The 57671-nt window shown below is 33.6% G+C and carries 51 protein-coding genes (1 of these 51 running past the window's edge); 18 read left to right on the forward strand and 33 right to left on the reverse strand.

From position 1 onward, the window contains the following. Nucleotides 1-966 precede the first annotated feature (966 nt). The 4 genes from thrS to rplT all read left to right on the forward strand — a co-directional run bounded on the left by thrS (nt 967) and on the right by rplT (nt 4227). The gene (thrS, locus tag ACN0TY_RS09980) at nt 967-2907 is read left to right on the forward strand and encodes a threonine--tRNA ligase (protein WP_236960175.1); all 1941 of its coding nucleotides are present in this window, start codon (nt 967-969) and stop codon (nt 2905-2907) included. Nucleotides 2908-2978: 71 nt separating this feature from the next. Then, nucleotides 2979-3491 carry a translation initiation factor IF-3 gene (gene infC / locus ACN0TY_RS09985; protein WP_317207880.1) on the forward strand — a complete coding sequence of 171 codons (513 nt, stop codon included), beginning with the start codon at nt 2979-2981 and terminating at the stop codon, nt 3489-3491. Between the two features lie 63 nt (nt 3492-3554). Beyond that, a complete protein-coding gene (gene rpmI / locus ACN0TY_RS09990; RefSeq protein WP_236960179.1) occupies nt 3555-3752 on the forward strand; it encodes a 50S ribosomal protein L35 in 198 nt (65 codons plus the stop codon). 130 nt (nt 3753-3882) lie between these two features. Continuing rightward, nucleotides 3883-4227: a 50S ribosomal protein L20 gene (gene rplT, locus ACN0TY_RS09995; protein WP_236960181.1), complete on the forward strand. Its 345-nt coding sequence runs from the start codon at nt 3883-3885 to the stop codon at nt 4225-4227. Between the two features lie 85 nt (nt 4228-4312). On the opposite strand, the gene ACN0TY_RS10000 is transcribed toward rplT, so the two are convergent. Beyond that, a complete protein-coding gene (locus ACN0TY_RS10000; RefSeq protein ID WP_417444375.1) occupies nt 4313-5416 on the reverse strand; it encodes a hypothetical protein in 1104 nt (367 codons plus the stop codon). 149 nt (nt 5417-5565) lie between these two features. Between ACN0TY_RS10000 and ACN0TY_RS10005 the strand changes: the two genes are divergently transcribed. Next, nucleotides 5566-6375, forward strand: coding sequence for an HAD family hydrolase (locus ACN0TY_RS10005; RefSeq protein ID WP_417444376.1), 810 nt, complete (start codon nt 5566-5568; stop codon nt 6373-6375). 1 nt (nt 6376) lies between these two features. Here the strand turns inward: ACN0TY_RS10005 and ACN0TY_RS10010 are convergent, their stop codons facing one another. Further along, a complete protein-coding gene (locus tag ACN0TY_RS10010; protein ID WP_417444377.1) occupies nt 6377-6799 on the reverse strand; it encodes a secondary thiamine-phosphate synthase enzyme YjbQ in 423 nt (140 codons plus the stop codon). 197 nt (nt 6800-6996) lie between these two features. On the opposite strand from ACN0TY_RS10010, the gene ACN0TY_RS10015 reads away from it, so the two are divergent. After that, nucleotides 6997-9255: a tetratricopeptide repeat protein gene (locus ACN0TY_RS10015; protein WP_417444378.1), complete on the forward strand. Its 2259-nt coding sequence runs from the start codon at nt 6997-6999 to the stop codon at nt 9253-9255. A 15-nt stretch (nt 9256-9270) separates the two neighbouring features. Here the strand turns inward: ACN0TY_RS10015 and ACN0TY_RS10020 are convergent, their stop codons facing one another. The 5 genes from ACN0TY_RS10020 to purD all read right to left on the reverse strand — a co-directional run bounded on the left by ACN0TY_RS10020 (nt 9271) and on the right by purD (nt 15455). Next, entirely contained in the window at nt 9271-11271 is a 2001-nt protein-coding gene (locus ACN0TY_RS10020; RefSeq protein WP_417444379.1) for a TonB-dependent receptor plug domain-containing protein, read from the reverse strand. A gap of 104 nt (nt 11272-11375) precedes the next feature. Then, nucleotides 11376-12230, reverse strand: coding sequence for a hypothetical protein (locus tag ACN0TY_RS10025; protein ID WP_417444380.1), 855 nt, complete (start codon nt 12228-12230; stop codon nt 11376-11378). Between the two features lie 117 nt (nt 12231-12347). Continuing rightward, complete coding sequence (locus ACN0TY_RS10030) at nt 12348-12566, reverse strand: hypothetical protein (RefSeq protein ID WP_417444381.1); 219 nt, start codon at nt 12564-12566, stop codon at nt 12348-12350. Between the two features lie 254 nt (nt 12567-12820). Continuing rightward, complete coding sequence (locus ACN0TY_RS10035; RefSeq protein WP_417444525.1) at nt 12821-14044, reverse strand: asparagine synthetase B; 1224 nt, start codon at nt 14042-14044, stop codon at nt 12821-12823. 139 nt (nt 14045-14183) lie between these two features. Beyond that, nucleotides 14184-15455 (reverse strand): phosphoribosylamine--glycine ligase, encoded by a 1272-nt coding sequence (gene purD / locus ACN0TY_RS10040; RefSeq protein ID WP_417444382.1) that lies wholly within the window; start codon nt 15453-15455, stop codon nt 14184-14186. Nucleotides 15456-15760: 305 nt separating this feature from the next. Here purD and ACN0TY_RS10045 point away from each other — a divergent pair, with 305 nt between their 5' ends. Beyond that, nucleotides 15761-16933 (forward strand): hypothetical protein, encoded by a 1173-nt coding sequence (locus tag ACN0TY_RS10045; RefSeq protein ID WP_417444383.1) that lies wholly within the window; start codon nt 15761-15763, stop codon nt 16931-16933. Nucleotides 16934-17158: 225 nt separating this feature from the next. Here ACN0TY_RS10045 and ACN0TY_RS10050 read toward each other — a convergent pair whose 3' ends face one another. From ACN0TY_RS10050 to ACN0TY_RS10065, 4 genes are all read right to left on the reverse strand, one after another. Beyond that, nucleotides 17159-18163, reverse strand: coding sequence for a hypothetical protein (locus ACN0TY_RS10050; RefSeq protein WP_417444384.1), 1005 nt, complete (start codon nt 18161-18163; stop codon nt 17159-17161). A gap of 273 nt (nt 18164-18436) precedes the next feature. Further along, nucleotides 18437-18718: a hypothetical protein gene (locus tag ACN0TY_RS10055; RefSeq protein ID WP_417444385.1), complete on the reverse strand. Its 282-nt coding sequence runs from the start codon at nt 18716-18718 to the stop codon at nt 18437-18439. Between the two features lie 93 nt (nt 18719-18811). Continuing rightward, entirely contained in the window at nt 18812-19798 is a 987-nt protein-coding gene (locus ACN0TY_RS10060) for a UDP-glucuronic acid decarboxylase family protein (protein WP_417444386.1), read from the reverse strand. 239 nt (nt 19799-20037) lie between these two features. Beyond that, the gene (locus ACN0TY_RS10065; RefSeq protein ID WP_417444526.1) at nt 20038-23496 is read right to left on the reverse strand and encodes a methylmalonyl-CoA mutase family protein; all 3459 of its coding nucleotides are present in this window, start codon (nt 23494-23496) and stop codon (nt 20038-20040) included. A gap of 309 nt (nt 23497-23805) precedes the next feature. Between ACN0TY_RS10065 and purU the strand changes: the two genes are divergently transcribed. After that, complete coding sequence (purU, locus tag ACN0TY_RS10070; RefSeq protein WP_417444387.1) at nt 23806-24660, forward strand: formyltetrahydrofolate deformylase; 855 nt, start codon at nt 23806-23808, stop codon at nt 24658-24660. A 205-nt stretch (nt 24661-24865) separates the two neighbouring features. On the opposite strand, the gene ACN0TY_RS10075 is transcribed toward purU, so the two are convergent. The 3 genes from ACN0TY_RS10075 to prfA all read right to left on the reverse strand — a co-directional run bounded on the left by ACN0TY_RS10075 (nt 24866) and on the right by prfA (nt 27701). Beyond that, nucleotides 24866-25660 (reverse strand): ABC transporter substrate-binding protein, encoded by a 795-nt coding sequence (locus tag ACN0TY_RS10075; RefSeq protein WP_417444388.1) that lies wholly within the window; start codon nt 25658-25660, stop codon nt 24866-24868. Between the two features lie 9 nt (nt 25661-25669). Further along, nucleotides 25670-26479 (reverse strand): orotidine-5'-phosphate decarboxylase, encoded by an 810-nt coding sequence (pyrF, locus tag ACN0TY_RS10080; protein WP_417444389.1) that lies wholly within the window; start codon nt 26477-26479, stop codon nt 25670-25672. A gap of 145 nt (nt 26480-26624) precedes the next feature. Further along, on the reverse strand, nt 26625-27701 hold the full coding sequence (prfA, locus tag ACN0TY_RS10085) for a peptide chain release factor 1 (protein WP_417444390.1): 1077 nt from the start codon (nt 27699-27701) through the stop codon (nt 26625-26627). 409 nt (nt 27702-28110) lie between these two features. Between prfA and ACN0TY_RS10090 the strand changes: the two genes are divergently transcribed. Further along, on the forward strand, nt 28111-28761 hold the full coding sequence (locus tag ACN0TY_RS10090; protein WP_417444391.1) for an ATP-binding cassette domain-containing protein: 651 nt from the start codon (nt 28111-28113) through the stop codon (nt 28759-28761). Between the two features lie 121 nt (nt 28762-28882). Here the strand turns inward: ACN0TY_RS10090 and ccsA are convergent, their stop codons facing one another. The 6 genes from ccsA to ACN0TY_RS10120 all read right to left on the reverse strand — a co-directional run bounded on the left by ccsA (nt 28883) and on the right by ACN0TY_RS10120 (nt 41298). Next, entirely contained in the window at nt 28883-32038 is a 3156-nt protein-coding gene (gene ccsA / locus ACN0TY_RS10095) for a cytochrome c biogenesis protein CcsA (RefSeq protein WP_417444392.1), read from the reverse strand. Between the two features lie 93 nt (nt 32039-32131). Next, nucleotides 32132-33628 (reverse strand): ammonia-forming cytochrome c nitrite reductase, encoded by a 1497-nt coding sequence (nrfA, locus tag ACN0TY_RS10100; RefSeq protein ID WP_417444393.1) that lies wholly within the window; start codon nt 33626-33628, stop codon nt 32132-32134. Nucleotides 33629-33656: 28 nt separating this feature from the next. Further along, on the reverse strand, nt 33657-34256 hold the full coding sequence (gene nrfH / locus ACN0TY_RS10105) for a cytochrome c nitrite reductase small subunit (RefSeq protein WP_236960255.1): 600 nt from the start codon (nt 34254-34256) through the stop codon (nt 33657-33659). A 538-nt stretch (nt 34257-34794) separates the two neighbouring features. Beyond that, nucleotides 34795-37347 (reverse strand): adenosylcobalamin-dependent ribonucleoside-diphosphate reductase, encoded by a 2553-nt coding sequence (locus ACN0TY_RS10110; RefSeq protein ID WP_236960257.1) that lies wholly within the window; start codon nt 37345-37347, stop codon nt 34795-34797. A 474-nt stretch (nt 37348-37821) separates the two neighbouring features. Then, nucleotides 37822-39000: an AIR synthase related protein gene (locus ACN0TY_RS10115; RefSeq protein WP_417444394.1), complete on the reverse strand. Its 1179-nt coding sequence runs from the start codon at nt 38998-39000 to the stop codon at nt 37822-37824. Nucleotides 39001-39111: 111 nt separating this feature from the next. Beyond that, nucleotides 39112-41298: a glutamine synthetase III gene (locus ACN0TY_RS10120; RefSeq protein ID WP_236960261.1), complete on the reverse strand. Its 2187-nt coding sequence runs from the start codon at nt 41296-41298 to the stop codon at nt 39112-39114. A 283-nt stretch (nt 41299-41581) separates the two neighbouring features. On the opposite strand from ACN0TY_RS10120, the gene ACN0TY_RS10125 reads away from it, so the two are divergent. Then, nucleotides 41582-42595, forward strand: a complete 1014-nt coding sequence (locus ACN0TY_RS10125) for a glutamine synthetase beta-grasp domain-containing protein (RefSeq protein WP_236960263.1) — start codon at nt 41582-41584, stop codon at nt 42593-42595. 87 nt (nt 42596-42682) lie between these two features. Here ACN0TY_RS10125 and ACN0TY_RS10130 read toward each other — a convergent pair whose 3' ends face one another. Beyond that, nucleotides 42683-43621, reverse strand: a complete 939-nt coding sequence (locus ACN0TY_RS10130) for a calcium/sodium antiporter (RefSeq protein WP_417444395.1) — start codon at nt 43619-43621, stop codon at nt 42683-42685. Between the two features lie 172 nt (nt 43622-43793). Between ACN0TY_RS10130 and ACN0TY_RS10135 the strand changes: the two genes are divergently transcribed. From ACN0TY_RS10135 to ACN0TY_RS10145, 3 genes are all read left to right on the forward strand, one after another. Continuing rightward, the gene (locus tag ACN0TY_RS10135) at nt 43794-44153 is read left to right on the forward strand and encodes a BlaI/MecI/CopY family transcriptional regulator (protein WP_236960266.1); all 360 of its coding nucleotides are present in this window, start codon (nt 43794-43796) and stop codon (nt 44151-44153) included. Next, complete coding sequence (locus ACN0TY_RS10140; protein WP_417444396.1) at nt 44153-45748, forward strand: M56 family metallopeptidase; 1596 nt, start codon at nt 44153-44155, stop codon at nt 45746-45748. Before ACN0TY_RS10135 ends, ACN0TY_RS10140 begins: the two co-directional genes overlap by 1 nt. A 233-nt stretch (nt 45749-45981) precedes the next feature. After that, nucleotides 45982-46134 (forward strand): SsrA-binding protein, encoded by a 153-nt coding sequence (locus tag ACN0TY_RS10145; protein ID WP_236960270.1) that lies wholly within the window; start codon nt 45982-45984, stop codon nt 46132-46134. Here ACN0TY_RS10145 and ACN0TY_RS10150 read toward each other — a convergent pair. Beyond that, nucleotides 46131-46643, reverse strand: coding sequence for an adenine phosphoribosyltransferase (locus ACN0TY_RS10150; RefSeq protein ID WP_417444397.1), 513 nt, complete (start codon nt 46641-46643; stop codon nt 46131-46133). The two genes, ACN0TY_RS10145 and ACN0TY_RS10150, sit on opposite strands and share 4 nt — an antisense overlap. A gap of 274 nt (nt 46644-46917) precedes the next feature. Here ACN0TY_RS10150 and aqpZ point away from each other — a divergent pair, with 274 nt between their 5' ends. The 5 genes from aqpZ (at nt 46918) to ACN0TY_RS10175 (ending at nt 50318) form a co-directional block, all read left to right on the forward strand. Beyond that, complete coding sequence (aqpZ, locus tag ACN0TY_RS10155) at nt 46918-47607, forward strand: aquaporin Z (RefSeq protein ID WP_236960274.1); 690 nt, start codon at nt 46918-46920, stop codon at nt 47605-47607. A 140-nt stretch (nt 47608-47747) separates the two neighbouring features. Next, nucleotides 47748-48476, forward strand: coding sequence for a DUF2092 domain-containing protein (locus ACN0TY_RS10160; protein WP_417444398.1), 729 nt, complete (start codon nt 47748-47750; stop codon nt 48474-48476). Nucleotides 48477-48510: 34 nt separating this feature from the next. Beyond that, nucleotides 48511-49509: a DUF6515 family protein gene (locus ACN0TY_RS10165; protein WP_236960278.1), complete on the forward strand. Its 999-nt coding sequence runs from the start codon at nt 48511-48513 to the stop codon at nt 49507-49509. Nucleotides 49510-49574: 65 nt separating this feature from the next. Beyond that, a complete protein-coding gene (locus tag ACN0TY_RS10170) occupies nt 49575-49901 on the forward strand; it encodes a DMT family transporter (RefSeq protein ID WP_417444399.1) in 327 nt (108 codons plus the stop codon). A gap of 42 nt (nt 49902-49943) precedes the next feature. Beyond that, the gene (locus tag ACN0TY_RS10175; protein ID WP_417444400.1) at nt 49944-50318 is read left to right on the forward strand and encodes a Dabb family protein; all 375 of its coding nucleotides are present in this window, start codon (nt 49944-49946) and stop codon (nt 50316-50318) included. An 81-nt stretch (nt 50319-50399) separates the two neighbouring features. On the opposite strand, the gene rimO is transcribed toward ACN0TY_RS10175, so the two are convergent. The 11 genes from rimO to ACN0TY_RS10230 form a co-directional block, all read right to left on the reverse strand. Continuing rightward, nucleotides 50400-51704: a 30S ribosomal protein S12 methylthiotransferase RimO gene (rimO, locus tag ACN0TY_RS10180; protein ID WP_417444401.1), complete on the reverse strand. Its 1305-nt coding sequence runs from the start codon at nt 51702-51704 to the stop codon at nt 50400-50402. A gap of 155 nt (nt 51705-51859) precedes the next feature. Further along, a complete protein-coding gene (locus ACN0TY_RS10185; protein ID WP_417444402.1) occupies nt 51860-52135 on the reverse strand; it encodes a hypothetical protein in 276 nt (91 codons plus the stop codon). A gap of 5 nt (nt 52136-52140) precedes the next feature. Continuing rightward, the gene (ftsY, locus tag ACN0TY_RS10190) at nt 52141-53094 is read right to left on the reverse strand and encodes a signal recognition particle-docking protein FtsY (RefSeq protein ID WP_417444403.1); all 954 of its coding nucleotides are present in this window, start codon (nt 53092-53094) and stop codon (nt 52141-52143) included. A gap of 125 nt (nt 53095-53219) precedes the next feature. After that, the gene (locus tag ACN0TY_RS10195; RefSeq protein WP_236960299.1) at nt 53220-53372 is read right to left on the reverse strand and encodes a DUF4295 domain-containing protein; all 153 of its coding nucleotides are present in this window, start codon (nt 53370-53372) and stop codon (nt 53220-53222) included. Nucleotides 53373-53378: 6 nt separating this feature from the next. After that, nucleotides 53379-53561, reverse strand: a complete 183-nt coding sequence (rpmG, locus tag ACN0TY_RS10200; protein WP_236960301.1) for a 50S ribosomal protein L33 — start codon at nt 53559-53561, stop codon at nt 53379-53381. Between the two features lie 27 nt (nt 53562-53588). After that, on the reverse strand, nt 53589-53825 hold the full coding sequence (gene rpmB / locus ACN0TY_RS10205) for a 50S ribosomal protein L28 (protein WP_236960303.1): 237 nt from the start codon (nt 53823-53825) through the stop codon (nt 53589-53591). 77 nt (nt 53826-53902) lie between these two features. Continuing rightward, on the reverse strand, nt 53903-55150 hold the full coding sequence (locus ACN0TY_RS10210) for a competence/damage-inducible protein A (protein WP_417444404.1): 1248 nt from the start codon (nt 55148-55150) through the stop codon (nt 53903-53905). 3 nt (nt 55151-55153) lie between these two features. Further along, nucleotides 55154-55489, reverse strand: coding sequence for an Hpt domain-containing protein (locus tag ACN0TY_RS10215; protein ID WP_417444405.1), 336 nt, complete (start codon nt 55487-55489; stop codon nt 55154-55156). 47 nt (nt 55490-55536) lie between these two features. Continuing rightward, nucleotides 55537-56148 carry a fumarylacetoacetate hydrolase family protein gene (locus ACN0TY_RS10220; protein WP_417444406.1) on the reverse strand — a complete coding sequence of 204 codons (612 nt, stop codon included), beginning with the start codon at nt 56146-56148 and terminating at the stop codon, nt 55537-55539. Between the two features lie 12 nt (nt 56149-56160). Then, on the reverse strand, nt 56161-56937 hold the full coding sequence (locus ACN0TY_RS10225; RefSeq protein ID WP_417444407.1) for an exonuclease domain-containing protein: 777 nt from the start codon (nt 56935-56937) through the stop codon (nt 56161-56163). 87 nt (nt 56938-57024) lie between these two features. Continuing rightward, nucleotides 57025-57671: the 3' portion of a dihydrolipoamide acetyltransferase family protein gene (locus ACN0TY_RS10230; RefSeq protein WP_417444408.1), read on the reverse strand. 715 nt of this gene lie beyond the right edge of the window; only the last 647 of its 1362 coding nucleotides appear in the window; its start codon lies beyond the right edge, outside the window — the gene reads right to left on this strand; the stop codon is at nt 57025-57027.

The following is a 57671-nucleotide window of genomic DNA, read 5'->3' on the forward strand; positions in this document are numbered from 1 at the left end:
TAGATAATTATTAATCCTATTTCCAAGCTTTTTATGCCCTTTTTTTGAAAGTATTTGGTAAGCCCTTAAATAACCGATACTTAACCACAAAAAAACTTTTTGTTAACATACAAACACTGCTCCTTTTATGGAAATATGAAGCCGCCTCGCTTAGGCTCACAGTAGCGATTGTTGAACACATGGCTACAGCAAAAGCTAACAAAACAAGACCCACTCCTATTATATAGAGTGTAATTCCTAGAAAAAAACTTGAAAATTAATTATTCATTCAAGAAATAATATGACTTATACAATACGAGAGCTTCGTTCGTCTTATTAAAGACATCCTTATATGTACTTGAAAAATGAGTCCTTATATATAAGTGTATCCAAAACTTACATTAATTACACCAAGCAATCGCGTGAGGGATAGAAGCGGCATCCTCTTAGAGGTACGAAAAGAGATACAGCGTATAGCCCGACCTATACTGCTCCCTTCTAAAAGCAGTATAGGCACGTCATAAACAAAAAGAAAGGCGACAGTCTACCTAATCTCATATATAAACCTTATTTAAGCACGAAAATAACTAACACCTCTACTCTATTTATATGGAAGCAACATATCACACTTTTTAATACTTATAGCTGAACTATATATTTTAACACCCTATAATACGTCTACAAAATCGATTGTATCTATATGAGTAGTATTCAAAGCAACATAATTTACCTTATTATTGACACTATTATATATAATACTAACAACACTATTACATTCAACCAAATCATTAAAGGATAAGAAAAACCTTCTACCACCCTATAATCATTCATAATAAATAAGATTCTACACAGGTATTGATTCGCAAAAAGAACCTAATTATAGGTCTTTATATAATTCTTAGATTATATCTTAACTAAAAGAAACTAATACTGTTGTACGCGTGAAGACTTACCCTTATCTTTGCAAACTGAAAAACAGTATATAAAATGATTAAGATTACTTTACCCGATGGATCGGTTAAGGAGTTTGAGAAAAACACAACTCCTATGGATGTTGCCAGAAGCATAAGCGAAGGTTTGGCCCGTAATGTTATTTCTGCAAGTTTTAATGGCGAAAAAGTGGAAACGGTTACGCCTTTAACCACCGACGGGAGTCTTATTCTTTATACGTGGAATGATGCAGAAGGGAAGCAATCTTTTTGGCATTCTACATCTCATATAATGGCGCAAGCTTTAGAAGAATTATATCCAGGAGTAAAACTTACTATTGGACCTTCTATTGACAATGGTTTTTATTATGATGTAGATTTAGGCGAGCAGAGTATCTCTGAAAAGGATTTTCCTGCTATTGAAGCTAAAATGCTCGAGATTGCAAGAGGAAAGCACGATTATAAAATGCGTGCTGTGACAAAAGCAGAAGCATTAGATTTTTACAAGAAGCAAGGAAACGAATTTAAGGTTGAACTTATAGAAAATCTTGAGGACGGGACAATTACTTTTTGTGACCATGATACTTTTACAGATTTATGTAGAGGTGGGCATATTCCAAACACTGGAATTGTAAAGGCTATAAAATTACTTTCGATTGCTGGAGCGTATTGGAGAGGAAATGAGAAAAACCCTCAACTTACACGTATTTATGGAATTTCATTCCCTAAACAGAAAGAGTTAAAAGAATATCTAGAGCTTCTAGAAGAGGCTAAAAAGAGAGACCATAGAAAGCTTGGAAAAGAGCTTGAACTATTTACTTTCTCTTCAAAAGTAGGTCAAGGACTGCCATTATGGCTTCCAAAAGGAGCTGCATTGAGAGAGCGTTTGGAAAACTTTTTAAAGAAAGCACAGAAAAAAGCAGGTTACGAACAAGTTGTTACGCCACACATTGGACAGAAAGAGCTTTATGTTACTTCTGGTCACTATGAGAAATATGGTGAAGATAGTTTTCAGCCTATTCGTACACCAAAAATGGATGAAGAGTTTCTATTAAAACCGATGAATTGTCCTCACCACTGTGAGATTTACAATTCTCGTCCTTGGAGTTATAAAGAGTTACCTAAGCGTTATGCTGAATTTGGTACTGTATATAGATATGAACAAAGTGGAGAATTACACGGATTAACACGTGTACGAGGTTTTACTCAAGATGATGCTCATATATTTTGTACTCCAGAGCAATTGGATGACGAATTTAAAAAGGTAATAGACCTTGTACTTTATGTATTTGGTTCTTTAGGATTTGAGAACTTTACTGCACAAGTATCGTTACGTGATCCTGAGAAGCCAGAGAAATATATTGGAAGCGACAAAAACTGGGAAATGGCAGAAGCTGCTATTTTAAGTGCTGCCAAAGAGAAAGAGCTTAATTACGTAATAGAAACTGGCGAGGCCGCATTTTACGGTCCGAAGCTAGACTTTATGGTAAAAGATGCTTTGGGTAGAAGCTGGCAATTGGGAACCATACAAGTAGATTATAATTTACCAGAACGTTTTGACTTGAATTATAAAGGAAGTGACGATAAGCTACACAGACCTGTAATGATTCACCGTGCACCATTTGGAAGTATGGAACGCTTTATAGCAATATTATTAGAGCATACTGCTGGAAATTTCCCTTTATGGTTAATGCCTGAGCAAGCTATTATATTGTCTATCAGCGAGAAATATGAAAAATATGCCGAAAAAGTTTTAAGTTTATTGGAAAATGACGAAATTCGCGCCCACGTTGATAATAGAAGTGAGACTATTGGCAAGAAAATACGAGATGCAGAAATGAATAAAATCCCGTATATGCTGATAATAGGAGAGCAAGAAGAAAAAGACGGCACGGTTTCTGTAAGAAAACATGGAGAGGGCGACATTGGAACAATAACAATTAATGAGTTCTCAGATTTGATTAATTCAGAAATCAATCGTACATTAAAGAAGTTTTAAAAATAAAGTTTAATTAAAATTTATAAGCCATAGCAATTAAAAGATTTAACAGAAACGCTCAAAGAAGAGAGATTAAAAATCCGCACAGGACCAATAGAGAAATTCGTGTACCAGAAGTAAGATTGGTAGGCGATAATATTGAGATGGGTGTATATCCTACCAAAGAAGCTTTAGCAAAGTCTGAAGAGTTAGGTTTGGATCTTGTTGAGATTTCACCAAATGCCAAGCCTCCTGTTTGTAAGATAATGGACTACAAAAAGTTCTTATACGAGCAAAAGAAGAGAGAGAAGGCTATGAAGGCGAAAGCCTCTAAAGTGGTTGTGAAAGAAATTCGTTTTGGTCCTAATACAGATGATCACGATTATGAATTTAAAAAGAAACATGCCGAGAAGTTCCTTAAAGAGGGAGCTAAACTTAAGGCATATGTTTTCTTTAAAGGTCGTTCTATCGTGTATAAAGATAAAGGAGAAATTCTGTTGCTTAAGTTAGCATCAGAAATGGAAGATATAGGAAAAGTAGAGCAAATGCCTAAGTTGGAAGGTAAGCGTATGACTATGTTCATTGCACCTAAGAAAACAAAATAGGTTTTTACATACACTATACATATAAAAGAGAATAAGCGCGATAATTAAATAAATATTAGGAATATGCCTAAAATGAAAACTAAATCCAGTGCTAAAAAGCGTTTTAAGCTTACAGGTACAGGTAAAATTAAAAGAAAGCACGCCTTCAAAAGTCACATCTTAACAAAGAAGTCTAAGAAGCGTAAGCTTGCACTTACCCACTCTACTTTAGTTTCTAAAGCAGACGAAGGTAATATCAAACTACAATTACGTTTAAAATAATTGTTGTTTCGGTTCAATTAAATATTGTTTAACCCTGGAGTCAGGCCACTAAAAGACATATACAATTGTATGCTGTTGAATTAGTGAAATAAAGTGTCGATAGACCGCCTGCTACAAAAAATTAAAAATTATGCCAAGATCAGTAAATTCAGTAGCTTCAAGAGCACGAAGAAAAAAAGTGTTGAAGCAAGCAAAAGGCTACTACGGTAGACGTAAAAACGTTTGGACGGTTGCTAAAAATGCGGTTGAGAAAGCAATGTCTTACTCATACAGAGACCGTAGAAATAAGAAAAGAACATTCCGCGCTTTGTGGATTACTCGTATTAATGCGGGTGCTAGATTACACGGATTGTCTTATTCTCAGTTTATGGGGAAAGTAAAAGCTAATGATATCGAACTTAACCGTAAGGTTTTAGCCGATTTAGCTATGAACCACCCAGAGGCTTTCAAAGCAATTGTTGAAAAAGTAAAGTAAACGTTTAACAACATATTATCCGCTTATTAAAAAATCCGGTCTTTAACGAGACCGGATTTTTTTATGGAATCAACTATTTTAAGTCTTAATCTACAATAGATGGTAATTCTGAAATAAATGCTTCGTGAACCTCTTGTGGAGTTAAAATATGGCCTTTCTTTTGAGCGCCTTGCGCCAAATCATAACCTCGTTGCGCCGCATCCATTCTCTGCGCTGGTGTTCCATGATGACCATCTGCATCAAAACCACAATCTCCAATATTAAAGAATAGTTCAAAAAAACCTTCAACACGTTTCCAGTTGTAAGTAGCTCCTCTTTTATGAGTCATATAATAAGCAGCAAAAAAATCAGCTTCTAACTCTGTAGAACGTGTAGATTCAGGAATGTTTCCTTCTTCAACAGGATAAGTCCAATTATTATCAAATTGTATTTGATGTCCCCATTCGTGAGCTAAGATACCCGTCCACACAATATCAGCATCTATACCAGTTTGGGCCATCACAGAAACGATACCGTCACTAATTACAATTATATCCCCTTGTCCCTTACCGAAAAAATTATCAATATTTATTGCAAAGCCATCAAAAGAAACAAAAGGGTTCTCTATCAAAAATGTACTTTCTTCATTAATAGATCTTATATCTGCTATCAAGCCATCAATATTCGCTGCTGGTCCATATAAAAAAGGAAGTGTTTCCCGTAGTAAATCTTCATTTTCAAAGCTTGCATTATGCTGCCCTTTTACAGAGATCTCTCCTTTCATATCCCAAAATTTCTCATTATCCCTTACACGCTTTTTCATTAGGTTCGTGTATTCTCCATTAGCTCCAAAATATTGCGGGCTCGTATCTACTAAGGACATATAAAAATTAATATCGCTATAAATACTATAGAAACTAGCTCCTAATTGATCTATATTCTCTGCTATTGTTTCATTAACTGCATCATCAAAAGCTGTAGTTTGACATTCCGATGGTTCAACCGCATTAGCAAGGTCATCATAATAAGAAAAATCATTAATACTCAAATCTAATGCTATTGTTGTTCCCTGAGAAAGATTTGGATAATCATTCACGGTAGAAGTAACATAGACTGCATTTAGATCCGCTTCTGTAGATGCGTTTTCTTTAGAACACGAATTAAGCGCAAGCAGTGCTCCAATTCCTAGAAAAAATTGTTTTGTTTTCATAAATTAAGTTTTAGTTTAGAATCATATCAATATAGTAAAAATATAGATTATACGCGATTTTAATCGATGAACAGCATTACATTCCTAACAAACTATTAACTTCAAGTTGAAATAGAAATCCTATTTTTGCTACTTATACAATTATATTTATGGATTTATCGAAAGTAAGATTAGTAGTAACAGATATGGATGGAACCCTTCTAAACACAAAGGGAGAAGTAAGCGATTCCTTTTTTGAATTGTTTAAAAAATTCAAAGCTAATGACATCCATTTTGTTGCCGCGAGTGGGAGGCAATATGATAGTATTACAAATAAATTAGCTTCTATTGTAGATGACATTACAATAATTGCTGAAAATGGTGGTATCGCAAAGCGAGGAGCTGAAGAGCTCTTAGTCACTAATCTTCCTGCTGAAAATACTAATCAAATTATCGAACTCTTAAGAGGTATCGATGACGTTTTTGTCGTTTTATGTGGTAAAAAATCTTCTTATATAGAAACTAAAGATGCAACATTCATTGAACTATTTAATGAATATTATGCAGCTTATGAAGTTGTTGAAGACTTAACAAAGGTTGATAAAGATGATTTTGTAAAAATAGCAGTATACCATTTTGAAAGCTCTGAAGAGCATATTTACCCTTCTGTAAAACACTTGGAAGACAGTTTACAGGTAAAAGTATCTGGAAAAAACTGGTTAGATTTATCACATCCAAATGCAAATAAAGGATATGCTTTAAAAATGCTTCAGGATAAATTAGGAATCTCAAAGTCTGAAACTATGGTTTTTGGGGATTACAACAACGATTTAGAAATGTTAGCACTTGCCGATTTTAGTTATGCTATGGAAAATGCACATCCAAATGTGATAAAGATAGCCAACTATAAAACCAAAAGTAATGACGAAAATGGAGTTGAGTACATCTTAAATAAACTAATTGAAGCTAAGGAGTCTTAAATTAATTTCCAAAAGCAGTAATCACAACCGATCTCGATCCGCCGTAATCTCTATGTTCACATAGATAAATCCCCTGCCAGATTCCTAGATTCAAACGTCCGTTGGATATAGGTATTTGAACTGAAGCCCCCATGAGCGATGACTTTACATGTGCCGGCATGTCATCTGGCCCTTCATAAGTATGAATATAATAAGGCGCATTTTCAGGAACCATTTTATTCATATGGCTTTCAAAATCTGTCCGTACCGTAGGATCTGCATTTTCATTGATTGTTAGACTGGCAGAGGTATGTTTTATAAAAACTTGAAGTTGTCCAATTCCAATTTTCTTTATCTCTGGAATAGCTTTTAATACCTCTTCAGTAATAAGATGGAAGCCTCTCTTTCTATTCTTTAATTTTACTTCAATTTGAAAAAAATTCATTTTATACTATTGTATGACTATTATTTTTCAAACATAAACATATAATAATTCTTAATAGAGTGAATGCCTCAAAAAAACTCTCTTTTTCAGAGTTGAGATAGTTATAATATTAGAATTTATAAGTAAATTTACTCTGTACTTCCCTCATGTATAAAAGCGCTTTAAATTTCAAAAAACCTAACAAGAAAGGCTTTATAATGAACAAATACATATCCCTATTATCTCTTCTGTTAATCACTATTATTACAGGTTGCAAAGATAAAAAAGACGAATACAAACCAATTTCTGCAGACAGTCATGATGAGATATTCGCATCTGTAAAACAAATTCCAGACGGAGATTTTTTAGGAGATCAGTCGTGTGTAAGTTGCCATGAAAATGCTTTTAAAGACTGGAAAGGATCTGATCATGATAAAGCAATGCAAATTGCCACTGACACTACGGTACTTGCTAACTTCAACGATGCAATATTTAAAAGTCAAGGTATTACATCTACCTTCTCAAAAAAGAATGGCGAGTTTTATGTAAACACCGAAGGTCCTGATGGAGAATATGACGATTATAAAGTTGAATATACTTTTGGTATCAAGCCCTTACAACAATATATCGTTAAGTTTCCTGACGGACGATTTCAATGCCTAAGAACTGCTTGGGATACCGAAAAAAACAAATGGTTTGATTTATATCCTGATTTTAAAGTGGTTCATTCAGAATGGATCCACTGGACAAAAGGAGGGCTAAATTGGAATACGATGTGTGCCGACTGCCATTCTACAAATGTTCGTAAAAACTACGACGAAACTAAAAACAGCTTTAATACTGAATATTCTCTGATAAATGTAAGTTGTGAGGCTTGCCACGGCCCGGGGAAAAATCATGTTGCTCAAGTAAAAAAACTAGGAGAGAATTATAAACCTGCGGAAGATATTAAAATGACATCCGATACGCCTCAAAAACTACTCATTGACGAATGCGCAAGGTGCCATATGCTCCGAGAACAAGTAACGGAAAGTTATAATTTTGAAGGAACGTTACTCGATCATTATTTTCCACAGTTATTAATAGAAGAGCGATATCATGTAGACGGTCAGATATTGGAGGAAGATTATGTATATGGTTCGTTTTTACAAAGTAAAATGTATCATAATAATGTTTCTTGTACAGATTGCCATAACCCACATTCTACTAAATTAAAACTGGAAGGAAACAACTTATGTTTACAATGTCATACTCCTGAAACATATAATGTAGAAACACACAACAAACACAAAATAAATACAGAGGGCGCTCAATGTATAAACTGCCATATGCCAGGAAGAATTTATATGGGGAATGACTACAGAAGAGATCATAGCTTTAGAATACCAAGACCAGATTTAAGTATTAAATATGACACTCCCAATGCTTGTATACAGTGCCATACGGATAAGGACAACCAATGGGCTCTTAAGAATTACATTGCATATTATGGAGAACCTAAAAAAAATCATTTCTCCGACTTACTAGCACCAGGATTATCTAGAGAAGAAAATGGAGCTCATAATTTAATGACACTTGCAAAAGACACTTCTTATCCAAATATAGCGAGAGCATCTGCTGTAAAAGGATTAAGTAATTACCCAAATGCCAATGATATTAATGAATTAATTAGCTTTCTAAATGACGACTCTCCTTTAGTACAGGCAGCAACTTTGGATGTTCTGAAAGACGTTAATAAAGCTGATTATTTAAATTATTTTTATCCTTTATTAAAAAGTAAAGAAAGAACACTGAGAATTAAAGCTTTTGTTGCTCTTAATAGATTAGATGTTTCTCAAGTACCCGAAGAATATAAAGATGTTTACTCCAAGGTTGAAAAAGAATTTGAAACTAGCCTTGAAGTAATTGCTGATTTTCCAGGTGGAAAAATGAAAAAAGCTGATTATTATCAAAGGCAAGGAGACAATAATAAAGCTATAAAATATACTGAAGAAGCGCTAAAACTAGATCCTGTAAATAATAACATCAGAACAAATCTTGCCAGTTTATATTACAATAATGGAGAGCTACAAAAGGCTGAAAGTGCTTATAAAACTATTTTAGAGCAAGAACCAGAACACGGGGAGACTTATTATTCGTATGCTTTATTGCTTGCAGAATTAAATAAAATCAATGCGGCTATTACTCAAATGGAAAATGCAATAAAATACATGCCTGAAAATATTAGAGTATATTATAACCTCGCATTATTGTATGACCGCACGGGAAACTTTAAAAATGCAGAAAGCACCGCTAAAAAAGGATTAAAAATAGCTCCTGAAAATGAAAGTCTGTTGTATGTTATTTCTTATTTATATGCAAAAAACAATCAATTAAGAAGTGCTGCTATTACAGCCAACAAACTAATCACTTTGTATCCTAATAACCAACAATATATTAATTTATATAATCAGATAAATGCTAACTTACAGCAATAGCCTCATTAGAGACTATTACCATAAAATAAAGGATAAATTTACAAATGCGTTTCTACCCCTACGTGGGATGTTATTCCAATCTGAATATGTAGAATAATTAGTATCTAAAAGGTTTTCTATACCATATTTAAGCACCAATTTATTATTCCCTAGCATGAAATTATTACCAAAAGATACATTTAATATTCCATATCCTGGAGTTTCGTCTTCTCCATAATTCTGACTATATCTCGATTGGTTAGCATTTCCCTGCAATTGCAAAGAAGCATTAAACTTAGATGTTCCATAAGATAATTCAGCCAAATAAGAAAAAGGACTTAATAAAGGGAGGTTCTCCCCTTCATCTGTCACTCCATAATTATAACCTACTCCAGCATTAAGAGAAAGCTTCGAAGAAAAATCATATTGGGCATTAAGGAATGCATCAAAAATAGAAGCATGAGGTAATGATGAATACATTCTAACACCATCCGCTCCGATTGTCATCGCTGCTATATCTTCATTAATTTCTCCAATAATATAATTTTTAATATAAAAATAAGAAGAAGACAGTCCGACAGTAAAGTCACCTTTTTTTACATTAAAATTAAAATTAAGCTCAGTAGATTTCTCTTTCTCTAAATCTGGATTACCGATATAATCATAATTATCAAAGCTATTAAACAAGAAAAAACCATATCCTTCACTAACAGAAGGTGCTCTTTCTCCATAAGCCAATCCAAAAGATAAATCATACCACTCCTTTTGCAAAGCATATGTTGCAGCAATACTACTTAATAATCTATTTTGCTCCTGCTCAATCTCTGGATAAAATATTTTTAAACTCTCATACCCTACATCTTCAGCTATTCTATTATTTTGATACCCTATACGTAAAGTTCCAGTAAGCGATTGCGATTCTGTAATATGAAACTCATCTTTAAAATAAGCTCCAGAATATAATGTTCTTACATCTGGCCATGTGTACATAAACATTTCTGGCTGGCTAGGATCATTAGGATACATTGTCATTTCTGCCAAAGACTTATTATAATATCCATTGAAATTGAACATCATTTCATGGTCATTTTTATCAAATTCTAATTTTGAATAAAAACCATAAGTATCACTCCAACCAGGCATATCCATCCTAATAGGGACATCTGGTCTTTTAGAATCGTCCATAATATGTGTTACCTTATTATAGTAAATCTTAGACTCCCAACCTTTAATTTTAGCTTCTGAATTTTGATAATGGTGACTTACAGAAGTAATAATCCCCTCAGCCAAAGAAACATCCATTGGTAATGCGGGATATCCAACATCTGTTGCTCGGTCATAAATTATTTGCGAGTGCAAACTATTATCATCATTTATTTTATAACCAGCTTGCAATGCTATATTATATTTCTGAAACTGAGAATAAAGCACTTCTTCGTTGTTTCCTGCATCATAGTTATCCGCTTTCCTGAAAATCCCATCTACATCTACATAAAACTTATCTCCACCATATTTCGCTTTTAAGCCTCCTATTCTATAGTTTCCATTTGTTTCATATCCTAAATCTGTAGTCAATGCAAATCCAGATCCAAAGCTAGGGTGCTTTAAGCTAAGGTCCACAGCACCTCCTACACTCTGTCCGTTTTCTACACCACTCTGCCCTGATGATATTTTAATTTCAGATAAATTGGAAATATCAACATATGAAGTCACTGGATCCATTTTATCGGTGCAAGCACCAAAAATTTGCATCCCATCGATGGTTACAGATAGACGCTCGCTAGACATATTATTTACACTTGGTTCCCAAGCATAAGCTCCTCTTTTAATGAGATTAACACGATTTGCAGTCTCTAGATAATCGTCTACACTTCCTAGCGCTTTATCTTCTTGATAATTACTTAATTTCTTATTACCAATAACTATTACTTCACTTAAAAAATTTGTAGAGTCTTTTACCAAAAAAGGTTGCTCTTGACCGTTAGCTTTTTGCAAGAAAATAGCCAGTAGTACTATACTAAAAATTAGCTTTTTCATCTTCAATAAATTTTCACCTAAATTAAAATCAAACTCGCCCTGATGAATCTCCTCACTATTATATAAATAGAAGACCTAATAAAAATCACCAAAGCGAATTCAATTTAGAATATCAATTCTAGGTATAAGCTACCCTTATCTCCATCTTCTTCTGTAACATCATCTCCAGCTAATAAAGTCCCATCTTCGTCATAAACCTTTAAGTTTAGTGTCCAATAACCCGTCATGGTAAGTGATAAATCTCCGTGATACATTTCATCTGAAGAAGTATATGTTAAATCTGTATTATTTGGTGAGCTATGATTTCCCATATCTGGCATTCTAGGATCTAAACCGATTGTATAATCTTCAACTTCAGGAAAGCTCATCATACTTTCCATTTCATAAAGACCAACTACCATTTCATTAACCCCAATAATTGGTTCTGAAGGCTCTACAAGTGCTAAGACATATCTTTTACTAGTATCGTCACTAAATACAATCACATTTTGAGTTTCACTTCTATTGACTGTAATTGTAGAAGAGGCTTCATACGCTGCATTGTCTATGGTATAATCAAGGGATAATGTCCATCCAGAACCGTCATCATTGGTCATCTGAAAAACTATATACCCATTATATAGCGTATTATAATTATCCATTTTATCAACATCAGATGCAGGACACGAATGAGACATTGTTTCCATATCCATTACTGGACTCCAGTCTATATCTGCATTTTCAACATATTGTTCTGTAGATTTATCAAGGATTCTTGTTGTAATATTATTGTATCCAGTTTCGAAATCTCCAGTTTCGGTATAAAGTTCAATGATATGCGTATCATTTTCAATGCTTTCTACCAATTGTAACTCTTCAATTTCATCTATAATATTTAAATCGTTGCTATCATCATCATTAGAACATGAAGTAGCAAAAACAGCAGTAAAAAGAACGGGAATTATATATTTTAATTTCATCTTAATTTATTTGATAAGTTTATATTCAATATATGGTATACGGTGGCTTTTACATTTTTATAACCATAAAAATGCATTCTTAAATTTTAAGAAGATAATTCTTAATTTATATTGCGATTAGCAATTAGGAGGAGGTTTTTCGATATCCAAATAACTAGATTGAACATAGTTATTCTTGTACAATTTAATTGAAAGCTGAGTATCGGCTGTACTTATCTGCTCTTTAGGATTAGTAGAATTAGAGGTTAAATAAAACACATCTAAAACAAGTTTCCTTTCGGAAGGAATTTCTTTATCTGATTGTTGCTCATGCGATAATGAGATTTGCTTTGCCAAATAGCATTTACCATTACAACCTAATTGGTTTTCTTTTTGAATACAAAGTACTTTTGCTATATAGCTCTGATTCGCTAAAAAATCCCCAAAAATGAATAAGGTATTGAAATTGTTAATCAACAATACAATCACCAAAAAAAACACTGTAATATTTCGTGATATGACCCTAAACATGCAGCAAAAATACGACTATTTCGTAATTACTTACATGATAAAAATCATAGATTTTTGGAGAGTGGGAAAGTTGTATAACATTAGGTTTTCTGCTTCTTCTTTTTGGCCGCAGGAAAGAGCACGTTGTTTAAAATGAGTCGGTATCCAGGTGAGTTTGGATGCAGTTCTAATTCTGTTTTTGGGTCTCCAACATGATGTTGATAATCTTCAGGATCATGGCCTCCATAAAAAGTGAAAAAGCCTTTTCCTTTAATTCCATGAATATAACGAGCCTCCCCATTTATTTTATTTTCTCCTAACACTAAAACTGTAGGACGGATAGTGGCAGGATCGTATGCTGTTGTTTGCCCCATAAAGCCTTTGACCAAAGCAGTATGATTTTGACAAAGCATGGTTGGAATGGGATCCCATTTTGCTGAAAATTCCATCAGCGTAAAATAATCTGTTTCTTTTTGAACACTCTCTCTTTTATGAGTCATATCGATAGAAGAAAACTCATATTCCATAGGGTCTCTTTCCAAGAGAAAATCTCGAAAGGCAAAGGTCTTAGAGAAATCAAGTTTCGATTGATAATTTGGTTCAGAGGGATCACCATCAAACATTGGCTCGCAGATATCAGTTTCTGATGCTGCTAGAGCGATATCAAAACTATCGGTAGCAGAACACATAGCAAACATAAACCCTCCACCAACTACATAATCTCTAATACTCGAGGCTACTGCAAGCTTTTCTTCAGAAACTTTATTATATCCTAATTCAGCAGCCAGTTCTTCGGCTTTCTTTTTATCATTTATATACCATGGAGTAGCTCGATAAGCTCCATAAAACTTTCCAAATTGTCCTGTAAAATCTTCATGATGTAAATGCAACCAATCGTATAACAATAATTTATCTTGCAACACTTCCGTATCATAAACAACATCATAAGGAATTTCTGCATAGGTAAGAACCATCGTTACGGCATCATCCCATGGCAAACTCCCTTTAGGAGAATAAACTGCTATTTTCGGTGCTTTTTCAAGAACAACAGACTCTTGATTTTTGGATGGACTGCTAATTTCCTCTAGCATTACTTCCGCCTTTGCATCAGATAAAATTTCAAAAGAAACCCCTCTAATTTGACATTCTTTCCTTGTAGCTTCTGTATCAGAAATTAAAAAAGATCCTCCGCGGTAATTAAGCAACCATTTTACTTTTTCATTTTTTGCCAATACCCAATAAGTAATTCCATAGGCTTTTAAATGGTCTTCTTGGGTTTCTACATCCATAGGAATAAGAATATAGGAAGCAAAAGAAAATTGCATTGTTAATAGCAACAAAAAAAAGAGTATCCACTTATTAGCGGGATACTCTTTTTTGGTTTTATATTTAGTAAACTTAGGTAGTAACATTAAATCTTTCAGTTTCATATCGACATTGTCATATTCTAACTGAAAAATACAATTATAAATCGAAACCTAAGTCTTTTCTATAATTCATTTTATCGAAAGAAATTTTTTCAATACTGTTATATGAAGTTTTTAGAGCCTCTTTAAAATCAGCTCCAAAAGAAGTTACAGCCAAAACACGACCTCCAGAAGATACCACTTTATTATCTTTTAGCTGTGTTCCTGCATGAAAAACTATAGAATCTTCTACATTCTCAAAACCAGTAATCTCCTTACCTTTTTCGTATGCCTCAGGATATCCACCAGAAACTGCTACGATTGTAGTTGCTGTACGCTGGTCTAACTCCAAAGAAACTTCATTTAAAGTACCATTAGCAACTGCTTGAAGAAGTGTTACCATATCATTTTTAACACGAGGTAAAACAACTTCTGTTTCTGGATCTCCCATACGCACATTGTATTCAATAACATAAGGTTCATCCCCCACTTTTATGAGTCCGATAAATACAAACCCTTTATATGGAATTTCATCTTTTTGGAAACCTTCAATAGTTGGTTTTACGATTCGGTCTTCTATTTTTTGCATAAAAGTAGCATCAGCAAACGGCACTGGGGAGATAGCTCCCATTCCACCAGTATTTAAACCAGTATCCCCTTCTCCAATACGCTTATAATCTTTGGCTGTAGGAAGTGTTATGTAGTTTTTTCCGTCAGTTAAAACAAAGACACTAAGTTCTATTCCGCTTAAAAACTCTTCGATAACCACTTTAGCACTCGCATTTCCAAACTTAGCATCAACCAACATGCTTTTAAGCTCTACCTTAGCCTCTTCAATATCATCTAAAATCAAAACTCCTTTTCCAGCGGCTAGTCCATCTGCTTTTAAAACATAAGGTGCTTTCAAAGTCTCTAAAAAAGCATATCCAGCTTCTAAACTTTCAGAAGTAAAACTTTGATAAGCTGCAGTTGCCACATTATGGCGCGCCATAAATTCTTTAGCAAACTCCTTACTTCCTTCTAAAATAGCTCCATTTTTTTGCGGTCCAATTACTGGAATGTTCTTTAGCTCTTCATCGTCTAAAAAGAAATCATGAACTCCTTGTACCAATGGATCTTCTGGACCTACAACTACCATTTCTATTTTCTCCGCTAATACTAGCTTTTTTATAGCAGGGAAATCAGTTACCGAAATAGGCACATTGGTTGCGATCTTCGCTGTACCCGCATTTCCAGGTGCAACAAACAGCTTTGTGCTTTTATCACTTTGTGCTATTTTCCAAGCAAATGTATGTTCTCTACCTCCAGAACCAAGAATAAGGATGTTCATTTCTACTGAATTAAATTGACTTTTATTTAAAACATCAAAGTTACACCCAGCAGCGCCAAAAACATAATTTATATGTAAAAAGTTTTGGAGTTGGATTTACACTAACATATTATTTATAATCTATAAAAAATTAAATATAGTACTATCAACTACAACCTACAGAAAACACGAAACACAACACAATAACTATATATAAAGGTAAAAAATAAATATTTCACACAATAAATCTCTTATTTAGAATAATTTTACATATAGAATTTATACCTATATTTGACGTATATAAATAACATAAAATTTAAAATATCATGAAAAAAGTACTACTACTACTTATTTTTAGTGCATTCTTAATTGGATGCAGTAACGATGATGACAATTCTGATCTTCCTGAGATAGAAGATGCTACTTCCTTAAAAGTAAACACCGTAAATGGTTACACAAATGTAATAACCGATGCTGATGGGAGAACCCTTTATTATTTCTCTAAAGATGTAAATGGAGAATCTGCATGTACTTCTGAAGGCTGCTTAAATACTTGGCCTCCATTTGAAGTTTCTAACATTGACGACTTAGAATTAAGTGATGCTATTGATGCCGAACTTATTGGCACAGTTACAAGCCCTAACGATAGCTCTATGTTACAAGTTACTTATAAAGGATGGCCATTATACTATTATGCGGATGATGAGAGTGTTGGAGATACTAATGGAGAAGGTGTTGGCGGAGTATGGTTTGTTGCAAAAACAGATTACAACTTATTTACTGCCAATAAATTAATTATTGATGATGAAGATTCCATAAACTATTTTGTGGACGACCAGGGAAAAACATTGTATTATTTTACTAGAGATTTTTCTGGTGAAAGTATGTGTACAGATAATCCTGATAGCGCTATAAATGGTTTAACTTGTATAGAAAGATGGCCTGCATACTACAGTGAAGATATTGTAACTACAAGCCTTCATGAGTCTGAAGACTTTGGTGAAATAACAAGAGAAGATGGAACTATGCAAACTACTTATAAAGGTTGGCCTCTATATTATTTTTACAATGATGAAAATGCAGGAGACACAAATGGAGAAGGAGCTGGAAATGTATGGTTTGTAATGAGTCCTGACTACAACGTTATGTTAGTTACTAAAACAGTAAATGATGAAAGACAAGACTATATTGCCGACATTAACGGAATGTCATTATATACATTTGATAATGATACTACCATGAATGAAAGTGTTTGTTATGATGGTTGTGCAGAAGTTTGGCCTCCATTCTATGAAGAGGAAGTAGTTGGACCATCGATATTAGACACAGATGATTTTACTATTTTTGAACGTACTGATACAACTGGTGGAGGAGATGATAGTAATAAACAAATTAGTTATAAGGGAATGCCATTATACTACTTTGCAAACGATAATACATTTGGAGACACGAACGGACATGGAGTTGGAGATGTTTGGTTTTTAGCTGAAGGAAATTAATTTTAACTTTATTAGCTATAAAAAGCAAGGGTCGAAATTAAAATTTCGACCCTTGCTTTTTTAATATATCTCTTTATTTTTTTGACCATACAGCTGATAAGAGAAAAAATTATTCTTATTCCTAATTATAAAACTCATAAGTAAGGATTATATCTTTGGTGTTCTTATATTCTTCAACACTACACGACGCAATCGTGTGGTAGCGAGGCAGTTTTTTGTGGTTAATCATTTTATATTGTTGTGCGGATCTTCATAAATATGTAGTGTCTTGCCAGTATCTAACAAGTATAGTTTTCCATCATGATAAACAGGGGTTTCAAACTGTTCATCATTTTCTAATGGAGCGTCTTGCACAAAATCAATCTCCGAGGTTGCTATATTTAGAGCTCCAAATTTTGCTTTTTCTCCTCGACCACCTACAAACCATAATTTATTATTAAATATAGCATTTCGGTGCACATTGGGTTCTATCCCCTTTGCATAATAATCTGACATGTCTTTCTCAAAAACAATTTGCCCTGTTAAGGGATTAAAGACTTGGTATTGAGACCCTCCGTAACCATAGCATAAATTATTTTTACCATTAATTAAAAATGCTATAATATTTCTTGTAGAATGTGTTACTTGTATTTTTTTTTGCCATTTAATTACGCCTGTTTTTATATCTAAACCATATACTAATTGGTATTTCGAATTTTTATCATAAGCATCAAAAAACAATATATCTTCTATTACTTGTGGAGATCCGAATATGGTAAAACCTTCAGGGAGGTTGTATTGCCATAGGGGAGTATCTACATTATTGATAGAAAAGACTTCAATCTTATTTTTTTTTGTATATGATAACCCACTTGTAGAAACAAGTTTATTGTTGTCAAAAATTGAAATACCCTTATCAAAAATAAAAGAAAACTCATTTTGAAAATCAACAATTTTATGTATGGCATTACTATTTTTTTCAGTAAGTAAAAACTCTTTTGAGTCTCTCGCAGATCCTAAAATATAATTAGAATTTTTAAAACATATATCAAATTTTTTTGTATACACATTAAAAATTTCCAATTCGTCATTCTTATATCTATATGTTAAATAAGTAGTTTGAAAAAGTTGAAATTCATTTTTAACAGTTATAATACTAGGAATCAATATTTCATCCCCTCCACTTACAATTAAAAACTTATCATTCTTATATATACTTTCTACTCCTTTAACTTGATATATTCTATCCATTACTATTTGTTTAATTTAAAAATATCTTCAAATTGGTAAATTATCTCTTGTTTAAGCTTTATCGGAGTTGGATTCAATTCTCCTTCCAAAAACTTTCTTGCCAATTTATAAATCAATGGTAACTCATCAATTAACTTTTCTTAAATTCTTTTTGTAAAATATTATTAAGATCTGATTTAATCATTAAAAATAATTAAATCCATTTATAAAGGAATCCAAATGCTTTAATATATAAAAAATACATTCTAAATATTGAGACTGGATTCAATACTCCTAGCCTTCTGTGCCGTCGTTTTGGTAGTTCATTTTTTTTTTGAACATCTTATAAAAACCAATTAATGCAATCATCAAAAAGGAACCTCTACCAAGAATATAACCTATAGTTGTTTTATTTAAGTTATACATTATTACTTTTGCCGTTCTATACTTTAAACTCCCTTTGTTAACTTCTTCAAAAGTTGAAATATCATCGTAATTAACAAAAACTGAAAGCATTAATAAAATAATTATTATGTTTCCAGTATTTTTAGCTAAAAACTCTTTTATTTTATTCATTTTAGACATTACTATACATGATAATAAACAATTACATCAGGTGATATTTTTAGTATACCTAAGTTATAGATTTTTAAAGCTAGTAGTTTAATCCTACTTTTTATTACGGTCACTAAAATCGCGATGTTCTTTTTTATAAAGCTCGCTTTCTGGTAGATTTTTAAAATATTGATAGGTGCGTTCCATCCCCTCTTGACGAGATATTTTAGGCTCCCATTTTAATATCTCTCGCGCTTTTGTAATATCTGGTCTTCTCTGTGATGGATCGTCTTTTGGAAGTGGTTTATATACAATCTTCTGATTTGTTCCTGTGAGTTTTACAATTTCTTCAGCAAAATCTTTAATAGAAATCTCTGTAGGGTTACCAATATTCACAGGCTCATGGTAATCGCTCATCAAAAGGCGGTAGATTCCCTCTATCTCATCATCTACATAGCAGAAAGATCGTGTCTGACTCCCATCGCCAAAAATAGTAAGGTCTTCGCCACGTAGCGCCTGACCAATAAAAGCTGGAATTACACGACCGTCGTTGAGACGCATTTTAGGTCCATATGTATTAAATATTCTTGCTATGCGGGTATCTACACCATGAAAACGATGATATGCCATTGTAATAGACTCCATAAAGCGTTTAGCTTCATCGTAAACTCCACGCGGCCCAACAGGACTCACGTTTCCGTAGTATTCTTCGCTTTGCGGATGCACCAAAGGATCTCCATATACTTCAGAAGTAGAAGCAACTAAAATTCGTGCGTTCTTATCTTTGGCAAGTCCCAAAAGGTTATGGGTTCCTAAAGCTCCTACTTTTAATGTTTGGATCGGTATTTTTAAATAATCGATTGGACTAGCTGGAGATGCAAAATGTAATATATAATCCAACTCTCCAGAAATATCAATGTATTTTGTAACATCGTGGTGGATAAATTCAAAATTCTCACTACTTCGCAAATGTTCAATATTCCTAAGGTCGCCAGTAATAAGATTATCCATTCCTATTACGTACATCCCTTCATTCATAAATCTATCACAAAGATGAGATCCTAAAAACCCTGCCGCTCCTGTTATTAAAATACGCTTCATTTCCAATATCAATTCTATTAGGGAACGAAGATAATTATAAAAACTGGGTTTTTATATGTAGATACTGCTCTTCATAATTAGAACTATTGAATCTCTATTTTAATGGTCTCCAAAATGATATATCGATTCATAAAAACAAAAAACTTGGTCTACTTTTCAGTTAGACCAAGTTTTTTATTCCTTGTTATAGTTCAGCGTAAAGCGCTAAAATAAATTAGTAAGACTCTTCAAACAGTTTTCTACATATTCCTTCTGTACTGCCCGCCTACTTCGAATAAAGCTTGCGTAATTTGCCCTAGAGAACAAACTTTTGTAGCTTCCATCAAAGCTTCAAATACATTTTTATTATGAATTGCAGCCTGTTGAACCTCTCCAATAGCTGTCGTAGATTCTTTAGCATAAACTTTATGGAGCTTTTCTAATGTGCTTATCTGTAATTGCTTTTCCGTTTCGGTAGCGCGGATTACTTCCGAAGGAATAACGGTTGGAGACCCTTTACTACTTAAAAAAGTGTTCACTCCAATAATTGGATATTCTCCCGTATGCTTTAAAGTTTCATAATATAAGCTTTCTTCTTGTATTTTTGAACGCTGATACATGGTTTCCATAGCTCCTAAAACACCTCCACGCTCGGTAATTCGATCAAATTCTTTTAATACTGCTTCTTCTACCAAGTCTGTAAGCTCTTCTATAATAAAACTTCCTTGAATAGGATTTTCATTCTTAGCTAAACCTAATTCTTTATTTATAATAAGCTGAATGGCCATTGCACGACGTACAGAATCTTCTGTTGGCGTTGTTATCGCCTCATCATAAGCGTTTGTATGTAATGAATTACAGTTATCGTAAATAGCGTATAAAGCTTGAAGTGTAGTTCGGATATCGTTAAAATCAATCTCCTGCGCATGTAACGATCTTCCTGATGTTTGAATATGGTATTTTAACATCTGAGAACGTGCATCTGCACCATACTTTTCTTTTAAAGCTTTTGCCCATATTTTTCGTGCCACACGACCTATCACAGCATATTCTGGATCTACTCCATTAGAGAAAAAGAAAGATAAATTCGGTCCAAATTTATTGATATCCATTCCTCTACTTAAATAATACTCTACATAGGTAAATCCGTTTGCCAAGGTAAATGCCAATTGGGTAATTGGATTTGCTCCAGCTTCTGCAATATGATAACCAGAAATTGAAACCGAGTAGAAATTACGAACGCCATTCTCAATAAAATACTCTTGCACATCTCCCATAAGTCGCAATGCAAACTCAGTTGAGAAAATACAGGTATTTTGCGCCTGATCTTCTTTTAATATATCTGCTTGCACTGTTCCACGAACCTGTGCAATAGTTCTTTCTTTTATCTCTTTATATACTTCTTTTGGTAGTACCATATCTCCGGTAACTCCCAAAAGCATTAATCCTAATCCGTCGTTACCCTCTGGAAGCCCTTCCTCTTGTGCTCCTTCAGAACGAGAGAAACTATTGTATTTAGGGCGTTCGCTATTTTTCTGCTGATAAATAGCATCTATTTTAGCATTTACTTCCTCTTCTAAGTCATTTTCTTTGATATAGATTTCACACTGCTGATCGATTGCCGCATTCATGAAAAATCCTAATAACATCGGCGCTGGACCGTTAATAGTCATACTCACAGAAGTCATAGCATCTGCTAAATTGAAACCTGAATATAACTTCTTAGCATCATCTAAACAGCAAATTGAAACTCCCGCATTTCCTATTTTACCGTATATATCTGGACGGTGATCTGGATCATTTCCGTAGAGAGTAACCGAGTCAAAAGCAGTTGACAAACGTTTTGCTGGCATTCCTAAACTCACATAATGGAAACGCCTGTTTGTACGCTCTGGACCTCCTTCTCCTGCAAACATTCTTGTAGGATCTTCACCTGTTCTTTTAAAAGGATACAGTCCTGAAGCATATGGGAATTCTCCTGGCACATTTTCTTGCAATACCCATCTTAAAACATCTCCCCAAGCTTTATACTTAGGCAATGCTACTTTTGGAATTTGAGAGTGTGATAATGACTTCGTATGTGTTGCTATATTTATTTCTTTATTCCTAACCTTAAAAGTGTAAAGTGGCTCTTTATATTTTGCTACTTTCTCATCCCAATTTAAAATTGTTTCCCAATGGTGAGGATCTAAATTCAGTTTTACACGATCGAATTCCCCAACCAATAATTTTATAAAGTCTTGATTTTCTACTTCATCTAAATTAAAAGACTCCATATCTACACCATACTTAGACAAAGAAAGATCAGCGTCTGCTACACTACACAAGGTTTGGTAAATTCCATAAAGCTTTTGAGCTACCGCTACTTGTTCATCAACCTTTTTATCGTAAGCGCGATTACTTTCTGCAATTTCCGATAAATAGCGTGTTCTATTTGGTGGGATTACAAATACTTTCTCACTCATTTCCGAAGAAATTACAAATTCCGATTTTAAGTTAGAACTCGTCTTATCTTCAATCAATTTCATGATTTCCTTATAGAGTGTATTCATACCGGGATCATTAAACTGTGCAGCAATGGTTCCAAAAACAGGAAGTTCATCTGCTTTTGCTTCCCACATCCCATGATTGCGTTGGTATTGTTTTTTTACATCTCTAAGCGCATCTAATGCTCCACGCTTATCAAATTTATTGATCGCAACTAAATCGGCAAAATCGAGCATATCGATTTTTTCTAATTGGGTAGCTGCTCCAAATTCTGGTGTCATCACATATAGAGAAACATCTGAATGGTCTAGAATTTCTGTATCACTCTGCCCGATTCCTGAAGTTTCAAGAATTATTAAATCATAATTTGCAGCTTTTAGAACTTCTACTGCCTCTGCAACATGCTTAGAAAGTGCTAAATTAGATTGACGGGTTGCTAGGCTACGCATATAAACACGCGAATTATTAATGGCATTCATACGAATACGATCCCCTAATAAAGCACCTCCCGTTTTTCTTTTTGAAGGGTCTACAGAAATAATCCCAATAGTTTTATCTTCAAAATCGTTTAGAAAACGACGTACCACCTCATCTACCAAACTACTTTTTCCTGAACCTCCAGTTCCAGTAATTCCTAATACAGGAACCTTACTCTCGGAAGTGTCTATACTATTAAATAACCTTAAAAATTCTTCGTGGTTATTCTCTGCAAATGTAATAAGCCTTGCTATTGTATTTATATGTTTCTCTTCGAGTTCTTTTTTTACATTTACTTCAGAAGGCAAACCATCAATTGCATAATCAGAATTCTGTACCAAATGATCAATCATTCCTTGCAGTCCTAATTCTCTACCATCATCTGGCGAATATATTTTGGACACTCCATAATCTATCAGTTCTTTTATTTCCTCTGGAAGGATCACACCACCTCCACCACCAAAGATTTTGATATTGGAAGCACCTCGTTCGACTAATAAATCGTGCATATATTTAAAATACTCATTGTGCCCACCTTGGTATGAAGTAAGCGCAATAGCATTTGCATCTTCTTGAATAGCTGTATTTACCACTTCTTCCACACTTCGATCGTGTCCCAAATGGATCACTTCAACTCCAGTAGCCTGAATAATTCTACGCATAATATTTATGGTAGCATCATGCCCATCAAAGAGCGAAGCTGCAGTTACTATTCTTATTTTATTCTTAGGTTTATATTGATTTGTTTGCTTCATCATTAATAAGATGTGTTATTTATGTCTGCAATTTACAGAATTTGCATAAAAAAGGAGCTTATTTTAAGAATAAGTTAATCTACAATCCAGAACAAATTCCTACCGATTAATTTAGCCATATTTTTATTTCTAAAAGATCTAAATGCATAAAAACTAGCGAAATAAATTAATAACGTGATAACTGACCAATTGAACGTTATTATTTTTGATTTGTAATAATCTTAATTTATTTTCACTAAGAAATTATGAACAAGCATTAATCAACAGTAAAAAGAATTATTTTTTACTTTTTATCATACCACCAAAACTATGGCTAAAATCACCATTTTAATTCACTGCAAAGACACTTCGGGTATTATTGCCTCTGTAACCAATTTTATCCATAAAAATCACGGAAACATTGTCTATATAGACCAACATGTTGATAGAGAGAATGGAATTTTCTTTATGCGTTCTGAAAGTGTATTCAATGAAAAGACTTTTCAGCTAAAAAATTTTAAAAGTTCTTTTGAAGAATTAATTGCTGAAAAATATGAAATGGAATGGCAATTATATACTGATGATTACCGACCAAAAATGGCGCTTTTTGTATCTAAATACGACCATTGCTTATATGATATTTTAGGGCGCTATAATGCTGGCGAAATGAATGTTGAAATTCCATTTATCATCAGTAATCATCCTGATTTAAAACATATAGCCGACAGCTTTAAAATTCCGTTTTACCATATCCCCGTAACAAAAGACACGAAAGAAAAAGCTGAAAAAGAACAATTAGAATTATTAGAAAAATTTGGAATCGATTTTATAGTTCTTGCCCGCTACATGCAAATAATCTCGGAGAAGCTTATTGAACGTTACGAACATAAAATCATAAATATCCATCATTCATTTTTACCAGCTTTTGTAGGGGCAAAACCTTATCATTCTGCATATAAACGTGGTGTAAAAATAATTGGAGCTACGAGTCATTATGTAACCGAAGAATTGGATGCTGGCCCGATTATAGAACAAGATGTAACCAGGGTAACACATGCTCATGCCATTGAAGATTTAGTGATGAAAGGGAGAGATTTAGAAAAGATTGTTCTTGCACGTGGAATAAAACTACATATTGATCGTAAAACGATGGTTTTCAACAATAAAACAATCATTTTCAGTTAAGCCATAAACTCATTTTTTAAACTTTTTATAACTCATCTACAATAGTATCTGCAACTTAATATTAAGATAATTTCTACTTAACATTGTTTAGGCATTGTTTATAGAGATTTGCATCAGCAATATGAGTTTCATACTTACAGAGTTTGAGTTAGCAGTTAGTTTAGAAAAGCCGATTTCCACATATCGGCTTTTTTTTGCTCTAATTTTAATGGTTATTTATAACCGTATGTAATTCTTTGAAATAAGCAAATGCGCTTTTAAGTCGGGAACCATACCAAGAAAAGTATTCTCCATCAACTAAAATAATTTTTACCTCAGGAAGATCGTTTTGCAATTCTTCGATATGTTTTTGTTTGAATGGAAAGGGTTCTGAAGACAATAAAATATAATCCAACTCTTTATTATTCATCAATTCAGAAATCGATATTTCTGGATAGCGGGTTTTATCTTCAAACACATTTGTAAACTTATTTTCTTTCAACAGAAAATCTATAAATGTATTAGAACCGGCAACCATCCATGGTTTACGCCAAATAAAATAGGCTACCTTTTTTTCTGAAGTATTCTTAATAAAAGATTTAAAACTACTCCATTCACTATTAATAGCTCTAATTATTTCTTCTGCTGAATTCTCTACGGAAAATAATTCTCCGTACTGATTGATAAGTGCTAGACTATCTTTAAGTGTATAAATATCTGAAACATGGACTGTTGTAATCCCTTCTAAAGTAGCAACAATTTCTTTTGTATTCTCTTCCTTATTACAAAGAATGATATCTGGATTTAGCGACTTTACAAGATCGTATTTTACGTCTTTTGTTCCGCCTACAATCGTTTTATCCTTAATAGCTCGTTTAGGATGTACGCAAAACTTAGTAACTCCAACAATGCTATCTTCCAACCCCAAATCGTAAAGCAACTCGGTTTGTGAAGGCACCAAAGAAATAATCCGCTTTGGAACCTTTTTACAATTTATATGTCTCCCTAACTGATCTATCAAATTCGATTCTTATAAAAAAGCAGCCATCTGCTGTTGCATCTCTTGAGCTTTTTTAGCAGCTACTTCTGCAAAATCCTCACCATTTGAAGCATAGATAATCCCTCTAGAAGAATTAATTAGCAATCCTACATTTGCTGTCATTCCATATTTACAGACATCTTCTAAACTTCCGCCTTGTGCTCCAACTCCAGGAACCAATAAAAAACTCTCAGGTACAATTGCACGAATCTCTTTTAGGTATTCTGCTTTTGTAGCACCGACAACATACATTAGGTTTTCCCAATTATTATATGTTTTTGAGGTCTCAATTACTCTTTGGTATAAAGGCTTCCCATCAACTTGTAAAGTCTGAAAATCGAAAGCCCCTTCGTTAGAAGTAAGCGCTAAAAGAATGGTGTGCTTATCTTTAAAAGCTAAAAAAGGCTCTACGGAATCTTTCCCCATGTATGGAGCAATAGTTACCGAATCAAACTCCATGTCTTCAAAAAAAGCTTTTGCGTACATTGTAGAAGTATTACCAATATCTCCACGCTTGGCATCTGCAATTGTGAATAATTCTGGATAATTCTCATTAATATAATCAATAGTCTTCTTTAGAGCTTCCCAACCTTTTATCCCAAAAGCTTCATAGAATGCAATATTAGGCTTGTATGCAACTGCCAAATGTTGTGTAGCATCAATTATAGCCTTGTTAAACTCAAAAATAGGATCTGTTTCATGCAATAAGTGATTTGGAATTTTATTGATATCTACATCCAAACCGATGCATAAAAAAGATTTCTTACTTCTTATTTGTTCTATGAGTTTTTTTGTTTCCATTCTATAGGGTGTTGGGAGTTAGGTGAAAGGTTTTAGTGATTACGTAATTATTTTCACCTCTTTATTATTCTGAAAAATGTCATACTTCGACAAATGCCATACTTCGACAAGCTCAGTATGACATTTAAAATTTAAACTATTAAAATTACATTGTTTCACTAGCTTCTTTAAGCTTCTCTGTGTTCTCTGTCATTTTAAGCTCCTCAACGATTTTTTCTATATCACCATTCATAATATTAGATAAATCGTAAAGGTTTAATCCTATTCTATGGTCGGTTACACGCCCTTGAGGATAATTATAGGTTCTAATTTTAGCACTTCTATCTCCACTAGAAACCATACTCTTACGTCTTGCAGAATCTTCTTCTTGCTTTTTAGCAAGCTCACGCTCATATAAACGAGAACGTAATACTTTAATAGCTTTCTCTAAGTTTTTATGCTGCGACTTTTCATCTTGACAACGAACTTCGATTCCTGTTGGTAAATGCTGCAACTGAATAGCAGAATACGTTGTATTTACCGACTGCCCACCAGGACCAGTAGAGGTAGTTCTAATAATTTTAACGTCTCCCATATCCAACTCCACATCAAACTCTTCTGCTTCTGGAAGCACCATTACTGTAGCCGCTGAAGTATGCACACGACCTTGTGTTTCTGTTTGTGGTACACGTTGTACACGGTGAACACCAGATTCGAATTTCAAAGTACCGTAGACATTCTCTCCATTTACTTCAAAAATTATCTCTTTGTATCCTCCAGAGGTTCCATCATTAAAGTCTACTACATTTACTTTCCAGCCTCTACTTTCGCAATATTTAGTATACATACGATGTAAATCTCCAGCAAAAATACTTGCTTCATCTCCACCAGTACCTGCACGGATTTCCATCATTACATTCTTAGCATCTTCAGGGTCTTTAGGAATCAACATAAACTTGATTTCCTCTTCTAATGGAGCTAATCTCTCTTTAGCTTCCTCCAACTGCATTTTTGCCATTTCAACCATTTCAGCATCACTTCCATCTGAAATAATTTCCTCGGCCTCTTCTATATTGCTAGTAACATCGATATACTCATCGCGCTTTTGCACAAGCTCATTAAGCTCTTTATACTCTTTATTTAATTGTACATAACGCTTTTGATCTGCAATAACATCTGGTTGGATGATTAAATCCGACACCTCATCAAAACGTTGTCTTACAATATTTAATTTATCTAACATAGTTCTTCTCTAATTCGAACTACAAATTTACGATTATTTTTCATGATTTTATAGTTTGATAGTATTCAGTTAAAATTTTCTAAGATTAAGCCTACTATAGTAAAATAAATGATACTTTTATATGGATGAGAACGCTATTCTTAATTTTCAACTTTTATAAAAGCTACTTTTTAATCTCTGTTTTTATACAGTTTATTTTATTGTTTTTAATATTTCCAATTCCCGCTATCCTACTTACTAAAGCGCTGCTTTTTGGAGCCATTTTTTTAACTTCAGCAAAAATCGGAAATGATAATAAATTTACTTTCTATCAAAATCTTACCCTTTCTATAATTAGATTATTTATAGGAGTATTATTTGTAGACTTCATTATTAGTCTTGTTATATATTCATTTTACAACCTTTTATTTTGATTCTGGAAATTGACAACATAGAACTTAGCTATGGAGATAAAAAGATCTTATACGGCATCTATTTTAAAAGTGAAATAGGAAAAGTCTCTGGAGTTTTAGGACGAAATGGATGTGGAAAAAGCAGTCTCTTAAAAATTATTTTCGGAAGCTTAAAACCTAAATACAAACTTCTTCGGATAGATAAAAAGCCTATCAGTAAAGCTTTTTATAAAACTGATTTGGTAAAATATTTACCTCAGCACCAAATGCTTCCTAATAATTTAAGCTTAAAAAATGCATTCTTTCTGATGAATGTTAATTGGAGTGATTTTACAAAATACTTCCCAGACTTTGATCGCTATAAATCTATGAAACCAAAAGAAGTATCTGGAGGAGAATTAAGAATTGTAGAAGCTTTTCTTGTTTTAAAATCTGAAGCTAAATTTGTCCTTTTAGATGAACCCTTTTCTCATATTGCTCCATTATATATCGAAAAGATAATAGAAATAATCCATGAGGAAAAACAACGAAAAGGAATTATTGTTACCGATCATTTATACGAACACGTGATTGATTTATGCGATGATTTATATCTTTTAAAAACAGGAAGCATTAAACGTATTAATTCTAGACAAGATTTAATTGACGAGCATTACTTGGTAAGTTAAAAGTAACATTTAATACTTAAAAACTAAGAGGATTTAAAATTTCACTAAACTAAAAACCTCGGAAATCACTTGAAAAGTAAAATCCGAGGCATTATTTATCAATATTACAATCTTTTCTACTCTAAATACCTATTTTTTGATTACTCTTAAAAGTCTTCTGCTTAAAATAAGCTAACACTGTAACTATAACCATTATTGCAATTACAACGTAAACAAATTTAGGAATTGGTAATGGATCTCCTGCTGCATAGCTATGTAACCCTGATAGGTAATAATTCACACCAAAAGATGTCATAATTATAGACCAAAAAGCAAACATACTGGCTACATTAAGAACAAAATTATTATTCAATTTAGGAATAAACCTTAAATGCAAAACTACAGCATATACAATTATACTTATTAGCGCCCATGTTTCTTTAGGATCCCAAGCCCAATAACGCCCCCAAGATTCGTTAGCCCATACGCCTCCCAAAAAAGTTCCTACGGCCAAGACAAATAAACCTATTGTCATCGCTATTTCATTAATATAACTTAGCTCTTTTATCTTAACGTCTATTATATTTTTATTCTTAGGAGTCTTAAAAATCAGAAGTAATAAAGCCATCAATCCCAAAACAGCAGACAATGCTAATGGAGCATAACTACTAACAATAGTGGCTACATGCACTTTTAACCAATATGATTTTAAAACAGGCATTAAATTAGTTATCTCTGGATTCAACCAATCTAAATAACTCACAAATAACAATGCTCCTGAAAATAGTGTAGAAAGTGGCAATGCAAAATCAGATTTTCTAAAAGACATTAAACCAGAAAATAGTAAAACCCAAGCTACAAAAACTAACATTTCATAACCGTTACTCCAAGGGGCATGTTGCGCTACATACCAGCGTAAAATTAAATTCCCTGTGAAGCACAAAAATGAAATCAGCGTGATTATTATCAATGCATTATTGAAAAAATCTAAGGCTTTGTTTTTTACAAACATCCTAACTATCGCAACAACTAGCAGAAGAAATCCGACTGTAAAAAACACTTGAAACAGCCAAAAGTTAATATTCATTTTATTATACCAAATCTCAGCTTCTATCCGCTCTGGAGTAGGAATAATCTTTTCTCCCAACACTTCTTGATACTTTTTAATGTACATCAATTTTTCATGCGCGCTATTGTAATCATCTTTAGCGATATCATTAAAATAAGCTGGGATAATACTCCTTGCAAATGCTGCATCTTCTTCTGGGAAGTCATTAAAATCATGGTTATAACTAAACCAGGTATTATTAGTATCGTTCTTATTTGGGGAAATTTTAAAATAATTACCTTCAAATAAATTATATAAGATATTAAAGCGCTCATCAATCTTTAAAATCTCTTTATCGAACTCATTTCGCTCTGCCGGTTTTTTCTTATTTGCAGCTTCTACTTCACTCGATAAAATATAACCTCCATCTACATCTAATAAACTCTGAAAAGGCATCAATTCATTCTTCCCTACAACAACATCATCAAACAAATCTCCCGTCTTTTTGAAATCCGCTTTAATGATAGGGATCTCGCGCCACAACCTCGGCGACATATGCATTGCTAAAAAAGCCTGATTAGGATCATAAGATACTTTTCCGCTCTCTAATTGATACGTGAAAGTAGCTTTCCCTGAAATTTTTCTGAGAAACTCTGAAGCCAATGTATTTACAGGCTTTATCCTTCCATCGAGATCTTGAACTAAAATCCTTCCAAAAAAATCAGCATGCGCTCTATCTATCTCTTGAGACTCAATTAATTTTTCAACATGTGTTTCTAAAGAATCATTTATTTGCTGTGAAAAAGAAGCCTGCATCGTAAAAAGTAACAATAAAATTGCAACGTGCTTTTTCTTGAGCTTCTTAAGCTTTTTATTAATTAAATGAAAGCGAGCGCCTTTACTAAAGAGCGTAAAAAACATTCCGACAGTCATTAAAAGGTAACCCAAATAAGTAACCCATGTTCCTACCATGTCATGATTTACAGAAAGTACAGTACCCTTTTCATCTGTATCATAACTTGCTTGAAAGAAACGATATCCTTTATAATCCAACACATTATTCATAAAGATTTTATATGGCATCTTTTTCCCTTCATCTAAAATAGTCACCTCACTCGCATAAGCAGAAGGACTTGAAGACCCCGGATAACGCTCTAACTGAAAATCATTAAGCTGAATTGCAAAAGGAGTCTGAATAGCTCCTGCGCCATAGGATAAAATTATTCGTAAACCATCAATCTCTACTTCATGATGTGTAGGTAAAAACCCTTCTCGATATAATATGTTTAAAGACTTTTCTTTACCATTAACAGACACATTTACCATTAAGGCATCGTCCTTTACACTATCATTTTCTATACTCTCTTCTGACTCACTCTTTAATTTAAAAACTCCATTTTGATAGTATGTTAGAGGCACAAAAGAAATATCTCCGTGTCTATATAAAGTACGTAATGTGATATCATGCAAACTATCTTTTACTAATTTTCCTGCTTGCTGGGTAGACATTCTAAAAAAATCAAGATCATGCGGCGCTTTGATTCTAAAAGCTCCATCCTCTTCAATAATATTAATAATACCCTCTTTATCAGAATTAAAACCAATTTCATGTTGGTGTTCTCCAATCCTCTCTATCTCTCCTTTTTTAAGATATATTGTATTTCTGCCTTTACCTTCTGTAACTACCATTTCTAAAAGTGGCTCTCCGTTCCCTTCCCCCTCCACAACCTCAGCTATTGCGTCTGGAATATAATCTTGGTAAGAAATAACAACTGGATTACCGTTAAAATCTGCCTCCAAAGAGAAATCATTGTCTTTAATAGATGAAAAAGATATCTTCTCTTTTATTTTGGTTGATGTATTCCCATCTGTTATTGTAGCAGTTAAGAAATTAGTATCGGATATTACAACATTTGAAGATTGCCCTTCTCTTATTCTCATAACACCTCCATAAGAAGTATATCTAGTAATAGCCGCCCCTAAAACGATTATTATAAAGGCTAAATGAAATAAAAGTATAGCCCATTTTTCTCTTCTGAATAATTTGTATTTAAAAATATTCGCAATAAAACAAAGTGACAATCCCAGCATAACAGCCTCAAACCACCAAGAATCGTAGATAATTATCCAGGCTGTTTTTGTACCATAATCATTTTCTACAAAGGTGGCAACAGCCATAGAAATTGCAAAAGTCAACAATAAGACCAATGCCAAACGTGCTGATGATAAAAACTTGTATAATTTCTGCATATAAATACTATTCAAAAAAAGATAGCTTTTGCGACTTTTAAAATCATCAAAAACTATCTTTACTAAGTTATAAAAACTACTATTAAATTTATCTTATTCGTTTAAAGAAACCGATTTTGTACCGTATTTAGATTCTCTTTCTTTTGCTGCTTCTAACCACTTTGGAATTAAATTTTCTTTAAACTCTTCTTTCTCTTTTCTAAGAGCATCCATATCTAAACCTATATATTCTTGAGCCTTTTCTTTACTAGAAATATCTGGCATATCTACAGGTTTATTATATCCTAATTCTGCTAATAAACGAGCTAATTTAACACGTCCTTCTTGAATTATCGTAAAACCACTACCTAAAACTCTAGCTGTTTCTACTGGAGAGTGAAATGAAGCTCCATGCGATGCAGCCGCATAATCCCATCGCCATTGTGCATGACGGATATCCATAAGAATATCTTCCATTTGCTCTTCTGTAGCTCCTAAATCCCATGCTTTTTTTGCTTCCACATGAGCTTTAACTAAGAAACGCTCTAACTTTAATCTGTTTTCAGCTGTTTTCATTTGACGTTCATAAACGTTCAATTTCAACTTATCTGCATCTTCTCTGTGACATACCTGACACGCATTAGACACATTATTTAAAGGCGATTGTATGTGATGATCTGTAAATTTTTGCCCCCCTTCACTTTTATATGGCATATGGCAATCTGCACAAGACACACCTCTATCTGCATGCACTCCCGTTACATAAGTTTCATAACCTGGGTGCTGTGCTTTCAACATTGGTGCGCGACTAAGTTTATGAGTCCAATCTTTAAAACCTATAGAATCATAATATCTCTCCATTGCCTCCACTGTCATCCCATTATCCCAAGGGAATTTTAAATATGGAACACCTTCTTTACCAGGTAAATCTTTATCAAAATAATATTCAACATGACATTGTGCACATACTAAAGAGCGCATTTCTTGATGCGTTGCATTATTAATATCTTTTCCCATTGCATCAAAAGCCTCTACAAGTGCTGGACGCGTTATTGTCAATTTCATAGTCTCAGAGTCATGACAATCAGCACAACCTATAGGATTTACAATTTCTTCTCCTTTGTCTGCCCATTTACCAGCATAAAATTCGGCCACACCCTTTTCATTCATTAATCGAGGAACATCTGGCCCTTTACAGGTCCAACATGTTGCTGGCATCGGACCATCTCCTTTACCTTTTGGCCCACCTGTTCTCAATATATTTTGGATATCTTCAATGGCATGTTGATGTCCTCTCCCCTGATTATAGTCTTTTGAAAAACCATAACCAGCCCAAAGCACAACCAAGTTCGTATCTTCTTCAAGCATATCTCGCATTGCAGATCCACCTTGATAAGACACAAAGCTAGTATCTGCCGTTTGCAAAAACGACTGATATTCTGCAGGATAGTTTTTTCCCCATTCTGAATTTCGAGGCTCATTTTCGCCAATATCCACTTGAGGAACATATTTATATTTAGCCTCATTTTTCCTATTAACAATACTGGATGCTAATAGCCCTAGTAGAAATACTACTACTACTGTAACAATAAATAAAACCCTATTTTTCATGTCTCGAAGAATTATTATTTTAAAAAATCTACTTGGTTTCCATTTCATCCTGTAACCACAAAGGAATCACTGCTTCTTCTGTGTCTGTAGGAATTGGTGCAATATTATTTTTGATCGTTGAAATACCATGAACTGTACCATGAGGCACCTCTTGATGACATGTCCAACATTTTCTATCTGTTCTATTCTGTACATGGTCTGCAATATACCCCTCGTACTTAGTTTGCGTAACTTGCTGTACATGACAGCGGATACAGTTATTTTGAACCACTTCTTGAGACTCCTCTCGCATAAACATAACTTCAGGTTCTGCTCTAAGTGTAAAAACAGAAGCATGAAACAATCCATCTTTAGCTTTAAAATAATATTTATTGAGAACATTATTGTGAGGTACGTGGCAATCGTTACAAGAAGCCCACTCCCTGTGAGAGCTATGCATCCAACTATTGTATACAGGCGTCATAACATGGCAATTTACACACGCCAAAGGATCATCGGACATATAAGATACTAGTTCCGCTTCTTTTGCCATAAATAAACCCAAACCTGTAATTACAGCAATTAAAAACACAGCGATCGTTCGCCATCTAGATTTTCTGTTTGGTAATATGTTTTTTCGGAGATTCACTAGTTATAAATTATCAAGTTTATTAATCAGAACTCAAAAATTAAATTTAACATCCAACTGTTAAACAAAAGTCATCAATAATATTCTAATACATGCTGACAAATGTCATATTAGAAGATTGATTTTTATCGTATTATAATATGACCACATCATTTTATAAACTCATGTTTTTAAAGCATAGAAAAAACAATTATACGCTCAACACAATATTCGATATATACTCACTACTTAAAAGAACCTCCTTTTTTTACTGAAGAACTTTTTACTCGTAAAGCATTCATGACTAACCGATTATAAATATAATTAATAAAAACACACAAGACAAGGAAATTTTTCTCAACAGTAATTTATATGAAAATAATAGTTACTGACACGATAATTTATACATTCCATAAAATGGAAACACTTTTTGAAGGCTATTCTTTCGAATTATAATTAACAGGAAACTAAAACATATCAAGAAAGAAAAAACCTCGAAGGATACTTAAATAAGTAAACTTCGAGGTTTTGTGTAAAATATTATTAGAGTCTTAAAGATCTATCCGCATTTAGAAGAACCACAATCTTTACATGTTAAGCATCCTTCTTGGTACACTAAATTACTTCCTTCGCAATTGCTACACTTCTGCCCTTTTGCTGCTGTTCCATCAACTACAAAACGCTTTAAAGCTCTTGCTACACCATTTTTCCATGTGTTTATAGACTCAGAATCCAATTGTAAACTATTAATTAAGTTTACAACTCTATCTATTTCCATTCCATGACGAAGTGTACTAGAAATTAACTTAGCATAATTCCAGAATTCAGGATTAAATTTATGCGACAACCCTTCAATTGTAGTTTTATATCCTCTCTTATTCTGATATTGAAAATCGTAACGCGAAGTTCCGTCTTCATTTCTATTTTTTATAATTACACCATCTTCAACCCAACGCGGAATTAATATTCCATCTTCATCATCTGCAAGACCCGTAAATATCTCATAAGGCATTCCATCGATTAAACCGATAAAAGCGATCCACTTCTCTTTACTATTCTGAAAACGCACTACATCCGCTTGTAAAACTTGAGGACGTTTTGTTGTTAGTTCTTTCTTTTCTGAAGTTTCTTCCTCTTTCTTTTCATCATTAGAGATTAAAACGCCACTACGAGAACCGTCACGATATACTGTAACCCCTTTACATCCTACTTTCCATGCTTCCAAGTACAGTTGTCCTACTAATTCTTCTGTGGCATCATTCGGCAAGTTGATTGTCACACTAATAGAGTGATCAATCCATTTTTGCACAGCACCTTGTAATTGTACTTTACTCATCCAATCTACGTCATTGGAAGTTGCTTTATAGTAAGGTGATTTTTTTATTAACTCGTCTATTTCTTGCTGACTATAATTTTTTGTAGTGTCAATACCTTGAACGGTCATCCATTCTTTAAAACGGTGATGAAAAACCACATATTCTTCCCAAGCATCTCCTAGTTCATCCGTAAAATCAACACGCACATTTTTATCATTAGGATTTACTTTTCTTCTTCTTTTATATACAGGAAGGAAAACAGGTTCGATTCCAGAAGTTGTTTGTGTCATCAAACTAGTAGTTCCAGTTGGAGCAATTGTTAGCAACGCTATATTTCGACGTCCGTATTCTAGCATTTCGTAATACAACTTATCGTCTGCTTCTTTTAAACGAAGGATAAAAGGATTGTCTTTTTCTCTGTCTGCATCAAAAATGCTAAAAGCACCACGCTCTTTTGCCATTTCTACAGATGCACGATACGCTGATAAAGCTATTGTTTTATGTACTTCAATAGAAAATTCATTTGCTTTTTCTGTTCCATATCTAAAACCAAGTGCTGCCAACATATCCCCTTCAGCAGTAATTCCAACTCCTGTTCTTCTTCCTTCGTAAGCTTTTTTACGGATATTAAGCCATAAGTTTTTTTCTACCAATTTAACCTCATCGCTCTCTGGATCAGCTTCAATTTTAGCTAAAATATTATCGATCTTTTCTAACTCCAAATCAATAATGTCATCCATTATACGCTGTGCATAAGCAACATGTTTTTTAAATAATTCGAAGTTAAAACTTGCCTTATCTGTAAAAGGATTCTCTACGTAAGAATATAAGTTGATTGCCAACAGACGACAAGAGTCATAAGGACAAAGAGGAATCTCACCACATGGATTTGTAGAAACTGTTTTATACCCTAAATCTGCATAACAATCTGGCACAGACTCTCTAGAAATAGTGTCCCAGAATAAAATTCCTGGCTCCGCAGATTTCCATGCATTGTGTACTATTTTACTCCAAAGTTTAGAAGCTTCAATCTCCTTTGTTACTTTAGGATTTTCACTCTGTACCGGATATTTCTGTGTGTAAATAGATTCTGCCTCTACAGATTTCATAAAATCATCATCTATTCTTACAGAAACATTCGCTCCAGTAACTTTACCTTGCTCCATTTTAGCATCTATAAAATCCTCGGCATCTGGATGGTTTATAGAAACAGAAAGCATCAAAGCTCCTCGACGACCATCTTGAGCTACCTCTCTTGTAGAATTAGAATAACGCTCCATAAAAGGTACTATTCCAGTAGATGTTAATGCAGAATTTTTAACATCAGAACCCTTTGGACGGATATGTGATAAATCGTGACCTACTCCTCCTCGGCGCTTCATCAATTGCACCTGTTCTTGGTCTATTTTCATAACTCCTCCATAAGAATCCGAATTACCTTCATTACCAATTACAAAACAATTTGATAAAGAACCTACTTGGTATGGATTCCCAATTCCAGCCATCGGACTTCCCTGAGGAACGATGTATTTAAAATCTTTGATTAAATCAAAAACCTCCTCTTCTGTTAAAGAGTTTGGATATTTCTTCTCTATTCTCGCAATCTCCTTTGCAATTCTCGCATGCATATCATTTGGAGTAGACTCATAGATATTCCCTTGCGAGTCTTTTAAGGCATATTTATTAACCCAAACTGTAGCCGCTAAGTCATCCCCTTTAAAATACTCCAAGGACGCTTTAATTGCCTCTTCTTGAGTATATGTCTTTTTTACGTTAGAAGTTTCGATTTTCTGCATTTTTTTGATGATTTAATATGGATAAGTAATGGCGCAAAGCTAACCAAAATTAAAATATAAATTAAAATTATTTTTAAAAAGTGAACAAGAAATAAACAATAAATTACTGATTATCAGTTATTTAATAAATTACTAACAACAAAAAGTTCACAACTTATGATCTTTTAACAAGAATAATCCTGAAAAAGTAAGTTGTTTTTATTAATTTATTGGAGGTCTTTTCTGAATAAGAATTTTTTAAACTTTTGTAGTAAAAATTATTGATTTCTGATGGATTTTGCCATTAAAAACAAAACACAATATAAAGCTAAATAGATCTCAATACTTGCCGAACAAAAACTATAGATACGGATTTATAAATTTTTCATGCGAAATAAAACTTTCACAATAAATGTCTATTAGTTTTCAAATGAATTAAAAACTAAATACATCCTGAAACTACTTCAGCAACAAATAAAGATATCCGACTAAATATTAATATTCAAAAGTTCCGTATTCGCTAGTAATTGTAAGTTTTTTACTTTCTGATGCTTCAACACGACCAATAATCTGAGCATCTACATTGAAAGATTTTGAAACTTCTATAATATCTTGAGCAATACGCTCATCTACATAAAGTTCCATACGGTGCCCACAATTAAACACTTGATACATTTCCTTCCATGAAGTTTTAGACTGTTCTTGTATCAATTTAAAAAGTGGTGGCACTTCAAATAGATTATCCTTTACTACATGAACATTATCTACAAAGTGAAGTACTTTTGTTTGCGCACCTCCACTACAATGAACCATTCCGTTTATCTCTTCTGGAGAATATTTTGAAAGTAACTTCTGAATAATCGGCGCATAGGTTCTTGTTGGAGAAAGCACCAACTTCCCAGCATCGATTGGAGAATTTTCCACTGCATCAGTTAACTTTACATTTCCAGAATATACCAAATCTGAAGGTACCGCATGATCAAAACTCTCAGGGAATTTTTCAGCTAAATACTTTTCGAAAACGTCATGACGTGCAGAAGTAAGTCCGTTACTCCCCATTCCTCCGTTATATTCGGTCTCGTAAGTTGCTTGACCAAAAGAAGCCAAACCAACAATTACATTTCCTGGTTTTATATTTGCATTATCAATAACATCGCTACGCTTCATACGAGCCGTTACAGTAGAATCTACAATAATGGTACGCACTAAATCTCCAACATCGGCAGTTTCACCTCCTGTAGAATGAATTTCTACACCAAACTTTTTAAGTTCAGCAATCAATTCTTCAGTTCCATTAATAATTGCTGAAATTACTTCTCCAGGAATTACGTTTTTATTTCTTCCGATAGTAGATGAAAGCATAATATTTTGAGTTGCTCCCACACAAAGAAGATCATCTAAATTCATTATCAATGCATCTTGAGCAATCCCTTTCCACACGGAAACATCTCCAGTTTCCTTCCAATACATATATGCTAAAGACGATTTTGTACCAGCTCCATCAGCATGCATTATAATACAGTGATCCTCGCTCCCAGTAAGATGATCGGGTACGATTTTACAAAAGGCTTTTGGAAACAATCCTTTATCTACATTTTTTATAGCGTTATGAACATCTTCTTTTGATGCCGAAACACCTCTTTGTGCATACCTTTTGCTTATCTCTGAACTCATGTACCAATGTTTTGTGCAAAAATAGCCATAAATAAAAAGCACACAAACAAAAGTTGTGTGCTTATTTCTTAGAATATTAATTTTAGTTATTTTACAAAAGCTAAGCGCCTCTTATTTAGTAAAAAGTAACTCTCTATATTTTGTGAGCGGCCAGATATTATCATCTACTAAAAGCTCTAACTTATCACAATGGTAACGGATTTGCTCAAAATAAGGCAACACCTTATTACAATACGCTTCTGCTTTTAACTGCGCTTTTTCTAATTTATTAGCACTCTTACGCTCTTCGATCATAAATTTTACTTTCGAATTTATTTCAGAAATATGATTCGAAATCTCTTCTATAAGATCAATTTGTTCAGGCGCAAGCTTTTTAAAGTCACTTCCAAAGACTTCTTTTAGTCCTTTTACATTCTGAATTAATGTATTTTGATATTTAATAGCAGTTGGAATTACATGATTTCTTGCAATATCTCCCAATACACGCCCTTCTATTTGGATTTTGTGTGCATATTCCTCTAATTCTATCTCTTGGCGAGCTATTATTTCCACAGAGTTCATCACTCCCATTTCCTCATAAAGATCGATTGCCTTTTTTGAAACGACAGCTTTTAATGCCTGCGGCGTATTCTTACTATTACTAAGTCCGCGTTTCTCAGCCTCCTTTTCCCATGCCAAGCTATATCCATCTCCCTCAAAACGAATCTTTTTTGAAGCTTTAATATATTCTCTCAATACATTAAAAATAGCTTCATCCTTTTTAAGATTCTTCTTTTCTATCAACTCATCAACTTCATTTTTAAATTCTTTTAACTGCTTAGCAACAATTGTATTTAAAACAGTCATTGGCTTAGCGCAATTCGATTTAGAACCTACAGCTCTAAATTCAAATTTATTCCCTGTGAAAGCAAAAGAAGAAGTTCTATTTCTATCTGTATTATCTAAAAGTATCTCTGGAATTTTCCCTACTACATTTAACTTTAAATCTGTTTTTTCTTGAGGAGAAAGTTTCCCTTTAGAAACATCTTCTAACTCATCTAAAACCTTCGTTAATTGTGAACCAATAAAAACTGAAATCACAGATGGAGGTGCCTCGCCAGCCCCCAAACGATGATCGTTAGTGGCAGAAGCAACAGAAGCACGAATGAGGTCTTCATTATCATGCACCGCCTTAATTGTATTTATAAAAAAGGTTAAAAACTGAAGGTTCTTTGTTGGCGTAGTCCCCGGGCTTAAAAGATTAGTTCCATTATTTGTTGCTAAAGACCAGTTATTATGCTTTCCAGAGCCATTTACACCTACAAAAGGTTTTTCATGGAAAAGGACTTTAAAATTATGTTTATCAGCAGTTTTATCCATCAAATCCATTAATAATGAATTATGATCTACCGCTAAATTAGCCTCTTCAAAAAGCGGCGCTAATTCGAATTGATTTGGAGCAACTTCATTATGACGCGTTTTTACTGGGATTCCCAATTTCACACAATCATTTTCCAATTCTCTCATAAAATTAAGAACCCTATCTGGGATAGAGCCAAAATAATGATCGTCTAATTGTTGTCCTTTTGCTGGCGAATGACCTAAAAGAGTCCTTCCTGCCAAAACAATATCTGGTCGAGAATATGCCAATGCCTTATCGATTAAGAAATACTCCTGCTCCCAACCCAAAGTAGCATTCACTTTAGAGACACTTTTATCAAAATAACGCGCTACTTCTGTAGCAGCATTATCTACTGCTTGTAAAGCCCTTAAAAGTGGCGCTTTATTATCTAAAGCTTCCCCTGTATACGACACAAAAACAGTAGGAATACATAAAGTTGTACCATAAACAAAGGCTGGAGATGTTGGATCCCAAGCGGTATATCCTCGAGCTTCAAAGGTGTTTCTAATCCCTCCATGAGGAAAACTAGAGGCATCTGGTTCCTGCTGTACTAATTGGTGCCCACCAAATTTCTCTACAGCTTGAGAATTATTTATAGGTTCAAAGAAAGAATCGTGCTTTTCTGCTGTTGCTCCAGTTAATGGCTGAAACCAATGTGTATAATGAGTAGCTCCTTTGGTAATTGCCCAATTTTTCATCGCAGAAGCAATTTCATCAGCCAATTTCCTGTCAATCTTCATTCCGCCCTCTATTGCAGACATCACACTTTTAAATGCCTCATTAGACATTACTTGCCTCATGACCAATTCATTAAAAACGTTCGCTCCAAAAATCTCAGAACGTTTTCCTGTTACATCAATAGGCAATGGTTTCCTATCAAATGTTTTATTAACTGCCTTAAACCTAATTGTTGACATATAGTATCGTTATAAAAAAGTTGATTTTAAATCCTAAATGTTTTATTAATAACAAAAAAAATAATTCCGCTTCAATATAAATATCTCTACGTAAAAAATATATTAAATTATCATTAACAAATTTCGGTAAATTTACATAAAAAAGAAAATACCCCCTCTAAAAATAGGGCATTAATAAAAATAACAAACTTTTATCAAAAACACCCCTTCCTTTTTCGGTATACGAAACAAAATATCATATTTTTGTCTACGAGTAAAGTTCAATTAAAAATTATTATACACAATGAGCAAGGCTAAACTTGAATACATTTGGTTAGATGGATATTTTCCAACCCAAAACATGAGAAGTAAAACTAAAATAGAAGATGATTTCAGTGGAAAACTTGAAGATTGCCCAATATGGTCTTTCGATGGTTCATCTACAAAACAAGCTCAGGCTGGAAAAGGTTCTGATTGCTTATTGAAGCCAGTAGCTATTTTTCCAGATCCAGCAAGAAAAAACGGATACCTAGTAATGGCAGAAGTTTTTAATGCAGATGGAACTCCACATGAAACAAATTCTAGAGCCACTATCGATGATGAAAATGATGATTTCTGGTTTGGTTTTGAACAAGAGTATTTCATAATGGATGCTAAAACACAACTTCCTTTAGGATTCCCTGTTGGAGGTTACCCTGGTCCTCAAGGATTATACTACTGTTCTGTTGGTGGTTTAAACACTCACGGAAGAAGAATTGTTGAAAAACACGCTGATCTTTGTATCGAAGCTGGATTAAACTTCGAAGGAATTAACCAAGAGGTTGCTTGTGGACAGTGGGAATTCCAAATTTTCGCCAAAGGAGGAAAAAGAGCTGGAGACGAAATCTGGATCTCTCGTTACCTATTAGATAGATTATGTGAAGAATATGGTTACTATATTGAGTACCACCCTAAACCTGTAAAAGGTGACTGGAATGGTTCTGGTATGCACGCTAACTTCTCTAACTCTTTATTAAGAACTTGTGGTTCTAAAGAAGTTTACGAGAAAGTTTGTGAAGCTTTTAGACCTGTTACTAAAGAGCACATCGCTGTTTACGGAGAGTTTAATGACGAACGTTTAACAGGAGATCACGAGACTGCTGCTATTACTGACTTTAGCTATGGAGTTTCTGATAGAGGTGCTTCAATCCGTATTCCTATTATCACTGTAGAGAAAGGATACAAAGGATGGTTAGAAGATAGACGTCCTGCTTCAAATGCAGATCCATACAAAGTGGCTGCAAGAATTATCAAAACAGTTAAAACTGTTGAAGCTTAATTTAGCTTTAAAAGTTTGCAACATAAAAAAATGCTGTCTATAATTAGACAGCATTTTTTGTTTTATACAGTATAAGTAGAACTTCTTTTAAGATAACGTAGTCCAAACAAAACCTCCATACAGTCCTAATAATATAATTCCATCACGCCACCCTAATCGGAGTCCTCTAGGAATAAAAACTAACGGGAGTATTATAAACGAGATACCAAGCATCCAATAAATATCATTATTTAATAATCCATGATCATTGATTACAATAGGTTTAATCATAGCTGTAATTCCTAAAACAGCCAAAATATTAAACATATTAGAACCTATAAGATTCCCTAAAGAAATAGCTTTTTCCTTTTTCATAACAGCAATAATGGACGCCGCCAGTTCAGGCACACTTGTTCCTATTGAAATTACAGTAACTGCAATCACCCTTCTACTTACTCCGTAATGTTCTGCCATTCCTACAGCTCCTTTTATCAATAACTCAGAACCTCCCCAAAGCGATACCCCTCCTAAGATCAAAAACAAAACTATTGTAAATGTAGAAAGCTGCTCTTGGTTTTCTTCTAAAGACTCATCTACAACAGCCGGTTTCTGAACCCTTAAAAGATATACTAAAAAGACAATAAGAAAACTAAATAAAATCACTCCTTCATAGCGCTGCAAAGTGTGATCTGAATACACAAATCCAAATAACATTAACGAAGCCAACATCATAATTGGCCAATCTGTTTTATAAAAACTTCGTTCTACTTCTATCTTCGATAAAATAATAGTTATACCAAGTACCAATCCTATATTAGCAACATTAGAACCTATAACATTCCCCATTGCTAAGTCTGGAAAACCATCTAAAGCCGATTTTACACTTACTATAAGTTCTGGTGCAGAGGTAGCAAAAGAAACTACCGTCATCCCGATAACAATTTTTGGAATATTAAGTCGTAATGACAAACCTACAGCAGATTTTAACAACCAATTACCTCCTAAAATAAGTAAAGCTAATCCGCTTAAAATAAAAACTAAATTCATAAAAGTGATTTATGCGAAGATATATAATTCTAGACGCAAGAAATAGGAGTTAACAGAATTTTGGAAAGTAAATAACAGCATAAAACTACAAAATTAGTTAACTAACTATAAAATTAGTTGCGTAACTAAAAAAATAGTTTTATGTTTGAATCTAATTAAGAACTAAACACTTATGCAAAAGCTAACAAATAAGGAAGAAGAGATTATGAAAATTCTGTGGAAGCTTGAAAAAGCTTTTGTAAAAGAAGTTCAAGCTGAGATAAAGGAAGACAAACCTCATTACAATACACTCTCTACCATAGTTAGAAACTTGGAAGATAAAGGATATGTAGCTCACAATGCCTTTGGAAATACGCACCAATACTATCCTATTATAAAAAAGGAAACTTACAGAAAGCAATTCGTATCTTCTGCTATTGAAGATTATTTTAACAATTCTTATAAGAGCCTAGTTTCTTTTTTTGCTGATGAAAAGAAAATTAGCATTACTGAACTGAAAGAAATTATTAATCAAATTGAAAATAAACAGTAATGGAAGCTTTTCTAACATATAACATCAAAGTAGCCATAGTATTAATCTTATTTTGGGGATTATATAATGCGTTTCTTAAGAGAGAAACTTTCTTTCAAGGTAACAGATGGTTTTTAAGCATCGGGTTATTTACTTCGGTTATATTACCTGTTATTTCTTTTAAAACGATAAAAATCATAGATATCCCAGCTAGATCAACAAATGAAATATCTTTACTAGCAAATAAGATTCCTGAAAGCATTTCTATCTACGAATACGGAATAAACATCATATTCTATATTTATATTATTGGTGTAATTTTCTTTTTACTGAAGTTTATAATACAACTACTCTCTTTATACAATTTTATCCGAAAGGAGAATAAACAAAAGGAAAATCGCAATATAATCTTAACAGATAAAAATATAAGTCCATTTTCATTCTTTAATTATATTGTATACAATCCTAATCTATATAAAGACGAGGAGTTAAAAACAATTTTAGATCATGAGAAAATTCACGTAAAACAATACCATTCATTAGATGTTATCCTTATACACCTATACACTATAGTTTTTTGGATAAATCCGTTTGCATGGATTTACAAAAAGCAACTTACCCAGAACCTTGAGTATATAGCAGATGAAGAAACTACTGCTGCTACTAGAGAAATTAAAGATTATCAATATTTACTATTGAAGCAAATAAACGGAATGCAATATTCCATCATCAATCCATTTTATAATTCATTAATCAAAAAACGAATCGTTATGTTACAAAAACAAAAATCAAGCAGAATTAATTTAATTAAGTTCGCAGCAATATTACCGCTGCTGGCTGGTTTTATGCTCCTTTTCAGTTTTAAAACAGTTACTGAGTTTAATTATTTAAATGAAGAAGAGTCTAGTAAACAACTAATTACAAAGCACACTATAAACAACCAATTAGGCGACCCTATTTATGTTGTAGACGGGAAAGTAATGCCCAAAGATTTTGATGTAAAATCTATAGATCCTAAAGACATACACAGCATGAATGTAATTAAAGGAGAAAATGCTATAAAAAAATATGGTGATAAAGCTAAGAGTGGGGCTATTGAGATTTTCTTAAAAGTTAGTAATCAACTTAATTTAAATAATGACTCCAATATAAATAATGCCCACACACATTCATCCAAGATTTATCAAAAAGAAGAGCCACTTTACGTCGTTGATGGTAAAGTAGTAGATAAAGACTCTTTTAAGTTCATAGAACCAGACAATATTGCTAGAGTTTATGTCTTAAAAGACGAAAAGGCAGTTGATAAATACGGTGATCAAGGAAAAAATGGAGTTATAGAAATTATATTAAAAAGTGAAGACGAAAAAAATAAAAATAGTGATAGCGATATTATAATTAGGGAAACTGCAAAAGCCAAGACAGCTACTTTAAATAATAAAATTACATCAGAGCAATTAATTTTGGTAAATGGTAAAGAAGTCAGCCATGAGGATTATAAAAAAATAAATCCTGATGAAATTATCAGTATATTTAAAACCGATGCAGCTGTTAAAAAATATGGAGATAAAGGTAAAAATGGTGTCATTATGATTTATACTAAATCAAACAAAGAGTAATCAAAATTATATATTCAATTTATTAGAGGCTGTTTTTTCACAGCCTCTTTTTTATTTCGGGTAAGGATTGTAGCGGCTAGCTTTTGGTAAACTCTTATTTATGGTTTACCAAAACTAATAGCGAAAAGCCTGATTGCGGAGCTTTTTAGCTATGCAAACCCGCCAAAAGAGATAAATAACTATAAATCTGATAATTATCTGTATATTTTTTACCTTTACGGGAAAACAACTATATGAAGAAAGCATTTTTTAAATTGCTAGCAAAAATCAACAAAGCAATATTACCGTCTTTTACCAAAAAGGAGCTCGATCTAGCTAAGGCGAGTAAATTACAATTGGCTATTATTGGCTGGCGCGCCTATGTTACCAAAAACGCATTAGATTAATAGGTAATAACAGATTGTATATTATAATTCTCCATTTTTTTTCTTGCCTCTAAGAAAGATAATTCCATCAAAAAATTACATTGCATTACCTCTCCTCCAAGCTTTTCTACCAACTTGCAAACAGCACCTGCTGTTCCACCTGTAGCAAGAACATCATCGTGAATTACAACTTTATCGCCTTTTTTTATAGCATCTGTATGAATCTCTAAGGTGTCTTCACCATATTCCAAAGCATAGGTTTGCGAAGTAGTTTGTTTAGGCAATTTACTTGGTTTTCGCACAGGTATAAAAGCACAGTTAAGCTTTTGCGCTAATAATGTACCGAAAAAAAAGCCTCTACTCTCAATTCCTACAATTGCATCTACTTGCTGATCTCCTATTTTCTCTAATAACTTCTCTACTGCATGTGCTGTAGCTTCTGGACTTGATAATAATGGAGTTATATCTTTAAAAAGAATTCCTGGTTTAGGAAAATCTTGGATATCGCGGATGTATTCTGTGAGCTGCATATTCACTATTTAAATGATCCTACAAAATTAAGTATTTAAAGTTGAATATCTACATCAAGAGTAACCCCTAATACCAATTAAACCTATTCCACATTATAATCAATTATCATAACAATTATCACCTAGATATAGTCTTCTGACACATTAGTATCGAAAAAAATTCTTTAATGATAATTATTTTTTTATTAAATTTATAAAATATTCGTTACAAACAAATAGGTTTCCCACTTAATGAATCTATATTAAAACAACAACTAACAAATATTTAAAAAAGATGAAAAAACTTATTGCAGAATTTATTGGTACATTATGGCTTGTTCTTGGTGGTTGCGGTAGTGCGGTTCTTGCAGCTGGATACCCAGAATTAGGTATCGGATTTGCAGGTGTAGCGCTAGCTTTCGGTTTAACTGTATTAACTATGGTTTATGCTATAGGCCACATTTCTGGCTGTCATTTAAATCCAGCTGTATCCATTGGTTTATGGGTAGGTGGTAGATTTGACGGAAAAGAACTACTTCCATATATTATCTCTCAAGTATTAGGAGGTATTGTTGGAGCGGGAATATTATATTTAATTGTAACAGGAAAAGACGGAGCTACAATTGGTAGTTTTGCTGCTAATGGTTATGGAGAACATTCTCCAGACGGCTATAACATGATGTCTGCATTGATTACAGAAATCGTTATGACGTTTATGTTCCTTATCATTATCCTTGGAGCAACACATGAAAATGCTCCAAAAGGATTTGCTGGAATTGCTATCGGATTAGGATTAACTCTTATTCACTTAATTAGTATTCCTGTAACTAACACCTCTGTAAATCCTGCTCGTAGTACTAGTCAAGCACTATTTGTAGGTGATTGGGCTCTTGGAGAACTTTGGTTGTTTTGGGTGGCTCCTATTATCGGTGCTGCACTAGCTGGAATCGTTTATAAGATTATGGCTCCAAATACCGCTAAATAACAAAAGAATTGATGCTATCATAAAAAAGCTCCTTTATTAAAAAGGGGCTTTTTATGTAGTATCGAAGAAATTTAGTAAATTCACATAAGCAACACTTCCCCCCTTACAGCAATATATCCTTATTTAAAAAATTAATAAATATGAAAAAGTATTTACTAGCACTATGCACACTTTGCATTTGCATTGGCTACAGTCAGGACAAAGAATCTGTGATCGATTCTGTTGCCATCAATATCTTAGATAAAATGGGAGCATATATCGGCACTTTAGATGCTTGCTCTTTTACTTTGGAGAGATCTCTTGACCACGAAGGAACTTATGGCCTAGAAAAAAACTTCTATACAGATGATGTTACTATGGTTGGACCAGATAAAATGCTTGTCCAAACAAGAGGCACACTTCACAATAAAGATTTCTACTACAACGGCAAAAAGTTTGTTTACTATTCTTTGGATGAAAACAATTATTCTGTTTTAGATGCACCAGATAACATTATAAAAGTGATTGATGGCTTTAATAAAAAATTTGGAATTAGATTTCCTGCTGCTGATTTGTTTTACCCAAGCTTGACAGATGATATGATTGAAAACTTCAGCGATATAGTTTATTTAGGAAATGATATTATTGATGATAAGGAATGTTACCATATTATAGCTTCAAATGATAAAATGAATGTTCAATTATGGATAGAAAATGACGAGAGCACACTTCCGATAAGAATGGTTATTATTCACAAAGAAAAGGAACACAATCAATACCAAGTTACTTTTAAAACTTGGAAAATTAATCCAGAGGTAGATAGCGCTATTTTTAACTTCTCTCCACCTGAAGATTCTAGAAACATTGATATTATGGCTCAGGCTGAATAAATCATTTTTCATAACAATATAAAAGTTATAACACATGAAAATTCAAATCACACATATAGCAAACTATAGCAAGCTTCTACTTTTTGCTTTTTTATTAATTGTACCGATTACGATGGAAGCGCAAAGGTTTAGCCATGGAGCTAGCCGTTCTAGAGTATCGCGACCTTCCACAGGAAGATCTATAAATGGAGGTTTTCACCAACAGTCTAGCCGACCAAGCTACAGCAGACCTACTACCAGACCATCCACAAGACCGACTACAACGAGGCCGACGACGAGACCAACAACAACAAGACCTAACACATCTTCTCGTCCTTCAACAAGACCGACTACAACGAATAGACCTACAACAACAAATAGGCCTAACAATAATTCTAGACCGAATCATAATGGAAATTTATCAAATTCTAACGTTGTAAACAGACCACATAACAACAATGTAAATATTAATGTAAATCATAATAATAATATTCACATTAATAACCGTCATACTGTAGTTAGACCTAGTCCAAGACCGTATCACAGACCACCGTATGTGTATGGAGGTTTTCATTATTATGCGTATCACCCATATTATTACCATCCATTTAGACCTTTTTATTGGGGACCTATCTGGCATCCATGGGGATATTTCGTAGCTTCTTTAGCTACAACTGCAATTATTATTTCAGTTGAAAACCAACAATATCACTACGATCAAGGTAATTACTATGTTGAAGAAAAAGATGGATATACTGTAGTACAGGCTCCCGTTGGAGCAACTATAAAAGTCCTCCCAGACGGATATGAAACCGTAAGCACTGGAGACACTACTAACAATTATTATTACGGTGGTGCTTATTACGAAAAAGATAGCGATGGCTATACTGTAGTTCCTCCTACCGCTGGAACTGTAGTAGAAAATTTACCTGAAGGTGCTGAAGAAGTACGAATTGGTGATCAAACCTATGTAAAATATGGAGAAACTTACTATCAACCTGTAAAAGTAGATGGTAAAGATCAATATGAAGTTGCAGAAGTTAAAGAAGAATAATCTTAATGATTTACTTATTTTTATAGCCTCGTAATATTAATTACGAGGCTATATTTTTTTATATTATGAACTGGATTCTTTTAATTATAGCCGGACTTTTTGAAGTTGGTTTCGCTACATGTTTAGGCAAAGCAAAACACAGCTCAGGCTCCGAAGCTAACTTTTGGTATATCGGATTTATTGTTTGTCTAACGATAAGCATGTTGCTATTAATGAAAGCTACTGAAACACTCCCCATAGGAACAGCATACGCAGTTTGGACAGGAATTGGAGCTGTTGGAACTGTACTGGCGGGTATTTTTCTTTTTAATGAGCCTGTAGATTTTTGGCGTTTATTTTTTATCTCTACTTTGATTATTTCTTTAGTTGGATTAAAATTTGTTTCGCATTAAACTTCCATTTTTGTAACTTCGGATAAAGTAAATCAACCATCTATGAAAATTCAGAAACTACTACTAATACTCATCGCTATTGCGACATTTACAATCACAAGCTGCAACTCATCATCAAATAAAGGAATGATAACACATACGGTATTTTTTAAATTAAAACACCCAAAAGGATCGGAGGCTGAAAAACTATTTATTGAGAAGGCAGTCGCCCTCAAGTCTATTTCGACAGTTAAAAATATGACTAGTGTAAAGGAAATAGGAAAGAAGAATGATTATGAATGGGGACTTACCATGCAATTTAAAAATCAAGAAGATTACGACACTTACAGCAACCATCCAGACCATGTTGCTTTTGTAGAAAATGTTTGGAAAAAGGAGGTAATCGATTTTATGGAAATTGATTATGTAGATAACTAATAAACACTATTTTACCCATAAAAGAAAACCGCTGAATTTTTAAAATTCAGCGGTTTTCTTTTATCATTTATATCAGAGAGATTAACTTACAGGCTTCCCGTATAAATCGAAATCTCCAGCTTCTTCTACTAAAATATCTACATATTCTCCTGTCTTAAGATAATATTTAGAGGCATCTACTAATACTTCATTATCTACATCTGGAGAATCAAATTCTGTACGTCCTACAAAATGATTACCCTCTTTACGATCGATCACACATCGGAATGTTTGTCCCACTTTTTCTTGGTTTAATTCCCATGAAATTTGTGATTGGACATCCATAATTTCTGACGCTCTTTGTTGCTTTACCTCTTCTGGAACATCATCTTCTAAGTTGTAAGCATGCGTATTCTCTTCGTGACTATATGTAAAACACCCTAAGCGCTCAAAACGCATTTCTTGAACCCAACTCTTTAATGTTTGAAAATCCTCTTCTGTTTCTCCAGGATACCCAACAATCAATGTAGTTCTAATAGCCATTTCTGGAACCGCTTGTCTAAAATCTTGTAGCAACTTAGTGGTCTTTTCTTTTGTAGTTCCACGTCGCATAGATTTTAAAATAGGATCCGCGATGTGTTGTAATGGAATATCTATGTAATTACAAACCTTAGGCTCATTTTTCATTACTTCTAAAACATCCATTGGAAAACCAGTTGGAAACGCATAATGTAAACGAATCCATTCAATCCCGTCTACTTTAACAAGCTCTTTCAATAAATCTGCTAAAGCACGTTTTTTATAAATATCTAAACCGTAATATGTTAAATCTTGAGCTATAAGAACCAACTCTTTAACTCCATTTGCAGCTAAACCTGTCGCTTCTTTTACCAAATCTTCAATTGGAGTACTTTTATGTTTCCCACGCATTAATGGAATGGCACAAAAGCTACATGGTCTATCACATCCTTCAGCTATCTTTAAGTATGCATAGTTTTTTGGAGTAGTTGTTAATCGCTCTCCAATTAACTCATGCTTATAATCTGCACCAAGCGCCTTTAATAATCCTGGCAATTCTGTAGTCCCAAAATACTGATCAACATCTGGAATCTCTTTTTCTAAATCTGGCTTATAACGTTCACTTAAACACCCTGTCACAAATACTTTATCTACATCTCCCTGCTCTTTCTTTTCTAGAAACTCAAGAATTGTATTTACACTTTCTTCCTTTGCATTATTTATAAATCCACAGGTATTTATAACAACGATATTGCCTTCTTCTTCATGAACAACATCTTTTCCTCCAGCCTTAAGTTGTCCCATAAGTACTTCACTATCGTACACATTTTTAGAACACCCTAAGGTAACTACATTAATTTTATTCTTCTTTAATGATTTTGTTCTCATGACAATCTATTTATTATTTCCAGGAAGACCTTATTGTTATAAATCGAATTATAACACTATAAATATCACCCCTATAAAATGCTTATTTTGAAACAGTGGGCAAAATTACGACTTGGAAGCGTATAAAACGAAGATTTATAAGATTAAATCTCAACTTACCCTAAAACTTGCTGTAAATATGGAATTAGTGTTGGCTCATAATAGCGAAGTGCAGAAAGTAATACCACGGATATTACTAGAAAATACCAGTTATACCTTTCATTTTTTACGATCCAGAATCCAATAGCCGCAATAATTCCCAAGGAGATTCCGAGCAACAGATTAGGCCACAACCACATACCTTGAATTATTGCATAGAATTTTACTCCTGCATAAAACAAGCAGTAATAGGCAATTATTTTGGTAACCGTTACAAGGGTTCTATTAGGCATTAATCTTATTTGAAGAATGAATCTACGAATTCATATTTATTAAATACCTGTAGATCTTCGATCCCTTCACCTACACCTATATATTTTACTGGAATTTTAAACTCATCAGAAATACCTATAACAACACCCCCTTTTGCAGTTCCATCTAATTTAGTAACCGCTAGAGAAGTAACTTCAGTAGCTTTAGTAAACTGCTTAGCTTGCTCAAACGCATTCTGACCTGTAGAGCCATCTAAAACTAATAATACTTCATGAGGAGCATCATCCACCACTTTTTGCATTACGCGTTTCACTTTGGTAAGCTCATTCATTAAGTTGATTTTATTATGAAGTCTTCCAGCTGTATCTATTATTACAACATCCGCATCTTGGTTTACGGCAGATTTTAGCGAATCAAAAGCCACAGAAGCGGGATCGCTCCCCATTTGTTGCTTTACTATTGGAACATCTACCCTATCAGCCCAAACTTGAAGCTGATCTATTGCTGCTGCTCTAAAAGTATCTGCAGCCCCAAGAACAACCTTTTTTCCTTGCTTTTTAAACTGATATGCTAATTTCCCTATCGTTGTAGTTTTCCCAACACCATTCACTCCAACAACCATTAATACATATGGTTTTTTTCCAGAAGGAATTACAAACTCTTTTTCCTCTCCAGAATTAGTCTCCGAAAGTAATCCTGCTATTTCTTCTCTTAAAATAAGATTAAGCTCATCTGTTCCTAAATACTTATCTTTAGAAACGCGCTCTTCAATACGCTCAATAACTTTAAGCGTAGTATTCACTCCAACATCACTGCTAACAAGAACTTCCTCTAGATTATCTAGCACCTCATCGTCTACTTTAGACTTTCCTGCTACAGCTTTACCTAACTTAGAAAAAAAACTAGATTTAGATTTCTCTAAACCTTTATCTAATGTTTCTTTTTTTTCTGATGAAAATATTTTCTTAAAAAAACTCATTTTACAACGTATACGTTAGTTGACGAATTATAACCAACCATTTGGTTATGAACTCCAAATATATAAAAACAAAAGGCTACTTTCTATATGAAAGTAGCCTTAATATATAATAAGTTGTGAACTTCTTATTTTTCGTTCATCCAGTCACCTACTGATTCTGGAGTCATTACTGCTTCTACGAATGTATAAGCACCAGTTTTTTGAGACTTAACCATTTTTATAGCTTTGGTTAATCTTTTTGAACTTGTCTGTAAGGATGCTACTGTCTTTTTTGCCATGGCTTATTATTTTATTTCTTTGTGAACAGTCATTTTCTTAAGAATAGGATTAAATTTCTTAATCTCTAATCTATCTGGTGTATTCTTTTTATTTTTAGTAGTGATGTAACGTGAAGTTCCTGGCTGCCCAGATCCTTTATGCTCGGTACACTCTAAAATAACCTGTATTCTATTACCTTTCTTTGCCATCTTTATATCGTTTTAACGGAGTATTAATTACTTAATAAATCCTTTTTCTTTAGCTTCTTTTAAAACCGCTGCTATTCCCTTCTTGTTAATATTCTTTAACGCAGATGTAGAAATTTTTAATGTAACCCAACGATCTTCTTCTGGAAGAAAGAAACGTTTCTTGATAAGGTTAGCGTTAAATTTACGCTTGGTTTTATTCATTGCATGAGAAACATTATTTCCCACCATCGCCTTCTTTCCGGTAAGTTCACAAACTCTTGACATTCTTCTAAAACTTTATTGTTATTTAAAAACAGGGTGCAAATTAACGAATTTTACACTTTACATACAAGTAAATTATGCTATTTTTCTAAAATTTCTTTCCATAACATCTCCAATGCCTTGTTACTGGCTTTGTTTATCACTTTTTCACGATGATTACCAAAGTTAAATTCTTCAGAAATAACACCTTTAGGAGTACCTATTGCAATAAAAACTGTACCAACATCAGCATCAGAATCACCTTTTTTAGGTCCAGCATTACCTGTTGTGGCAATTGTATAGTGAGCTTTAAACACTTTTTGTGCAGCTTGCGCCATCGCTTCTGCAACTTGCTTACTAACAACAGAATGCTTACTTATAAGCTGCTCATCAACACCTAAAACATCAATTTTAGCTTGTGTAGCGTAACTCACTACACTCCCATTAAAATATCTAGACGCTCCAGGTATAGAGGTTAACATTTCTGCAATTTTACCTCCAGTACAACTTTCAGCAACTGCTAAAGTTGCTCCCATTTCGGCCAATAAATTACCAATAACAACTTCAAAAGAACCCTCTTCCTCCGCACTAAAAAAGATATCGCTAATAAGCGGTTTAAGCTTCTCTATTTGCTCTTCTACGATCGAATCAAGGATATCTTTGTCAGTTCCTTTTGCTGTTAACCTGAGCCTTACTTTGCCTACATTTGGCAAATAAGCCAGTTTCACAAACGACGGTAAGCTGTCTTCCCAAGATTCTATTCGCTCTGCTAAAGCACTCTCACCTAATCCATAAGTAATAATAGTTTTATGCAAGATATAAGGGCGCTTATACTTATTTTGTATTCTTGGAATTACCTCTTCTTGAATCAATCCTTTCATCTCAAAAGGAACGCCTGGAAGCGATATAAAAGTTTTATCTCCTTTTTCTAACCACATTCCTGGGGCTGTACCAAATTGATTATGTAATACCGTTGATCTAGAGGGAACTAAAGCTTGCCTTTTATTTAAATCTGAAATTGGTCTTGCAAAATACTTTTTAAACAATTGCTCCACATGCGCTAAAACAGAAGCATCTTCAACTAGCTCATCTTGAAAATACTCACAAATAGTATGCTTTGTAATATCATCTTTTGTAGGTCCTAAACCTCCAGTAATTATAACAATATCAGCTCTCTCTTCGGCCTCTTTAAAAGCTTGAAGAATATGCTCCCTTTCATCCTGAACAGATGAAATCTGATAAACAGAAACACCTATAAGATTTAATTGTTTTGCTATAAAAGCGGAATTGGTATCTACAATCTGACCGATGAGAATCTCATCTCCAATAGTAATTATTTCTGCAAACATGTATTAATTTAAATATGCCTTGAAAGCTTCAAATACATTATGAAGTTCCACATCTACTTTAGCCACAAGGTCTTCAATTACTTTAATATTTTTGTCACCACGAGCATGTCCTTCAACAATAAGTAGATTTTCTTTTACAAGATCTGCACCAAGTAAATCTGCATTAGGTTTAATTTTGTGAGCATATTGATAAATATGGTCAAATTCTTTATTGCTAACCGCTTTTTTAAGATTTTCTAGGTCTTGGGGGGTTTCCAACAAAAAAGTCTCTATCACAGAAGCGTTAAATTCTTTATCGCCTCCAGATAGTTCATTCAATTTGTCTAGGTTGTATTTCATTTGGTCTAATATTACTTTAGAGGTTGTATTTGGGTTTTGTAATTAATTTATTTCACTTTTAAAGAAAACATTTTTTCTTCATTTATAAATCCTTCTAAATAGTCTTCAGGGCTTACTTTACCTACTCCGGCAGGTGTTCCTGTAAAAATAACATCTCCAGTCTTTAAGGTAAAATAAGTTGAAATATACGAAATTAACTCATCTACTTTCCACAACATTAACGAAGTGTTTGCTTTTTGAACAAACGCATCGTTTTTCTTTAAACCAAAATCAATGTTATTAATATTTCCCAATTCAGATTTTAGAATCCATTTTCCAATAACAGCTGCTCCATCAAAGCCTTTTGCCTTTTCCCAAGGCAACCCCTTTTCTTTAAGTTTACTTTGTAAATCTCTAGCTGTAAAATCGATTCCTAATCCTATTTCGTTATAATATTTATGAGCAAACTTGGTATCTATAGACTTCCCTACTTTCCCTATCTTAACGAGTAATTCTACTTCATAATGAACATCATTAGAAAATTCAGGAATATAGAAGTCATGCTGATTTTTAAGAACTGCACTATCCGGTTTTATAAAAATTACTGGATCTGTAGGTTTTTCGTTTTGTAGTTCCTTAATATGCTCGGTATAATTTCTACCAATACAAATAATCTTCATTTTAAGGAGGTATTAATTCAGTTTATTATTTAGCTTTCTAAGTTTTATTGCCGTTAGAACCTTCTTGGTATACAAAGGAAAATCTGCATTTAACAGCCACCCGAAATAACCAGGCTCTTGCTCCATTACATCTTCAACTCGTCTCCCCTTATGCTTTCCAAAAGAAAACGCTTCTTCCCCATCTTCATTATAAATAATAAATCCTGCGAAATCTGCTGTGTGTTTTCTTGTTGTAAATTCGCTTAAAGATTTCATGTTATTCTCCAATTCTTCATAACGATCTAACTGCGATTTTAAAACCTCATACGTAGCATTTGTATCTGCTTCTGCGGTATGTGCATCTTCTAAACTCTTTCCGCAGTAAAATTTATAGGCAGCAGAAAGCGTACGTTGTTCCATCTTATGAAAAATTGTCTGAACATCTACTGAAACGCGACTCCCCATATCAAAATCTATTCCTGAACGAAGTAGCTCCTCTGCCAAAACAGGAATATCAAATCTATTGGAATTATACCCTGCCAAATCACTATCCTTAATCATATTATAAATAGTCTTAGAAAGCTCTTTAAAAGTAGGCTCATTAGCAACTTTTTCATCGGTAACACCATGAATAGCTGATGATGAAGGCGGGATTGGCATCTCTGGATTTACCAACCAAGTTCTACTTTCTTTATTTCCGTTAGGGTATACTTTTAATATTGATATTTCTACTACTCTGTCTTTTGCTACATCGATTCCAGTGGTTTCGAGGTCAAAAAAACAGATAGGCTTTGATAAGTTTAATTCCATGATTATATTTTGAAATTATAAAATTAGGGATTGAAAAAATAAAACCCTGAGTTTTCAGGGTTTTTATTTTTTGAAAAGATATTTTATTTAAATTTCTTTATCACCATCCCAAGCTTCTAGATACTCAGCAACTCTTTGTATGAATTGCCCTCCTAAAGCTCCATTTACTACACGATGGTCGTAACTATGAGATAAAAACATTTTATGTCTAATTCCTATAAAGTCCCCTTCTGGAGTTTCTATAACCGCAGGTACTTTTCTTATAGCTCCTAATGCCAAAATTGCTACTTGAGGTTGGTTAATTATCGGCGTTCCAATAACACTTCCAAAAGTACCAACATTTGTTACAGTATAAGTTCCTCCTTGAATATCATCTGGCTTCAACTTATTTTGACGAGCACGTCCAGCTAAGTCGTTTACACGTTTTGCCATCCCCACAAGATTTAACTGATCTGCATTTTTAATTACCGGAACAATTAAGTTTCCATCCGGTAAAGCAGCAGCCATTCCTAAGTTAATATTTTTCTTCTTGATGATTTTATCTCCATCAACAGAAATATTAATCATAGGAAAATCTTTAATCGTCTTAGCGATAACCTGCATAAAGATTGGAGTAAATGTTAATTTCTCTCCTTCTCTCTTTTGAAATTCGTTTTTAACTCGATTTCTCCAGTTCCAAATATTTGTAACGTCTACTTCTATAAAACTCTGTACATGAGCAGATGTTTGAACAC

Source organism: Joostella sp. (genome assembly GCF_048266025.1).
In the GTDB taxonomy this organism is placed as follows: Bacteria; Bacteroidota; Bacteroidia; order Flavobacteriales; family Flavobacteriaceae; genus Galbibacter; species Galbibacter atrarenae.

Coding starts and splice junctions, on each gene's coding strand:
- thrS (WP_236960175.1), top strand. CDS start 967: ATGATTAAGATTACTTTACCCGATGGATCGGTTAAGGAGTTTGAGAAA.
- rpmI (WP_236960179.1), top strand. CDS start 3,555: ATGCCTAAAATGAAAACTAAATCCAGTGCTAAAAAGCGTTTTAAGCTT.
- rplT (WP_236960181.1), top strand. CDS start 3,883: ATGCCAAGATCAGTAAATTCAGTAGCTTCAAGAGCACGAAGAAAAAAA.
- ACN0TY_RS10000 (WP_417444375.1), bottom strand. CDS start 5,416: ATGAAAACAAAACAATTTTTTCTAGGAATTGGAGCACTGCTTGCGCTT.
- ACN0TY_RS10005 (WP_417444376.1), top strand. CDS start 5,566: ATGGATTTATCGAAAGTAAGATTAGTAGTAACAGATATGGATGGAACC.
- ACN0TY_RS10010 (WP_417444377.1), bottom strand. CDS start 6,799: ATGAATTTTTTTCAAATTGAAGTAAAATTAAAGAATAGAAAGAGAGGC.
- ACN0TY_RS10015 (WP_417444378.1), top strand. CDS start 6,997: ATGAACAAATACATATCCCTATTATCTCTTCTGTTAATCACTATTATT.
- ACN0TY_RS10020 (WP_417444379.1), bottom strand. CDS start 11,271: ATGAAAAAGCTAATTTTTAGTATAGTACTACTGGCTATTTTCTTGCAA.
- ACN0TY_RS10025 (WP_417444380.1), bottom strand. CDS start 12,230: ATGAAATTAAAATATATAATTCCCGTTCTTTTTACTGCTGTTTTTGCT.
- ACN0TY_RS10035 (WP_417444525.1), bottom strand. CDS start 14,044: ATGCAATTTTCTTTTGCTTCCTATATTCTTATTCCTATGGATGTAGAA.
- purD (WP_417444382.1), bottom strand. CDS start 15,455: ATGAACATCCTTATTCTTGGTTCTGGAGGTAGAGAACATACATTTGCT.
- ACN0TY_RS10045 (WP_417444383.1), top strand. CDS start 15,761: ATGAAAAAAGTACTACTACTACTTATTTTTAGTGCATTCTTAATTGGA.
- ACN0TY_RS10050 (WP_417444384.1), bottom strand. CDS start 18,163: ATGGATAGAATATATCAAGTTAAAGGAGTAGAAAGTATATATAAGAAT.
- ACN0TY_RS10055 (WP_417444385.1), bottom strand. CDS start 18,718: ATGAATAAAATAAAAGAGTTTTTAGCTAAAAATACTGGAAACATAATA.
- ACN0TY_RS10060 (WP_417444386.1), bottom strand. CDS start 19,798: ATGAAGCGTATTTTAATAACAGGAGCGGCAGGGTTTTTAGGATCTCAT.
- ACN0TY_RS10065 (WP_417444526.1), bottom strand. CDS start 23,496: ATGAAGCAAACAAATCAATATAAACCTAAGAATAAAATAAGAATAGTA.
- purU (WP_417444387.1), top strand. CDS start 23,806: ATGGCTAAAATCACCATTTTAATTCACTGCAAAGACACTTCGGGTATT.
- pyrF (WP_417444389.1), bottom strand. CDS start 26,479: ATGGAAACAAAAAAACTCATAGAACAAATAAGAAGTAAGAAATCTTTT.
- prfA (WP_417444390.1), bottom strand. CDS start 27,701: ATGTTAGATAAATTAAATATTGTAAGACAACGTTTTGATGAGGTGTCG.
- ccsA (WP_417444392.1), bottom strand. CDS start 32,038: ATGCAGAAATTATACAAGTTTTTATCATCAGCACGTTTGGCATTGGTC.
- nrfA (WP_417444393.1), bottom strand. CDS start 33,628: ATGAAAAATAGGGTTTTATTTATTGTTACAGTAGTAGTAGTATTTCTA.
- ACN0TY_RS10110 (WP_236960257.1), bottom strand. CDS start 37,347: ATGCAGAAAATCGAAACTTCTAACGTAAAAAAGACATATACTCAAGAA.
- ACN0TY_RS10115 (WP_417444394.1), bottom strand. CDS start 39,000: ATGAGTTCAGAGATAAGCAAAAGGTATGCACAAAGAGGTGTTTCGGCA.
- ACN0TY_RS10120 (WP_236960261.1), bottom strand. CDS start 41,298: ATGTCAACAATTAGGTTTAAGGCAGTTAATAAAACATTTGATAGGAAA.
- ACN0TY_RS10125 (WP_236960263.1), top strand. CDS start 41,582: ATGAGCAAGGCTAAACTTGAATACATTTGGTTAGATGGATATTTTCCA.
- ACN0TY_RS10130 (WP_417444395.1), bottom strand. CDS start 43,621: ATGAATTTAGTTTTTATTTTAAGCGGATTAGCTTTACTTATTTTAGGA.
- ACN0TY_RS10135 (WP_236960266.1), top strand. CDS start 43,794: ATGCAAAAGCTAACAAATAAGGAAGAAGAGATTATGAAAATTCTGTGG.
- ACN0TY_RS10140 (WP_417444396.1), top strand. CDS start 44,153: ATGGAAGCTTTTCTAACATATAACATCAAAGTAGCCATAGTATTAATC.
- ACN0TY_RS10145 (WP_236960270.1), top strand. CDS start 45,982: ATGAAGAAAGCATTTTTTAAATTGCTAGCAAAAATCAACAAAGCAATA.
- ACN0TY_RS10150 (WP_417444397.1), bottom strand. CDS start 46,643: ATGCAGCTCACAGAATACATCCGCGATATCCAAGATTTTCCTAAACCA.
- aqpZ (WP_236960274.1), top strand. CDS start 46,918: ATGAAAAAACTTATTGCAGAATTTATTGGTACATTATGGCTTGTTCTT.
- ACN0TY_RS10160 (WP_417444398.1), top strand. CDS start 47,748: ATGAAAAAGTATTTACTAGCACTATGCACACTTTGCATTTGCATTGGC.
- ACN0TY_RS10165 (WP_236960278.1), top strand. CDS start 48,511: ATGAAAATTCAAATCACACATATAGCAAACTATAGCAAGCTTCTACTT.
- ACN0TY_RS10170 (WP_417444399.1), top strand. CDS start 49,575: ATGAACTGGATTCTTTTAATTATAGCCGGACTTTTTGAAGTTGGTTTC.
- ACN0TY_RS10175 (WP_417444400.1), top strand. CDS start 49,944: ATGAAAATTCAGAAACTACTACTAATACTCATCGCTATTGCGACATTT.
- rimO (WP_417444401.1), bottom strand. CDS start 51,704: ATGAGAACAAAATCATTAAAGAAGAATAAAATTAATGTAGTTACCTTA.
- ACN0TY_RS10185 (WP_417444402.1), bottom strand. CDS start 52,135: ATGCCTAATAGAACCCTTGTAACGGTTACCAAAATAATTGCCTATTAC.
- ftsY (WP_417444403.1), bottom strand. CDS start 53,094: ATGAGTTTTTTTAAGAAAATATTTTCATCAGAAAAAAAAGAAACATTA.
- ACN0TY_RS10195 (WP_236960299.1), bottom strand. CDS start 53,372: ATGGCAAAAAAGACAGTAGCATCCTTACAGACAAGTTCAAAAAGATTA.
- rpmG (WP_236960301.1), bottom strand. CDS start 53,561: ATGGCAAAGAAAGGTAATAGAATACAGGTTATTTTAGAGTGTACCGAG.
- rpmB (WP_236960303.1), bottom strand. CDS start 53,825: ATGTCAAGAGTTTGTGAACTTACCGGAAAGAAGGCGATGGTGGGAAAT.
- ACN0TY_RS10210 (WP_417444404.1), bottom strand. CDS start 55,150: ATGTTTGCAGAAATAATTACTATTGGAGATGAGATTCTCATCGGTCAG.
- ACN0TY_RS10215 (WP_417444405.1), bottom strand. CDS start 55,489: ATGAAATACAACCTAGACAAATTGAATGAACTATCTGGAGGCGATAAA.
- ACN0TY_RS10220 (WP_417444406.1), bottom strand. CDS start 56,148: ATGAAGATTATTTGTATTGGTAGAAATTATACCGAGCATATTAAGGAA.
- ACN0TY_RS10225 (WP_417444407.1), bottom strand. CDS start 56,937: ATGGAATTAAACTTATCAAAGCCTATCTGTTTTTTTGACCTCGAAACC.